Here is a 57,671-nt window from a genome sequence, read left to right as displayed (position 1 = left end):
ACAGCAGCGCTTTGATATCACACAGACTGAACCGAAACCTGAAGCATAGGACATCGCGCAACTGATGACCGCCGCTGGGAAGCGAAGACCGTGGGTCACGGCGATCTCGCATCCTAAGCACGCGATCGTACTCGGTCAATTCAGCAATGTCACAGTGACTCTCTGACTTCTCAGAGCCCAACTGATAGATTAGGTTTCGTTCTCATTCTCCTTCGCGAATACGGGTGGATACTTCTGCGATTGTCATTTCACCAATGTGACGCGAAAGCGAATGAAAGAACATTTCATCAAAGAGCTCTTCCGATTCTTTGAAAGCTCGCGCTGGATTTTCCTCAACGAAAGCGTAGGCTTCTTCGTGAGCAAGGTCGAGAAGTTTATGAATGTGTCTTTTATGCATCGTGAACAGCGTATCAACTAAAAATAAAGGCGCACACTGATTAAATGGCTGCATTTCTGCATTCTAATACGTGCGAGCATTGCCACCAGCCGCTTCGCTCGTAGTTTGAGCGCCCCGTTTCTTCGGTACGTATATGAGCAATTTCTGTATGGTTTGCAACGCAGTTCACCGCCGAAGCGACGCAGCAGCGTGGCCTCGCGGTTCAGCGGCAAGCCCGATGGCGCATGCGGGACCTTGCAAAGGTTGCAGAACGGACAAGCGTGTCTAACCGGCTCGCGCTGCGCCATAGGCACATGCTCGGGGGGTCAAGCCCACCTGCTCTCTTGTCCCGGTTTGCGAATCTACTCCGTACCAGCACTACAGCAGTAGGCGAGGAGGAATACATGGTTTCCGGTGTCGGTCCTGACGATTGAGCGGATATCCGCGTTGAGCTTCGCCATCGCCGCAGACACGTAGTCGGGCGCCGGCAGCTTGTCGGTATTGAAGTCGTGGACAACCACGGCAACGGCGTTGTTGTCCTTCGTCATTGGGTGAGCGAGAACTCGATCTTCTTCCGCGAACCTCTGTTCCCGCGTCGCTACTGCACCAACCCGTCCGCTGCAGTATCCATGAGTACCTGACATCACATGAATCGTATTACCATCACCGCTCAGCCCCGCAGCGATCGTGTTGAGAGCGGCCGCGACGTCGTCCACGCAACACAGATCATGGAATCCCCAAATTTGCACGGCGTCGGGAGTACCGCTGGTAATGTTTACAAGTGTTGCCACGATGTTCTCCAAGGTTTCGAAAGGGCCCATTTGATTATCAACCAACAATGACGGCCAAAGTGAGATGTCACTGCCCCGCCATTTCGCGCACAGCGATTACACAAGAGCCGGGAACGTGAGAGGCCAGTTCAAAAAGCTTGCTCTGCGCGACTTAACGCTTTCCAGTCGTCAAAAAAGCAACCGAATTTCTAGTGCTTCATGAGTGCCAGCGGGACGCTTGAAGCGGAGGACGACGGGCGACGGCACCCCATAAACGAGTTCGCCGCACCGCAATCTTTAGAAGTTAGGCCGACGATACATATGGCCCGCGTCCGACCGACGGCCATTCTCCGAAAGGCCGTCAAACGCGAAGTCACCTGGACGAGCATGCACCTCAGATCAACGAGTTTTGCTGCTTAGGCCGTTTCGTACCTGTGCCGTTGATCAGTACAGCAACAATCATGCTCGTCACCGGTTAAAAGCAACGCCCACTGACCCTCCGTCAAACGTTGCGCAGCGGTAAATCCCAGAAGGATTTCGCGAGACTGACAGGCCGCCGCGTACTCAGCAGGCGACCAGCGGCGATCTTCCGGCTAGCACTGCGGCCAGCCCCATCCAAACATGCCCCTCTTGATTTTAGGCATAGAAACTCCTTATCAGGATAGCAGATGGCCATCGAACCCGCGGTTCATAGCACTGCTGCCACGATAACGAAACTAATGTCATGGTGCCGCCGCCCACCTCAACGCTGAACGCGCTCGAACGCTGCCACGTTTTAGGTATAGTACCGAAGGCTAGCAGACTATAGAACAAATTGGCATTCAACATTTCTTATACTACTAGCCGCAAGTTCTTATCGACCGCTTTCAACGAGGCATAACCTTCGCGTGCGAGCCGATATCGGAATCCGATACAGATGGGGCCACGCAAACCGTGCCAGAGCACCACATTCCTGCGGCGATTCGTTGGGACAACGGCTGACAATCGTTCAACCGCGCATGCTCGATGACATTGCCAGACGGATGAGACGCTTGTGCGCCGTGAGCGTACCACTGACGAGCCATGGAGGCCTGGAGTGCAACAAAGCCGCCCGGGTTGAATAGCCGGGATCAGATCTAATCTATGACGGCGAGGCCGGGTTGCAGCTGCGCAAAGAATCGGAGCAGCGACTATCAACAAGTAGCAGTAGCTAGATTTTTGGCGACCGCGCGGACCACCACTTGACTGTTTTGATTTGCGCGGCGCGCAAACCAGCCAAAGAGTTCTATCGCATCCAAAGTGATTCAGAATTCAATCGGGGCTGCGTTGTATCGCCCTTCCAGACATCACAACATCGCAGCGCTTGGCGTTTCCTTGATAGCACAGGCAAGCTATTGACAATGCTTTCAAGATCAGGCCAGATGCCGATCGGCGCGACACCTGATATTCATCTAGCTTGAAAATGCGGCGCAGCACCGGCACATCAATTCACCTTGCACCTAACGCTACGTTAGGCTTTAGCGTTGACGTACGTACCGGAGACGCAATGCAATTAAAGATCGGTGAACTGGCAAAAAGAGCGGGGCTGAGCGTTCGTGCTTTACATCACTACGACGCGATCGGCTTGCTGTCTCCGTCGCAACGCACTGAGGGGGGAGCACGCCTGTACGGGCGTGGCGACCTGATCCGGCTGCATCGTATCGAGGCACTGAAACGGTTCGGTTATTCGCTTCCCGATATCAAAGCCAGCCTTGACGACCAACCGGCCAGTGCCCCGATAAATATTCTTCATCGGCAGATCGCCGAACTGGACGCGCAGGCTTCGCGGGCGCAGCGTCTCAGTCGCCACCTGAGACGCCTCGCCAAGATGCTGGCCGCCGGCAGCGAAACGCCCGCGATTGATTGGCTCAACACCTTGGAGTTGGTGAGTATGTATCAAAAGCACTTGAACGAAGACGAACTCGACACGCTGTTTGCAACGGGCCCGGACGCGCTTGCGCCGATGGATCCAATATGGGACGAGCTCATCGTTGAGGTTCATAGCGCCATGCGGGAAGGTCTGTCTAGTGAAAGCAGTGTTGCCCAAGAGTTGGCTTGGCGCTGGGTTCGGCTCATGACCCGCATGACGAACAACGACCCGGCGCTCGCTTACAAGTTGATGAAGATTCAAACCGCGGAGCCACGCGCACAGCAGATTGTCGGCATTACGGCGGAGATGCTGGTTTGGATAGACGAATCGTTTGCGCACGCGCGCTGCACACTTCTCGCCAAACACTTGAACCCGGCGCAAATGGACGAAGTTCGACGCCGCCAGCTTAACGAAAAGAACAGGCGCGAATGGCCAACGTTAGCGCTTGAGTTGCGGGCACACATGCAGGCCGGCGTCGCGGCCGACGCTGCGCCGGTACAGGCTCTCGTCGAGCGCTGGCAACAGCTTTTCCGTGAAAGCTTCTGTGGCGATGACGTGGTCTTGGAAGTGCATGTTCGAGACGCCTTGAACCAAGAGCCGGACCTGCAACTTGGGGTGGGGCTCGACGAGGCATTGTTGGCCTATCTGCATAAGGCACACATCGTTGGGCACGATGTGACGCCAACCGACGCCGGGCCCAAGCCTAGCGCCTTGATCGTGGCTAGGCAACGGGCGGCGCACCAACTACTGGATCGCCCGCTGGTGCTTGATGATCCGCTCGCATTGGCCGTGCTAGGCAAAGCCGAGGCACAGGACCTACGCAATGGCCTCGATCGGTTTCGCCACCCGATGTCGATGTGTAGGCGCAGCGCGCTGGTCGTACGCAGTAGGCTAGCGGACGACATTTGGACCGAGGCCGCCGAGCGGGGGGTGCGACAATACGTCGTGCTTGGGGCAGGACTCGACACCACCGCCTACCGGCAGCACGACACGCCCGGGAGCATCTTCGAGGTTGACCTGCCGGCCACGCAGGAATGGAAACGAGCGCACCTGAATGAGGCGGGCATCCGCTTGCCGCAATCGTTGCGGTTCGTACCGGTCGACTTCGAGCGCATCAGCCTTGCCGAGGGCTTGACGCGTGCCGGATTCGATCCACTCGCACCGGCCTTCTTCAGCTGGCTCGGAGTAACCATGTACCTCGACGAGGCTGCGGTCGTTGATACTTTGCGGTTCATCGCGCGCTGCGCCAGAGGCAGCGCCGTGCTGCTGGAATACGCATTGCCAGTGTCCAGCTTGCCGCCGATGATGCGTGTCTTCGTCGAACAGTTGATGGCGCAATTCGCCGAGGGCGGCGAGCCGTGGAAAAGCGCGTTCGATCCGGCTGAGTTGGCTCAAATGCTGGTTACACTGGGCTTCAGCAGTTCCCACACTTGGACTATAGACCAGTTGAACCACAGGTACTTTGCGAACCGCTCAGACGGACTGCAAATCGGAACAACACCGTCACGTCTAACTCTAGCCACGGTCTAATCGTCAGACTATGCCTCGCAATTACTTGTTTATCCGCCCCAGTCCGCGCAATGGTCAGCGCTACAAGCGGCAAGGGCATCCCACAATCGCAAGGCTATACGAGTAGCAATGCGCCAGCGCAGCGATGCCACCGAGCCAAGTACGGGTCACCGCGTGCGCCGGGGAGCCGAGCAGGAAATCCTCGGGTGCGAGATGCACCGAGGATTCTAGGTTGTTTGCAGCCTCGGTACAGTCGTGTGCGACGAGAAACCCGGAGGCGATGACGCATAGGAAGACATGATGACATCCACGCTTAACACCTTGATCCGCGCTGAACGCAATCAGCTGGCAATCGTTAAAGTATCTCCTGAGCATTTGTAGCTCACCGTCACGGCGAATATGCCAAGGCCCCGCATGGCCACGTATCGTCGGTAGCCAGACCATCAATCTGGTCCGAAGCAATCCGCGAAGTCGCCACACTCCGCGCAGTTTGAAGACTTGCAGACAAGCAACGCCTCACGCTCGCACAGTTGCTTGTAGAGGAATTTCTTCCACTTCATACCGTGAACGTTTTTTTGCGCCAGCCGCGGAAACCAATAGCCCAACAGCACCGGCAATTCGCTACGCGAGCGAAGGCGCAGCTCCTGCCACAGGTGTTTGTGCCCCGCACAGGCGCAGGCGAGCGCATGCGAAACGCAATGGATTTCAATCGTTGTGCCTGCGAGCGGATCAGCATGTGCCTTCAACAGGTTTGCGAGGTCTCCGACCTCGTCGTCGCACGACCGCTGGCGCCACGCCGCAGGCGAGGCGGCCAGTTGCAAGAAAAGGGCGCTGTCGACGCCGGGAAACCAATGCGCGAGCAGCCAGTGGGTTTCATCCAGATTCAACCCGCGGATGGGCAGTGTGTGCACGCCGGCTTGGCCGAACGCCGCCGAGAGTACCCCAGCGAGGGCAAGAACCGTGGAATCGTTGCTGTCCACAGCGTGACGCATCAACGTCGTGTAGAAGTCCATCACCGTCCTTTGTGGCTCAGACCATGGCCACCGCGTGCGTGTAGCACTTTTTTGGGCATATCCTCGCGCATGCCGTGCAACCGATACACAACTCCCGGCGCGCAATAGTCATAACCTTCTTTTCGTACTCGTCGTCGTCATCCTCGCCTACCGGGGTAAGCTCGCCCCCCTCGTCTACACCGACGAGCTGCAGGACCCCACGAGAACACGACCGGAAGCATCGTCCGCAGCCGATACACTTCTCATCATCAAGGGCGGAGACAAAGGTAGGCGTCCACATCTCCCCGCTAGGTAGCTTTACGCAAAAAATCTCGCTCATCTCCGGCTCCCAGGCGCTTCGTCGAGAGCCGCTGCCGCGGCCTTGCGCGCGTCCATCAGCGCGGCGTGAGCCTCGTGACAGAGCTGCGCAACCGTCAATATCTCTTCCCACCTAGTCGGAAGATCCTCCGAAAGGTCGTGGAGATCCATCTTGGCCTGAATGGCCCGTGTATTGAGTGTCTTCAGGCGCACCTTCAGTTCATTCGGGTCACTCATGCCCCCTCCCGTGGTAAAAGGACGCGCCTCAGTTGTCGCTGTCCGCAAAGTGGCGGTCTTGTCAACAGTGGCTTTAGCCATGAGATACCTCGTCATCCTCGGCCAAGTCGAATGAGCGCACATTTCTGGTTAGCGCCTTGCGCAACCACGGCGGTGGCGTACCTTTCAGGACATCCCTAAGCTTGATAAGGATGTCCTCAATTGGCTCCAGCTGTGGCACCTTGACTGGATGCACCTTCAGCGCTACGACGCGCGCCGCTCCTGAACCACCGATTGCGGCAACGTACAGGATCGCGCAACCGCGGATCGCGTCCAGCTTCGGTGCAAGCTTATCTTCGTCGCCGTCCTCCTCTAACTTGCCGCCAAAATCGAAGGCTTCCACGAACGCGTACCCCTCCGCCGTCACATCGAAGATAACAATGCTTTTCGCCCAGCCAAAGTGCGCGTCGACATGCAGTTTGTCCTGCGTGGCAAATGCGATTTTCATGCAATGGTTCCCTCATGATTTGCATGCAATGGTCGCGACGACCGGAATTCCTTACTCCGCGTTAGCGACTGGCGCAGCGAGGTCGAGCGACGACTGCGGCAGAGCCCAGTCGGCCGAGCGGTGGTGCGTAACTCGATCGATTAATAGATTCGCGAGTTCGAAGACGAGGTTCATCGTTCCACGATAGCCGACCTGGCATCGATGGGCATTGCCGACCCGGTCGAATACGGGGAAGCCTATGCGCAACAGAGGCTTGCCGAGACGCGCGGCCATCTGCCGGCCGTGCGAATGCGTAATAAGCAGGTCGCAATCCCCCGCGCCTCGTTCCATGTCCTCAAGGTCACCGAGCACGACCTCGCTCGTCGGCAGTAGCGCATGCGACGCCGATGTAGTCGTGCTGACGCAGACTGGCAACTCGGCGCCGATTTCGTGCAACAGCGAACCGATTGCAAGCAGCAAATCCGGTTCTGCGCCCAAGGCCACCTTGATGCCACCTATGTAAAAATGGCTGTCGAGCATTGCATCCAGCAGTTGGCTGCGCTGCCTCTGGTATCTGATCGGGACCTCCCGGTCTGACAATCGCGCAAGGCGATGCAAGAGCCGGTCGTTCGGTTCGAGCCCTGTGAGCCGCTCAAAAATTTCGAATGGGATGCCTGCGATCGTCTCCAGTGCCTGCGCACCGTCGCGCGTTTGCTCGCCCACGCCGAAGGTGAATGTCGACGCACCTGCGGCGCGTATCTGGTCGAGAGAAGTCCCGCCCAGCGTGGTCCCGCGCCAGTCGGGAGCAATGTGGCCATCGAGCGAACCGGAGACGTCTGGCAATATGATCGGAACTAACCCGAATGCCTCAATGATCTCTCGCAACTCGTCGATATCGCTGGGTGACAGATGACTGCCGGGCAGCACGTTGACCTGTCGCTGCACGGTTGGCAGCGGCTTGACAAGCGCCTTCACGATTGCAACGATGGCGCGCCTGTAGCCGTCCTCGAATGCGCCAATGTAGTCTGGCGTCGATACGTACACGAGTTCGGTATTGCTCAACTCTGGCTTGCGTTTGCGCACCATCGCGAGATGACCGGCGACATCTTCCCCGTTGGCCTCAGTCAGCCCTGTCGAGCAAAGCACGATGATTTTCGGCGCCGCGCGCTTGCAGATGTTTAGTAGCGCCGTTTCGACGTTTTCAAATCCGCCCAGAATGGTAGTGACCTCATTCATTGCAGTGGTCTGCAACGGGATGGCCTCCTTGAAATGGCGCACCAACAGGACGAGGCCGAACGACGTGCAGCCCTGCGAACCGTGCATCACCGGCATGCACGCATCGAGTCCCATGGCGGCATAACTCGCGCCAAGCGGCTGGCTCATTTTTAGCGGGTTGACCGTACAGGCTTTCCCTAGTTCGACGACGTTTGCCATTGTGTCTGCACTCCGCTATGTTCAGGCCGCGACGCTGGGTCGAAGGCCCTTCGGGCAATCCCGCGCGCTTGCACGCGGCGACTGTTCTGTCATGCGCTCCGTGAACTCCATTCGCTCGCCACAGAGCCCTTCGCCTTTGTCGTCCCACGGAGCTGGAATGCGCACCTGCTGCCAGACCGGGTTGCTGATTGCGCGGTCAATCTCGTGCACCAGCTCGACGATTCCCTCATACCCGGCATATGGATGATGGCGTTCTTGATTGACATCAAGCCAAGGCACCCGCGCCTTTAGCGCGACAAACTGCGAGCGCCCGCCGGACAGCATGATGTCGGCCTGCGACTCGCGGAGCATGCCGTACATTTCGCTTGCCGTCATATTGTCGACTATGCGCGCGTCATCGCCCATGATCTCCTTGATCCTTTCCTTGTCTTTCTCGGTGCTTTTCTTCACACTGGTGCCAACGATCTCGAGCCCCACCTCTTGCAACGCCGCAACAAGCGACCAGGATTTCACACCGCCTGTAATCAGCAGCACGCGCTTTCCATCGAGGCGCGCCCGGTATGGCGCAATGCGCGCCCACGCGCGCTCCTCTTCTGCTTCAATCAAGCGATCGGCGCGTTTGATCAGATCGTCGGGCGCACCCCTTTGCACCAGCAGCTTGGCGACTTGGCGCAACGCATCGCTCACATCGCCGATTCCGTAGAAAGAGCCCTCGAAATAGGGAATGTCGTATTTCCGCTGCATCTTTGTGGCAATGTTAATCATCGACTTTGAGCACACCACCATATTTACCTTCGCGCGGTGAGCGCTCGCGATGTCACTGTAGCGAGCATCACCAGAGATGCAAGCCAAGATACGGATACCAAGCGCGTCGAAGAGCGGCTTCGTCTGCCACAACTCCCCCGAGAGGTTGTATTCGCCGATGATATTGATGTCGAACGGCGTTGTGTGAGCGGGCTCACGCGAGCCGATTACATGATCGAAAACCGCCTCCCCACCGAGTTTATTGCCGAAGTTTTTCGACCCGGCGAAACCGGGCGCGTTGACCGGTATCACAGGTTTGCCGAATTTCTTTGACGCTTGCTTACACACTGCCTCTATATTGTCACCGATCAACGCGGTGACGCACGTCTGATAGACAAACACGGCAGGGGGATCATATTTTTGGATAATCTCGCGAATACTTCTGAACAGCCGTCTCTCGCCGCCATAGATTACATCGATCTCACTTAGATCAGTCGTGAACGCGGTCCGATAGAGCATCGACCCGGAGGATGCCGCGGGACGGTTATCCCACGAGTTGCCCTCGCACGCAATCGGCCCGTGCACAAGGTGCGCTACGTCAACCACGGGCTGAAGTGCAATCCGAGCTCCATCGAATGCACAACCGCCAGCAGTCGCTCCTGGCGGAAGTTGCTTGGCGCAGCCTTGTCTGCGCTCCGTCTCACTTTTCGCCCTATTCTTCGCGCAACCGGGTTCGTCGAAAATATCTGCAGTCCTAGCCTTGAACCACATTGGAGAATCCTGACAATATGAGGTCCACAACTAATTGCAAGTTCCATACCACGGCTCGAACCCGCAGGCATCCGCAGCGTGGGGGATCGGGCACTGTAGTAGCAGCGTCAACTTAAACCAGCGCTTTGTCGGAGTTGAACGGATTGCGACACAACATACTTATCGACCTTCTTTCAGACCATGCGCGTGCTGTGTTCCACGCGCGCTTCGCTTTGCATACCGAGCAGACGAAATATCGGAGCCGTCCAAGGCGTGACCTCAAGCTTCGCTTTCTTAGAAGCGGCGTAGTTTGATTCCGTGCTTGCGCAGTGCATAGCCGATCTGCCGCGCCGTAATGCCGAGCAGGCGTGCCGCCTTTGCCTGCACCCAACCGCAGCGCTCCATGGCCCAGAGCAACCGCTCACGCTCGTCCTCAGGGATGTGCTCACCAGAGTGCATGCCGAGACCGCGGGCATCGCGCTCCGGGGCGCCGAATTTCGCGGGAACGTTCAGCGCGTTACTGACTGTAACGTCCGACGAGCGTGCCGGACGTACTGCGTCTTCTCGCTCCACATGATGCAACACCTTCGTGAGGCACCGGTCGATCTCGCAGAGAAACGAAGAACGACCAATCGTGTCATGATGCGCCATTGTCGCAGTCCGCTCAATGCAGTTTTCGAGCTCGCGCACATTTCCGGGCCAGTAACAACTCGACAGCACGCGCAACGCTTCCTCGTTGAAATGCAGAGCGCGACCGTTCTCCCGATTAAAGCGGTTAAGGAAGTATTGCGCCATCTCGGGGATGTCTTCCCGGCGCTCGCGCAGCGGCGGCAACACGATGCTCACCACGTTAATGCGGTAGTAAAGATCCGCTCGGAATTCGCCCTCTCTCACCATTTGTTCCAGACTGCGATTAGTTGCTACGATGAGCCTCACGTCAACTCTCACGGGCGTTGTCCCTCCTACCCGCTCGAACTCCCGCTCCTGCAGAACGCGCAGGAGTTTCGCTTGGAACGACGGCGATATATCACCTATCTCGTCGAGGAAAAGTGTTCCGCCGTGCGCCAATTCGAAGCGCCCCTTTCGCTGAGTTTGCGCGCCCGTGAACGCCCCCTTCTCGTGGCCAAACAGCTCGCTTTCCAGCAGTGTTTCCGTGAGCGCCGCACAATTCACCGAGACGAATGGCTGGTCCTTGCGCGGGGACAAACGATAGATTGCACGCGCGATCAACTCCTTGCCGGTGCCGCTCTCGCCGCGCAAGAGCACCGTCGTTCTCGCAGGCGCGACCTGATGGACCTGCGCGAATACGTGCTGCATCGACGCAGATCGGCCGATTGCCCAATCGACTTGAGATATAGGAGGGGCCGCGTTCCGTCGGCGACTAATCTCCTCCTGCACGCTTTTGCGGTTCGGATTCGCCTCACGCTCAAGGAGAAGTGCCCTGCCCATTGGCGCAGCAATTACTTCCAAAATTTGGAGATCGTCTGCGAAAACACGCTTCCCGTCCGGATTCTCACAAAGTGCTACGAGCACCCCGAGCGGCCGTCCTTCGTGCCGGATCGGTGTCCCAAGTAGAGCGACACGCTCGGCATTGGAAACACGAACAGCCCCCGTGCGGTCGTCGAACATTGGGTCACCATCCAACTCAGACACAACCACGGCGGACTCGCTTTCCTGTATCCGCCCTACGATCCCTTCACCGGAGGGAAAACGCATACCTTCTCGCCAGCCGTCTGACAGTCCCGTGCTACACAGGCCGCCAAGCTTTCCATCCGGCTGCTCGACGGCGATGAACGCGGACCGCCAGCCTCTCGCACGCGACAGAAACCACAGCGACCTCTTCAACGCGTGCTCCGCATTACGGGATGAGGCCAGCGCTTTTAGCACTTGGGCCACTACATCGAAATCGGAAGGGCTCTCGTTGATAAGAGAATGCGACATAGATTCGGGCTCCAGCGACAACTCGTCAACGCAGTGACGGAGACGGCTCGGCACAACGGCAGAGCCATAGTCGCGTTGGTGGCAGCCGAATTCGGGATGCCGCTGTGCTCAGGCATCGCCAAACTCGACAAAAATGACAAAATCGCAGCAATGGCGTCGGGAAGCTGCAAACAGAGGCAACGGGGCCCCTCCGTTCGCGGCTAGCATACTAACCAAAAAAGACGTAGGTTTCACGACAAATTCGGGTCAACGGCAACCCGCACAGTCAGTCGAGGATCCTAGTCTCGGTCGAACGCTGCCAGCGTTGAAGGAAGGCAGAAGCGGTTTCGTTATATGAAATTCAAATCGTAAGTGCCATAGGCCTCAAATGGCAGTTCAGGTTGCATTGCACCACGCAGACGCAACTCCGCGCGAGTCCTTCCAAAATGCTGTGAGAGCTGTTCAGCAGCTTGCTCGAGTGCATCCGCCCAGTTGTTCGTCGTTTCTTTTTTAGCGCGCGATCCAATGCAACGTTACACGCCTGCAACCGGTCGACACCTATGTCATTCCGCATCGAGGCCCGATGTTTCTCGATGACATAAGTCAAACGCCACTCAGTGGGCTCCTGAATTCCCAAAGCAACGCTGCCTGCCCGCGTCAGCGTCGGGGCTGCTCATCGAAAATACCCGGCAGCAACCGTTTTGACGCGCCGAAATATCATCTCTTCGACACGACCACTGCGCGACGTCACCTAAACCTGACCACGCGTTGGCATCGCCGGCTGCTCTGCCGTGAACATTCCGTGCTCTGCCGAGCTCAGCTGCAGCGAGCGAAAGAGGAACCGTTGAAGTGCGGTAGCTGCGGATGTTCGGTCGTTCCAGTTCTCTTGAGTGAACAGACCGAATTCCGCCACTGGCGGCATCGGCAACCCGACAGCTTGCGGATCGATCGCGTGCATGGTGTCGCGGCGCACGTGCCAGTCGAGCAGCACTGCAATACCGAGTCCTGCCTCAACGGCCGACTGCACCGCCGACAGACTCGTGCTCGTACACGCAACACGCCACGCGATGCCGGCGTCGAGTAACGTCGCGAAAAAAATCTCCTGCCACCGGCATGCGCCGCCGAATGCAACAATCGGAAGCGGGCCCTCGCCAAGGTCCGTGTTCCGGGTACGTGCGGCCGCCCAGCGAAGCGGATGCCGCCATGTCACTATCGGCTCCGAGTGAATCAGCGCAGGGTCGCCGATCGCGAAATCTAGTGTGTTGCTTGCGAGCCGCTGCGATAACGCCGGGCTCGCATCGACAACAATCTCCAGCGCTACGTCCGGATAGAGAGCCGAGAACTGCCGCAATGCATGGCGAAGGTGGCTCATTGCGATGTCTTCCGGAATGCCGACCCTCACCGTGCCAGAAACGTCGCCCTCTGTCAGGGCGGAGCGAGCCGCGAGGCCAATGTCGAGGAGCTTGTGCGCATATGGCAGTAGCACGTTGCCCGCGGTGGTCGGCTTTACGCCGCGCGGTGAACGTTCGAGCAAGCGTTGGCCAACCTCATCTTCGAGCCGCCGAAGGGCCATGCTGACAGCAGCCTGTGTCCGATGGAGAGCCATCGCAGCATTGCTCACGCTGCCGGCTTCTACAACCGTCACGAACGTACGCAGCAGCGTGCTGTCGAGATCGCGAATCATCAATTTCCCTCATGCAGACATAAAGATTATCAGCTTATACCACGCATACCCCTGCGGTTAATATCCTACCGTCACGAGTCAGGGAACATGGATGCGAAAAAAGTTGCACGAGAAACACGCCGAATACGCATTGCGGGGAATACCCGAGTCGCTGGCGCAGCCGGCCCTTCGAGCTTCGCCGTGTACCTGATCGAACAGCCGCCACCGAACTGGCCAATGCTCCTTCCAGTGAAGGAGCAATACTGCAGAAAAGCACAGCTTGACGTTGTGGCCTCCAGTCATCTCGTGCCCACGTCATGGCGCTCCTCGATGAGGAGTTCTAGGCACGCCGGGCTATCTGAGCCCGGATACGTCCACTTAACTGCAATTAGCAAACAATAGGTTGAAGCATTGCGTTCAGCAGGTTGCACGAACCCTCTCTCGCTATGCTAGCCGAAAAAAATGCCCAAGAATGTTTGACAGTGCTGCCCTCTCATCGCACGACCACCGCAGTCGCGGTTCGAGTCTAGAAGCTCTAGGAACTCCCGCGAGCCTGATGTACGCATCGAAGTTTCCCGCAGGAACGCGTCAAGGTGCCCGGCTGATCTCCTCGACGCGTTTATAGCAGCCCGGTTCGCTCGTTTCTTTGCCCTTTTTCAATTTCTAACCGGAGGTCACATGAGTACAGCCAACGATCGCACTTATTTTGAGCAAGTCGCTCAACAAGCTGTGGAACAGATGTTCGCAACTTCGCCCGAAACCGCAGCGTTCCACCGTGGCGACTGGATCGACAGTGAGTACTATCGCCGCCACCTCGTAGAAACTGTATTGCGAATCCGACTCAATAACGAGGTCGACGCGTTCGCACTCTACAAAATCGGCTCCAAGGACAACACGCTCGCACAGATCCTCGCGCAATACTTGGCAGAAGGATACGGGCATGAGGGGAAATTCCTCCACGACCTTAAGAAATTCGGCTTATCTGCCAATGACGTCGACCGGGTTGCCCCCCTCCACAGCACCGACAAACTGATCGGCTATCTCTATCTGAGCATTGGTCGCAACGGTCCGCTGCCGACGATGGTCTGGAACTGGCTGCTCGAATGGTACACCAATCGCTACAGCAAGAGCATTACAGAAGCCGCTGCGCGGGCGTTCGGCCACGATCACGTTAAAGGTTCGCTCGAGCACATTCAGTACGCGGAATCGCACAAGCACTATGACATCATTTGGATTGCCCTTCAGCGGGCAATAGGCGGCTGGGGCAGCATTGAGAGCGCGGAAATGTATCTCCGCAACTTCGTCGGCCTGATCCACGAATATTTCGATGAGTTGCGTGTGACGACCGTGCCCCGGACGGAAAGCATAACCTCCCGGGAAGCAGCCACATGACCGCCGTCATCGTGGTTGCGCCAGCGTCATCCGGTACCGCAGTTTTCGCCGCCACAACTCGTCAAGGTATCGCCGCCCTTGCATTTGCGCGTGCCGCGCCCCTTCGACTGCGAGCGTCTGTTGCGTCCTTCGCGGTGGTGGGCGCTGCGCTCGGCGTCTTCCCATGCACAGGCGAGTCACCGTGGACAGTTCAGCGCTCGCGGAGATTGCCGGGCAGCAGCGTAATGGACACATATACCCACTGGTTAAACTAAACAAGTCGATCTTGTTGTCGATACTGATGATACGCGGCCATATTTGCAATCCAAACCCACGCAGCTCCGGCAATGCGAACGTGGCGATGCGACGTGCCTGACAATCGTACGGTTCGTCAAATCCTTATCAGCGGACTTCGCCGGCGGCGCCGAAGTGGCGAGTGTGCGCCACAATCCGGTCTCAAAGGAGACGAAGCTCCCACGCCCACCCGCCCTCCACTATCGCGAGACTGACTGCTCTCTTAAACCCCTACCAGACATGTCCGGTTCACCGCCGCAGATCGCCCCGACGCCGGGCCCGGACATCGCCAAAACGCTCTGTGCGCTCAAATTTGATCAAGCCGAAAAAATATCTGAACAAGTTGCTTCCACATGAAAGCCAATCATCCTGCTAAGGGTAACCGCATAGTCGTGCTTAACCGGTGGTCCGACGGTTTCGCTGCCTATCAGCGCTACATTGATCATGCGGCGAACAAGATCGCATACGTCTGCACGCCCAACAGTGTCGCCGCGCTTGACACCTCTCGCATTGCACACGTCGAACAGCTATCTGACATCCTCGATGAAGAAGCGCTGCATGCGGCGGTGCGCGCCTGTAGTTCAGCGCTCGGCGGCATCGACAGGCTAGTCGCCTTATCCGAATTCGACCTTTTAGCGGCCGCGCGACTGCGCAATTCGTTCAATATCCCCGGCGACCTTCCCGAGACAGTCGTGCGCTTTCGAAATAAGGCCGTTACGACGAATACTATCGCCGCAGCTGGCCTGCGTGTACCGCGGTTTGCAGCCCTGGAAGATCTGGTCGTTGCCAAGGCGGCGACTACCACTGTGATGCGTTTTCCGATAATCGTGAAACCGCGATCAGGTACGGCGAACATAGGGTCACGGCGCATCGAGACCCGTCCTGAGTTCGATGCACTGTGGCCGACACTACCGCTTGCCGAGTACGATTGCGAGGAGTACATCGACGGTCCGGTTTATCACGTTGACGGCTTCCTTCTGAATGGCACATTGGTTATCGCGCGCGCGTCTCGCTACATCAGCACTTATCTCCAGTTCGCTCAAGGTAAACCACTCGGCTCGGTGATGCTCGACCCAAGTCCCCTAAATGAGGCGCTAACCGCATTCTCCGTAAAGTGTCTGCGCGCCCTGGATTTCAGAAATGGGCCATTCCATCTTGAGATAGTCCGGGGCTGCGATGGATTGTATTTCCTTAAGGTTGGTGCCCGCGTCGGCGAAGGAGAAATCCCATTCCTCTTTCACGATCTGTACGGTGTTGACCTGTTCGCCCTCTGGGCCGCGCAGCAGTCAGGTGACAAGGCGCGGTTAGCCACTCAGGTGCAAGCAGCGCTAGACGCGTCGGCATCGTCCGCCCGCGGTGGATTCCTCATGTTGCCGGAGCCAGTGGGCAAAGTATTCGTCGATGCAAAATTGCTACGAGAGATCCCCGCGCTTTACGAGGCGGTTTTCCCCAAGCCACGTCATTTCTTCGACGGCACCGGCGGCTACGCCACCCTCCTCGCGCGCTTCCGCTACCGCGCTGCATCGGAGCACGAAATAGCCACAGGAATTCACACGACATTAGACAATTTCCAATACACGCTCGCCGAGATTGCCGCGCCCCCCTTCACTGCGGAGCCAGCGGCTCCAATGGTTCATCCCGGAAGGCATTCCCCGCCGCTTCTGCCTTGCTAGACGTAGTTTCGCGCCTCCTCCAGCAGGAGCTCTCGCATCCAGATGCTCGCAGGATCCCCGTTATGCAGGGAAGGCCATTGGATCGCTTCAGTGAAACAGGAAAGTGGCAACGGGACGTCGACGATCCGCAGCGGGGCGACTTCCGCGAAATACTTTGCTAACCTCAGAGGAATCGTAGCGATACGGTTAGTATGAAGCAGGACTCGCGGGATCAAGTCGAAGGTAGGCACGATAACCTCTTCGCGCCTCTTGAGACCTAGATCGAGTAAGAAGAACTCCTCGATCGAAGGTCTCCGTGCACGTCCAAACCTCACTGTTACGTGTCCCATCGACATGTACTTCTCGAGCGGCAGGCGGCGGGACAACTGTTTGTTCGTCGGACAGCCTACACACACGAGCTTCTCCTCAAAGAGCGGTGCTTTAGGATGAGCATCAGCCAACAACAGCTCCGGCAGGATCAAAAAATCGGCGTCCCCACGCCGAAGCAGCTCACCCGGGTCGTCATCAGGGAAAAGCAATTCGAAACCAACCGAAGGAGCCTCGCGCGCTACACGCTCAATGACATTCTGAAAATAGACCAGCGTCATAAAGTCGGACAGGCACACCCTGAAGCGGCGATTCGACTTCTCCGGTCGAAACACGTCCCGCGAGATGATCGAAAGCTGGATGTGCGATAAGGCTTCCCGAACAGGTCCAGCGAGCTCCGTCGCTCGCGCAGTGGGGACGAACTCACGACCTCTCATTACAAACAGGTCGTCGCCGAAATAATCGCGTAGTCGAGCAACGGCGGCGCTCATGGCAGGCTGGCTCAAATTGACGCTTTGCGCCGCAGCCGTCAAGTTGCGCTGCGTCATCAGCGCATCCAGCGCGACGAGAAGATTCAGATCAAGGCCTTTGAATCGCATGTTCCGGTATCCGCCTTATGGATGAGACATATCGAAACAATCGATTGTACAAATTATTTGCGATAACGCAAAGTTGCGACCATTCAAATGGAATAGGGAACGTCGAAGCCCGTCTATCGTAGTACTGATTGATCCGCAAAATCCCGCATAGTGATCCGCAGTTGGCAATCGAACCTATCGGCAGATCGAACGATACAAGGCATGCGTCCGACGCGATGGAAAGGCTATGAACCACCCAGACTATTTGACAGAAGTGCGCAGCGACAGTGATTGTGCCGATCTTCGCCCTAAGGTTTACCTTACATTTGATGACGGACCTCATCCAGTATGGACGCCGAAAATACTTGACATATTGGCATACGAGCAAGCGGCGGCAACTTTTTGTGTCATCGGCGCATACGCAGCGGAGTATCCAGAACTGATCAAACGGATCGCCGCAGAAGGTCATGAACTCGCTAACCACACCATGACACATCCAGACCTTTCGAAATGTGAGCCGGACCTAGTTCGCCGTGAAATATGGGAGGCGGATGCGCTTATCAAGGAGACGTGTCCTGCGGCAAAAGTGACGTATATCCGGGCGCCATACGGAATCTGGACGAAAGACGCAATCGGGGAAACGGGGAAGGCTGGATTGATCGCGCTTCACTGGTCAGTAGACCCGCGGGATTGGTCTCAACCGGGTGTCAATGTGATTGTTGATGCGGTGATGGCATCAGTCCGGCCAGGCTCGATTGTGCTGTTGCATGATGGAAGCCCCCCCGGAGAGTCAAACTCCGATGTTCACACGACATCCCGCAGACAAACGACCGAGGCTCTCTCGCGTCTAATTCCTGCATTGAAGGCGCGCAGGTTCGTGATTAGTCGACTTCCTGATCGTCGATCCAAAACACTGGCCGAATGAGCACACATCTGTAACCACTAGCCTGCTTGGACTATTGGCTAGCCACTCATTGCAAACGGTTCCCTATAGTCACATCGAGAGATCGTGCACGATTCTGGCGGACAATCAAATGAAGATGTCAGGAAAAACTGACCCGTGAAAAAGGATCCACTGATATAACTTTCCGTGTCCGCCGATGGAGGTGTTGTTGCCCACCTCGATACCATGGAACGCATTGAAGGAGGTTATTAGTCAGTCGAAAGCGACAGATTAATACGATTGCATCAACAAAAAGGCGGTACACGACAGCACCCAGTCAACTCTTCCCGTCTACGGTATCGCAGTTTCACGCAGGGTCTGTCGTCGATGTGATCACGCCGAGCAGGCGTATTGACGGATCCTAGCAGGCCTGTAATCAGATCGTTTTTTGACACCACTTAGCAAACTGACCTCGATGAACATTCCTGCCGCCATCAATACGACCTCCGTTTTATTGTACGCACTTCTTTCTGCCGTTTATAAGACAGCGCAGGTTCTACATACCCTACCCGCTCCAGCTGAGCATAGCAACCGATCCGCCACGAATTTTCTTCCCGACGTCGACGTCATCGTTCCGTGCTTCAACGAAAACCCCGATACTCTGCGCGCGTGTCTCGCCTCTATCGCAACGCAGGAATACTCAGGGGCTTTAAAAATCCACGTGGTCGATGACGGATCCGCCAACCGCGATGCGTTGGAACCCGTTTATCGCGACTACGAGCACGATCCAAGATTCAATTTTGTTCTTCTTCCCCAAAACGTGGGAAAACGCAAGGCCCAGATCGCCGCAATACGGGCTTCATCCGCAGAACTCATACTCAACGTCGATTCCGACACGACCTTGGCGCCGGACGTTATAAGCCAACTCATACTGACAATGAGCGATGCAGAGGTCGGCGCCGCCATGGGTCAATTGACCGCCAGCAATCGCAACGATACGTGGTTGACCCGTCTGATTGATATGGAATACTGGCTCGCGTGTAACGAGGAGCGCGCAGCTCAGGCCCGGTTCGGCGCCGTGATGTGCTGCTGCGGGCCGTGCGCGATATATCGCCGCTCCGCGCTTCTCTTGCTGCTCGACCAGTACGAAACACAGATGTTCCGGGGAAAGCGAAGCGATTTTGGGGAGGATCGTCATCTAACAATTCTCATGCTGGCCGCGGGCTACCGAACAGAGTACGTTCCAAATGCGATCGCTTCTACCGTCGTTCCAGACAGACTCGGGCCGTATCTTCGCCAACAATTGCGCTGGGCGCGAAGCACATATCGCGACACGCTGTTGGCGCTACGCCTTTTACCCCGCCTAGATCGGTATCTTACGCTGGACGTCATTGCGCAGAATGCAGGCTCCCTATTGCTCGCGATCGCAATGCTCTCCGGCTTTTTACAGATCGCATTGACAGAGACGGCCCCATGGAAGGCGTGCTTCGTGATTGCGTCAATGAGTATGCTCCGCTGCTCCGTGGCAGCTATGCGCTCTCGTGAGCTTCGATTTCTTGGGTTCTCCGCGCACACGCTGGTCAACCTACTGTTCCTACTACCTGTTAAGGCGTACGCCTTGTGTACACTCAGCAACAGCAACTGGCTGTCCCGCGGCGTGGCCGCCGGCGGTTGTAGCGCACACGTCGACCCGCCGGGGCACGACACTGAAACGGACACCACTATATCCACAAATGGCGGGGCTCAGCGTGACAAGCACCGTCGACACTGGGATGAGCAGGCATTAACGGAATCTGATGACGTTTTCCGAAACAGATGATCGTGTTCGTCACGAGATCTTCCTGAAGAGAACAACCATTTGGATTTCCATGTCAATGCCAACTGCAGCAATCACGTTTACAGGTGTCAACAAGTCCTACGGCGGGAAGCTCGCTGTCAATGGACTGTCCTTCCACGTAGAGCCGGGCGAGTGTTTCGGCCTTTTGGGGCCTAACGGCGCAGGCAAGAGCACGACCGCGCGGATGGTCCTCGGGATGGCGCTACCTGACGCGGGTACGATCACAGTCCTCGGAGAGCCTGTGCCTGGACGCGCGCGACGGGCACGTGCACGAATTGGCGTCGTTCCGCAATTCGATAATCTTGAACCCGGGTTCACAGTGCGTGAGAACCTAGAGATATTCGGGAGCTACTTTGGCATGAGCGCAGGTGAGATCTCGGTTGTGATTCCCTCTTTGCTCGAATTCGCGCGCCTGGAAAGCAAGGCTGATGCGCGCGTTATCGAATTATCAGGCGGCATGAAACGGCGTCTGACGCTCGCTCGCGCGCTCATCAACGACCCCCAACTACTTGTAATGGACGAGCCCGCGACGGGCCTTGATCCGCATGCGCGCCACCTCATCTGGGAACGCCTGCGCTTGCTACTCGCGCGCGGCAAAACAATTCTTCTCACCACTCATTTCATGGAAGAAGCGGAGCGACTGTGCAACCGTCTCTGTGTGATTGACGAAGGGCGCAGCATTGCCGAAGGTACTCCTAGTGCGCTGATCGAAGAGCAGATTGGGAGCCAAGTGATTGAGATATATGGCGGCAATTCACATGAACTGCGGCCGTTACTCGAGCCCTACACACAGCGAACCGAAGTGAGCGGCGAAGCATTGTTTTGCTATGCCGCTGATCCTGAGCAGGTGCGTTTGCAGTTGCGGGGGCATCCGGGTCTGCGCATTCTCCAACGCCCCGCCAACCTGGAAGACGTGTTTTTGCGGCTAACCGGCCGCGAAATGAAGGATTAGTGATGCGTGAGGTATTCATGATAACTCTGCCCGGCAACGCGCTGAACTGGCACACGGTATGGCACCGCAACTACCTTGCATGGAGGAAATCTGCGCTTGTGTCGCTCCTCGGGAACCTTGCGGATCCGATGATGTACCTGTTTGGTCTTGGCCTAGGTGTGGGAATAATGATAGGCCGCGTCGACGGCACGTCATACATCGCCTTCTTGGCCGCTGGAATGGTTGCGACGAGTGCAATGACTTCTGCCACCTTTGAGACGATTTATGCGGCCTTCTCGCGAATGCATACTCAGCGCATGTGGGAAGCGGTGTTATGCACTCAACTCACGATTGGCGACGTCGTTCTAGGTGAACTTTCATGGGCGGCCACAAAAGCCCTTCTTGCCGGCGCTGCGGTGATGGTGGTTGCTGCGGTCCTAGGCTATGCGGCGCTGCCGAGTATCATCTATGTCATGCCCGTCGTCGTTCTCACTGGACTCGCCTTCGCGAGTCTGGCTATGGTGCTCGTCGCCATCGCGCCCAGTTACGACTATTTCATTTTTTACCAAACCCTTGTTCTGACGCCCATGTTGTTCCTGAGCGGCGTCGTCTTCCCGATCGGTCATCTCCCCGGTGCTCTTCGGCAAATTGCGAGATTCCTTCCGCTGACACATTCCGTTGAGCTGATCCGCCCAGCGATGCTGGCACGGCCTGTCGCTAGTATCAGCCTTCACGTGGCTGCGCTTTGCGTCTACGCAGTACTGCCGTTCTTTTTATCGGCGGTTCTACTTCGCCGCCGCCTAATGTCGTGACGATTTTGGCAATCAATCCGAGCCCACGAGCTTCGCAACGGACCATCTGCGCAGCACTCACACCCTCTTTCAACCCGTTAGATGAACGCCATGACATACCCCATGCAGACAACTGAGCCATTTGCGATCGTGGGGATGCCGAGGACCGGCACTCACTACTTGGAAGAATTGCTGAATGCGCATCCGAACGTGTCAAGCAATGGTGAGTTGCTCAATCCGTATGACCCAATCTGGCCCGATCGCGCCCGGCTTTTGCGTAGCGATCGCGAACTGCTCGAGCTAGCCTATCTGCACCATCCGACCATGACCGGGAATCCCCATTTGACACACGTCGGTTGCAAGATCAACCAGCCTCAGTTTAACGAACGTCCCGGGTTTTTCGAGACGCTGGCCGCGTGGCCACGTTTGAAGGTACTGCTCGTGATTCGACGAAACACGTTGGAATCGTTTCGTTCTTTGGTGCAAGCAAGACAAAGCGGTCAGTGGCTAAAATACGGTCCGGACAACGACGACTCACGTCCGCCTCCGCAAGTCATGTTGAAAATCGAAGACTGTGAGGCTTACTTTAAAGCCGCGGACGATTTCCACCACTTAATTCTGAGCTCGTTTTCACCGTCGAGCGTGCTCACTATCGACTATGAAACTCTTCGGGACGATCCGGCCTCAAGTCTGAAGGCGGTCTCAGCCTTTCTCGGCATCTCGAATCACCCTTGCTCTGAAAACACATCTCTTAGACGTCAGGAAGTTCGATCGCTGCGGCAGACGGTACTTAACTTCGAAGAGTTGAGGCGTCACTTCGAGGGCAGTCGATACGATAGCTTTTTCGAAGCTCAAGGGGGCTGATCGGCCCGCCAAACATCAAGATTTCCCCGATAGCTTTCAATTGTCTAGCTTTTGAAGAGCATTGGCTTTATCGACTCGCAAACTCGGGTTTAGCGGTCCGCAGCCTAGCTAAACTAATTCTTGCGTTCCGAACAGCAGATGAACCCCGATGTGTATGGCCCACTGTTCCGGTTCTGTGTTCAGCGAATGGCGTATGAACATATTGTTATAAGGTGACTTCAAATGGCCTCAACTGTGCAATGGAGACTGTGTTGGGAAAATGAGCTAGGGCTCTCGGACCACATAGAATTGTCCGAGTTCTTTCGGGCAACGTATGGACCAACTGGATCTTTTAACGCGAAACCTTTCGAGGGCAGCCGGAGTTGGGCTGGTGCGCGGCCCGAACTCCGTGCGATTGCCTACGATTCGCAAGGGGTGGCGGCTCACATGGGCTCGCTGCGCCGGTTCATCAAGGTTGGCACGGTCGATGTTCTTGTAGCCGAACTGGGACTTTACGGAGTTCGTCCGGATCTCGAAGGACTCGGCATCAGCCATTCGATCCGCGCGATGTATCCGGCACTGCAGGGCCTTCGGGTTCCTTTCGCATTCGGCACGGTGCGCCATGAGTTGAAGAACCATATCGCGAGGTTGTGTCGGCATGGATTGGGAACGGTCGTCTCGGGCGTGCGGGTGCGGTCAACTCTGGCCGACGTTCGTCTAGATTTGCCCCCGACACGCACTGAAGACGTCCTTGCGGTAATCATGCCGATTGGTAGCTCGATGAGCCAGTGGCCGGAGGGGAGTGCAATCGAGCGCAATGGTCCGGAGCTATGAAGGCTGGCGCTTCACCACAGAAGGCGGTGGAGCCGACGCCCCCATGCAATTGTCCTTATAGTAAACCGCTATCGAGGTATGTGAACTTGACACATGTAGCGAACTTCGACTTGCTGCTTCGGGAATTGAACTCCAACGATCCGTGGCGGCTGGACAGTAACCCGTTCGAATTCGAGCGCCACAGGCAAATGCTTCGATTGTCACTTGCCAAGGGCATCGTCACAGATGCACTTGAAGTCGGATGTGCGGGCGGGGCGTTCACGGAAAAGCTGGCGCCTCACTGTCGACGGCTCACCGTCATCGATGTAGTTCCAGAAGCGATCGCGCGAACACGCGCACGGCTAATGGAACCGGCCAATATCACTTGGATCGTATCAGACATCCAGCGCTTTTCGGCTCCGGAAAAGTTCGATCTGATCGTTGTCGCGGAGGTTCTTTATTACCTCGGAAGCATCGCCGAGGTACGGGCCACTGTGCAGAGCTTGGCGCGCATGCTTGCGCCCAACGGGCAGTTGGTATTCGGATCGGCTGTTGACGCCAATTGCCGGCGGTGGGGCCACATCGCCGGGGCGGAAACGGTGCTCGAAATGCTACGGGAAGAGCTGACCGAGGTCGAGCGCGTGCAGTGCATCGGGCGGTCGTCCAATGAGGATTGCATGCTCGCGCGCTTCCGGAGCCCGATGGATTTTCCAAATCAACCGAATTGCCTCCGTTAGAGCGGGAGATACTATGCGCATCTGCGGCATCAAACTGACACACGATGGAGCCATCGCTGTTGTGGAGGATGGAAAGCTCCTTTTTTGCATCGAACAGGAGAAGCGGGACAATAACCCGCGATATCAGGAAATCGGGAATCTCGACGTAGTTGCAACAGTGCTGAGCGAACACGGGCTGCTTGTCGATGACATCGATCAGTTTGTAATTGATGGCTGGGACGGCGAGATAGAGTCGGAATTTCGCACTCTCAGCGGCCGTACGCCTGTGATCTTGAAAGGTGCTCCCTATATCGAACGCAGAGCCGACGATCTCCTCCATCCGCTCGAACGCACCGGCCTGTTAATCGGCGAACAATCGTATTCGTATCAGAGCTACCCTCATGTTTCGGGCCATGTCGCGTCCGCGTACTGCACCAGTCCGTTCGCGATAAGCGGGGAGCCTGCATACTGCCTAGTCTGGGATGGCGGCATGGTCCCAAGACTGTACTATGTGCGACCGGACGAAGCACGCCTCGTCAATTGCCTGTTCCCAGTTATCGGCCAAATGTACGCGGCGGCTGGACATCATTTCGGGCCCTATAAGAAGGCGAGCGGCGCTGACTGGGACCTGGGCGTGGCAGGCAAGCTTATGGCATACATCGCGCTCGGGTCGGTCGACGAAGGCATCATTGCAGTCTTTCGGGATCTTTATGAGCAACGCTTTGCCGGCGACACCGAACTTGCGCAAGAATACCGCGAGAATGTCCGCATACCAGAAAAATCTCTCGCAGCTACACGCGACTTTTTCCAAGAATGCGTTCCACAATTGGAGGCCAAGCCTGAAGAAGACATACTTGCATCCTTTCACGTATTCCTCGAGCGTCTTCTGGTTCAAGGAATGGAGGCAGCGCTCTCACGCCATCCGATTTTCGAGCCGCGGAACTTGTGCATCTCTGGCGGATGCGGTCTTAACATCAAATGGAACAGCGCACTACGTGAGAGTCGTCTTTTTGACGCAATCTGGATTCCGCCTTTTCCGAACGATAGTGGGTCTGCGATTGGCGCCGCTTGCTGCTCGATGGCAGCGAACAAAGGCTTCCTGCCGTTGGAATGGTCGATCTATAGCGGGCCAGCAGTGAAAACTGGTGACGTGCCGCCCGGATGGACAACGTCCCCTTGCTCCATTGCACAACTCGCCGGCGTACTCGCTGAAAATAAACCCGTCGTCTTCCTAGCCGGCAGGGCAGAGCTGGGACCCCGAGCGTTGGGTGCCCGAAGCATTCTCGCTGCTGCGACGTCCCCTGCGATGAAGGACTTCCTCAACGCGGTGAAGCATCGGGAGCATTTTCGTCCGGTAGCACCAATATGTCTTGAAGATCGGGCGGTTGCCGTCTTTTGTCCCGGTACTCCAGACCCCTACATGCTGTTCGATCATCAGACGCGCGAGGAATGGCGGGAGAGGATCCCCGCCGTAGTGCATCTCGACGGATCGGCTCGGTTGCAAACCATTGCAAGAACTTCCGCGCATCCCGTGGCGCAACTCCTGATTGAATACGAAAGACTCACTGGCGTTCCTTTGCTATGTAACACCAGTGCCAACTATCATGGACGTGGCTTCTTTCCGGACGCTGCTTCAGCCTGCGAGTGGGGAGGTGTCGAACATGTATGGTGCGACGGTCTTTTATTGAGCAAGGCATGTAGCACTGGCCTGCCATCGTCAATCGACGAACCAGGTTCTGGCGGCCAGTTTGAGCGGGCCGTAGGCGCACCGCTCGGGGCGTGACTTGAATGAGTGCGTCAGGGACTTTCTTTCACGGACGAACTGCACAGACAGCGGCAGCATCCCTCAATGTCAAGATTTTTTATATTGCCATACCGATGCCCCACCACACTGCTCCGACCCTGCGATGCAGAGCGGACGCCTTTGCTTCCAACAGCGGTTTCACCCCCCTATCGTAGACAAATATGAAGAAGACCTCCGTTTCAGATCTTCATGTGCATGGCTTCCGGATTCAGCCGGAGTCGAGAGGACGATTGCTCCGGCAAACGCCCGCCATCCTGTGGTTCACGGGGCTGTCGGCAGCTGGAAAGTCGGCGATTGCCGACAAGGTCGAGGCACTACTGCATGCGTCCGGCCAACTCACCTACATTCTCGATGGAGACTCTATCAGGCTCGGTCTATGCAAGGATCTCGGCTTTGCGGATGCGGATCGCCACGAGAACGTGCGGCGCGTGGCCGAAATTGCAAAATTGATGGCTGACGCGGGGCTCGTAGTGCTGGTGTGCCTCATTTCGCCGTTCCGTCGCGATCGGGAACTCGCCAGATCTACCGCGGGTAGGCACCGTTTCGCCGAAATCCACGTTCACGCTAGTTTGGCCGTAGCCGAAGCTCGCGATCCCAAGGGACTGTATCGGCTTGCGAGAACTGGCGCCATACAGCATTTCACCGGCATCGACTCGCCGTATGAACAGCCGACGGTCCCGGACGTATTCATCGACACATGTTCGAAGTCCATCGATGAAGGCGCGGACCTTGTGGTGAAGTGGCTCAATAGCCGCTAGTTGGAGCGAGACGAGTGTGGGCACGCCGCAAAACTGGACTCGATAAACCGATGTCCATGGCGGACGAGCGGCTCGATCGACGCCAATTGTCGGAGCGGGCGAAACGTCGACACTCGCATGTTGCATACCCTCCTTCCAGCGAACCCGGTGCCAGGGAGGTGAGTTTCTTCAACCACCCATCTGATTGCACTGCGCTCACGCGGACCAAGGTAGACAGATGATTGATTACGGCAATCTCAATTGCTATCGCGGACGATCGCGGTCTCGGTTGCGCGACTCAGCGTTGCTTCCGGCAGCAAATCGGCCTCTCGGCCGTGCCGCATCGATCACTGTCTTGCTTTCACTAGTCTATTCACTTTCCGGCTGCACAGTCGGCCCCGAATATCGCACTCCCGCGCCGCCCGCGACCGACAGCTATACACCGAAGGCCCTACCCGAACACACGGTTTCGTCGCCCGGTGCGACGGGTCTTGCGCAGCAGTTCAAGGCTGGCGGCGAGCTGCCTGCACAATGGTGGACCCTTTACCGTTGCGAGCCCCTCGACGCGCTGATACGCGAGGCCCTCTCAAATAGCCCGAATATCGCTGCAGCCAGCGCCGCGCTGCGCCAGGCGAGCGAAAATCTGCGTGCGCAAACAGGGATCGATCTATATCCCGCCATCGATGTGAAGCTCAATGCTACTCGCGAAAAGCTCAATGGCACGACGCTAGGCCAGCCCAGCCTGAACAGAATACTAAGTCTGTACAACGCATCAGTGAACGTTTCCTACAACCTGGATCTCTTCGGGGCTGCACGCCACGAACTCGAGGCGCTGGGCGCGCAGGTCGACTTCCAGAATTTGCAGCTACAGGGCACATACCTGGCGCTGTCAGCGAACATCGTCACCGCTGCGGTCAGGGAAGCTTCCCTCCGCGAGCAGATTGACGCGACCGAGCGTATCGCCGCGGATGAGGAGACTCAGCTCGGTGTATTGCGTAAGCAACTTGAGTTCGGCGGGGTGGGTCGCGTGGCTGTGCTCTCGCAGGAAACGTTGCTCGCACAAACGCGCGCTACCCTGCCGCCACTGCGGCAGTCTCTCGATCGGGCGCGACATCAGCTTGCCGTGCTCGCGGGTAAACCGCCTAGCGATAACAGCGTTCCCGAGTTCAGGCTGTCGATGTTCACCCTACCGCAGACCTTACCCGTCGCCCTCCCTTCGTCGCTCGTCCGTCAACGTCCGGACATCCTGGCTGCGGAAGCCCTGCTGCGTCAGGCGAGCGCCCAGGTCGGCGTCGCAACCGCGAACATGTATCCACAGCTTACGCTGTCCGCAAACTACGGCCCGCAATCATTAACGCCAGCGGGCATGCTGAAGTACGCGGACATGATCTGGAACATCGGCGCGGGGCTCACGCAGCCGATCTTTAACGGAGGCCAACTGAGCGCTAAAAAGCGCGCGGCGGAAGCCGCCTTCGATGAGGCCAACGGGCAATACAGGCAAACGATACTGCTTGCATTCGAAGATGTCGCGGATACGCTCCGCGCACTCGATCACGATGCAGCCGCACTCGCCGCGCAAACCGAAGCGTGGCGTGCAGCCAGCAGCTCGCTCGAGCTGACGCGTGGCCAGTTTCGTGCCGGCGGTGTCAGTTATCTAGCTCTGCTCGATGCGCAGCGTCAATACCAGCAGACCATCGTCAATCTCACCCAGGCGCGCGCTGCACGCTACGCAGACACGGCCGCATTGTTCGAAGCACTGGGTGGCGGCTGGTGGAGCGACGCGGCCAGGATCCAGACAGGACAGGCGGACTCCGATATCAACCCGCAGTGAACCCTCTTTCTGCTTGCCGCGCCCCGCATGGTTTCCAATGCTGCGCGTCCAAAGGGATCTGTTCCATATCAGTTTGCCGTGCAAGGACACGACGATGACGACAAATAAACCAACAGCAAAACGGATGATCACCATGCTGATCTGCATGGGCGTTCTGCTTGGCGCGCTGATCGGTTTCAACCTGTACAAGGCGCATATGATCCGGAAATTCATGGCACACAATGCGGTGCCGGCTGCTACCGTCACGTCCGCCGTCGTGAGCTATCAGATATGGCAGCCACAGCTTGCCGCTGTGGGCAGCCTGCGTGCCGTGCGCGGTGTCGACGTGACGACTGAAGTGGCTGGACTCGTTCGCGAGATCGCATTCAAGTCCGGCGAGGAAATCAAGGCTGGACAGGTGCTCGTGCGTCTGAACGACCGCTCGGACCGCGCGCAGCTCGCCTCGCTAAGAGCTGCCGCCGAGCTCTCGCAAACCGTCTATAACCGCGACACGGCACAGTACGACATTCAGGCGATTGCCAAGGCGCAAGTGGATGCTGATGCCGCCGACCTGAGAAGCAAACGAGCACAAGTCGAACAGCAGGCCGCACTAGTCGAGAAAAAAACGATTCGCGCGCCTTTCGCGGGACGCGTGGGCATCACGACAGTCAATCCAGGCCAGTACGTCAATCCGGGCGACGCCATCGTTACGTTGCAAGCTATTGACCCCATCTACGTCGACTTTCACCTGCCCCAGCAGGAACTCGGTCAACTGCAGGTGGGACAGAGCGTCGCCGTAGCTACAAGTGCATTCGTGAGCCGCGGCTTCGTGGGCAAGATCCGCGCTATCAACCCGCGCCTCGACAGCACGACGCGCAACGTGGAGGTCGAAGCGGCCCTCGACAACCGCGAGCGCAAGCTGTTGCCGGGGATGTACGCTAGCGTAAAAGTCGATGTTGGTCACGAGCAGCGTTACCTGACACTGCCGCAAACGGCAATCACTTACAATCCCTACGGGGCAACAGTTTTCGTCATCAAACCGGGCGAGCATAAGGACGCACGCGGCAAAACGATGCCCGTTGCGCAACAAATCTTCGTAACGCCAGGACCCACGCGCGGCGATCAGGTTGCGATCCTGAAGGGCTTAGACGAAGGCGCACTAGTGGTGACGAGCGGCCAACTCAAGCTGAGGAACGGCACACCGCTCGTAATCGACAATCGCGTGTTGCCGGCAGACAGTCCTGCTCCGACGCCCCAAGAACAATAAGAGTTCCTCAGATGGATTTCACCGACATCTTTATCAAACGGCCGGTCCTCGCGTCCGTGGTAAGCCTGTTCATCCTCGTGCTGGGCTTACGTTCCCTGTCGACACTTAAGGTTAGCGAATATCCCCAGACCGGCACTGGCGTCGTTACCATCACCACCTCGTACTATGGCGCTAGCGCCGAGACGATGGCCGGCTTCGTTACTCAGCCGCTCGAAGCCGCGATCGCACAGGTGCAAGGCATCGATTACATGTCGTCGAAGAGTAGCACGAGTGTCTCAAGTATCACCGCGACTCTCCGCCTGAACTACGATCCGAACCGCGCGCTAACAGAGATCAACACCCAAATCGCGTCTATGCGGAACCAGTTGCCACCCCAAGCGCAACAGCCAGTGTTGACGATTCAGGTCGGCCAGACTACTGACACGATGTATATGGGCTTCTACAGCGATGTCCTGCCAAGCAACAACGTCACGGACTATCTGCTGCGCGTTGTCAAGCCGAAGCTCGATTCAATTCAGGGCGTGCAAACCGCAGAGGTTCTCGGCGGCCGTCAGTTCGCGTTGCGCGCGTGGCTTGATTCCACCAGGCTCGCAGCGCACAACGTCACGGCTTCTGACGTCTACACCGCACTCGGCAACAACAACTATCTGGCGACGCTCGGAGCAACCAAAGGCCAGATGACCAGCGTCAGTCTAAACGCTGGTACCGATCTGCATTCCGTCGAAGACTTCAGGAAGCTGGTTATCAAGCAGAAGAACGGCGCGGTCGTGCGCCTAGAGGATGTCGCCAATGTTGTATTGGGTGCGGACAACTACGACTCCAATGTCGCTTTTAGTGGAAAACGCTCGGTGTTCATTGGGATCAAGGTAGCGCCCGACGCCAACCTGCTCGAAGTAGCGAAACGCGTCAAAGCTGTGTTCCCTGATCTGCAGAAGCAGCTCCCCACGGGGGTGTCGAGCGACATCGTCTATGATGCCACGGACTTTATCGAGACTGCCATCGACGAAGTGGTGAAGACGCTCGTCGAGGCACTACTGATCGTAACGCTAGTGATTTACCTGTTCTTCGGCAGCTTCCGCGCGGTGATAGTGCCCTTGTTCGCGATGCCGCTGTCTCTGATCGGCACATTCTTCATGATGCAGTTGCTCGGCTACTCCATTAATCTACTGACGCTGCTCGCGCTGGTGCTCGCGGTCGGACTCGTGGTCGATGACGCGATCATCGTAGTTGAGAATTTCGACCGACACCTGACGACCGGGGGCAAGCGTCCCTTCGATGCCGCGCTCATCGCCGCGCGCGAACTCAGTGGCCCGATACTCGCAATGACTGTTGTGTTGATTGCCGTCTATCTCCCCATTGGCTTCCAGGGCGGACTGACGGGCGCACTGTTCACGGAGTTCGCATTTACACTGGCAAGCGCGGTCACTATGTCGGGCGTGGTCGCGCTAAGCCTATCGCCAATGATGTGCTCGCGACTCTTTCATCACGAGCAGCAACCCGGACGCTTCAACCGGTTCGTCCATCAGCAGTTTGAGAAAGTGCATCGGAGTTACATGCGGCTCCTGCGCTCGATACTGGACACATGGACCGTATTCGTCGTGATGGGTGCAATACTGTTATGCGGGACCATCTATTTATTTGCGACGTCACAGTCCGAACTCGCCCCCCAGGAGGACCAAGGCATCGTACTGTCGCTGATCCAGGGACCACCCAATGCGACGATTCAACAGATGCAGATGTATGCTGACCAGGTTTTCCAGATATCTAAGCAATTGCCCGAGTATGCGCAGATGTTTCAGTTGACAGGCGCGCCGACATTGAATCAGGGCTTCGGCGGCGTGCTCTTCACGACATGGGACAGGCGAAAGAGAGGTGCCTCCGAGTTGCAACAGGAGCTTCAACAGAAGTGGAATGGCATCGCCGGCGCGCGAGTTGCTGCTTTCCAGCTTCCACCCCTGCCCGGTGCGCAAGGCTTCCCGGTGCAGTTCGTGATCAACACGACTGAGCCTTTCGATAACCTTAACGAAGTAACCCAAGCGGTTTTGCAACAGGCGCGCGAAAGCGGCATGTTCCTCTTTGTCGACTGCGACCTAAAGATCGACAAGCCCGAGACCGTTCTGATGGTTGACCGCGACAAGGTCGCCTCGCTCGGCCTTACGCAAAGCGACATGGGACAGGCGCTCGGAGCTGCGCTCGGTGGTAATTACGCGAATTATTTCTCGGTCGCCGGCCGTTCTTACAAGGTGATTCCACAACTTCAGCAGGTCGACCGAATGAACCCATCGCAGCTATTAGACTACAACCTGCGCACTTCCGACGGCAGTATGATCCCTGCTTCGACTGTCTCCCATCTGAAGTCGACGGTTGTGCCCGAATCCATCAACCATTTTCAGCAAATGAATTCGGCAACGATCTCGGCCGTAGTCGCACCCGGCGTTTCGCAGGGCGAAGTACTCGAGTTCCTGCGCAACGCCACAACCCGCGTCGCTCCCTCAGGATACAACATGGACTATTCCGGACTTTCGCGCCAATTCATGCAGGAGTCGGGCGGCTTCCTAATCACTCTGATGTTCGCAGCGGTCATTGTGTTCCTTGCACTCGCGGCGCAGTTTGAAAGCTTCCGCGATCCCATCGTCATTCTGGTATCAGTGCCGTTGGCGTTGTTCGGTGCGCTGATCTTCATTAACATCGGCGTTTCCACGCTCAACATCTACACGCAAGTCGGACTGGTCACACTCATGGGGCTTATCAGCAAGCATGGCATTCTCATCGTGCAGTTCGCGAATGAGTTACAGCGTTCAGGCCGCAGCAAGCGCGAAGCTCTTGAAGAAGCGGCAGGCGCGCGCCTGCGCCCGATCGTCATGACTACAGCCGCCATGGTGCTTGGTGTTCTGCCGTTAGTGATTGCGTCCGGCGCTGGCGCGGCAGGGCGCAACGCGATCGGGCTGGTAATATTCACGGGACTGTCGATCGGCACTCTGTTCACACTGTTCGTTGTCCCGTCGATGTACATGTTGTTAGGTGCAGAACATCACAAGAAGACAACAGCAATGACGTGACCGCCATCAACTGTGCAATTTTTCGTGCACTCCTCGCGCCGCGGCGTGGCTGGAGCAAGCGACTTGCGATGACTGCAAGGACTGCCTTCACGCGGGTCTTTGTGTCTCGCCATTGATCAGCCCCACGTATCTGAGGACACGAAGACTCCCCTAAGATCAGGGATAGCCTAGGCTAGCGGTAAGCCTAGACATTATGTGAAACCGTTGAATTTATGAGTGAACCGGAGCACCGTTGGCGAGGCGTTAACCCGAACCAGGTGTCCGGTCGGACCGAGCAATTGCAGGAAGGCGGAGTGGCGGCGATGAAAGCTGACGATACGTCGCACCGTCATCAGAGCACGCCGCAGCGGACTAGGACGACCGGTGTCGGAACCTTAAAGGAAGGTTTGGAATGGCGCGCACAAAGACGTGTTTGCGCGCCCGCCTTGGTGCGGGGGGCGACGATTGAAGCGGTCTGCGAAGTTCTCGGCGCGGTCCGCTATGACGTAGCAGTGAAAACGGGCTCGCTTGTCCGATTGGCAAAGCGGTCGTAGCGCCACACCGTCCGATGACTCAGAATGTCTCGAAGAAATGCTGGTCCATGTAACGCATTTTCTTCCGACTTCAGGTGTCTGGGCGCTACGGCATTCCGGGCGAGAACAGATCGCCCCGTAGCCCAACCACAAGCGCGTGTATCGGCTTATCTGAGGGCATCATCTGCTGCTGCGCCGTCTCGGGGCGCTGCGATACACGTGGCAGCACGACGATCGTGTTGTTGCCGTGGACAACAGCAATACCATTCGTGCTCCGATGGCTTCAAGTTCCGGTGCGACGATGGCTCTGCCCTGTGTGTAACCTTCGAGCTGCCTGCCGCAACCGAAGGCGATTAGCTGGACTGCGACAACTCGAAACCATACCGGTAGCGTGGCGCACGACGTGATGCTGATTGCCGTCGAGCAGCGCAGCTCATCGAACGGATGACGTACAACGCTCTAACTACATCGACCATGGCACGCGTATCTTCGGGCGCGAACTGCCTTCCCCCCGCATCCGCTGACCACGCACGTACACTGGCCCACAGCAATTGTATGGCTCACTCGTTCGTGAAGACGATGTGCGTTTCCCCGGGGTTATAGGGCAACTCCACGCCACCAACCCGCAATCGAGTCCAGTCCGAAAGTTATATGCCCACGGGTTCTCGTCCTCAAGTTAGCCGATATCGAGCACGAGGTAATCTTTTCCAGTCGACATCCTGACGCTCGCCTCGTTGCGACATTGCCTTCACGTCTTCGCAAGCGATGTTTAGGCAACTCGGCGGCGACAAAAAATAGACGACCGGTTCTGACCTCACGATATCTTCTCACAAGTATCAATTTTATTTGTTTGATCCTGAGGTAGACGATTTGCTATCGTGGCATACACGGATACTAAAAATAAATAGCGGTTTGCCCTGACAGACAACGGAGTTATTGGCAACGAAATAAGCAATCTTTCCCTCTCTCTTATCTAAATCGTAGCGTTACTCTCAGTGATCGTCTTTTCGACGGGTAGAGGTACTCCAAAGCGAGATAATTCATGAAAAACTGCGCCGCATCTTCACAAATTGCATCACCGACTATTGACCTATTGTATGACTACGCTCCTTTCCTCGACATCTGCAAATCAGAAGGAGCAATTGGCTCGTTTTCACCCAGTGTACAGACGCCGCGGGTTGCAATCGTGGGGGCTGGCATTAGCGGGCTTCTGGCCGCGGCGGAATTGATGCGAGCAGGTGTCACCGATGTCACCGTGTTTGAAGCCCGCGATCGCATCGGAGGTAGAGTATGGTCACAACCTTTTGATCCACGGTACCCGCATCTCATTGCTGAAATGGGTGCAATGAGATTTCCTCCGACTGCGACCGGTCTTTTTCATTATCTTGACAGGTACGGTATTTCGACGACAGCCTCTTTCCCGGATCCAGGAATGGTCGATACCGAATTGCACTATCGCGGTACTCGCCATATATGGCGCGCGGGAGAACCGCCGCCCCCATTATTCAGAGTCGTCTACGAAGGCTGGAGAGCCTTTTTGCAGGAAGGATGCGTGATCAACGGTACGTCTCTAGTTGCTCCCGCAAAAATCACCGCAATGTTGAGGTCAGGCCGGTTTGAGAAAGCCCGAGCGGAATGGCAAACGTGGCTCGACGTGTTTCGTGACAGTTCTTTTTATGCAGCCATCGTGGCCATCTTCACGGGATCTCGCCCGCCCGGAGACATCCGCTGGGAACGCCCTGACGACTTTGAACTATTCGGTTCTTTGGGCATAGGCTCTGGAGGCTTCCTTCCTGTTTATCAGGCGGCATTCACCGAAATACTACGGCTCGTCATCAATGGCTACATGGACGATCAACGCTTGGTCTCTTGCGGAATTTCTACACTAGCTGAGTGCCTCGCAGCAGAGAAGATCGGAGAATGCACCGTTGCTGACCGGGTTCGCTTCAATGGCGTGGGCCGTATCTACAAAGAAGACGGAAAGATAAGGCTGATGACTGACGCGGGCGAAATCATGACCTTTGACCGAGTTATCGTTACCAGCAACACAAGGACAATGCAGATGGTTCACGGCCTGACCGACGACGAGACGTTTCTCAGTCGAGACGTCTCACGAGCCGTTAGAGAAACGCATCTCACCGGGTCATCAAAACTATTCATGCTTACACATGGTAAATTTTGGATCGCTAACGATTTGCCAGTCACAATTCAATCTGACAGTTTTGCGCGCGGGGTATATTGCCTTGACTACGAGCCCGATAGGCCAGACGGTCCAGGTGTAGTTTTGCTTAGCTACACGTGGGAGGACGACGCGCATAAGCTACTAAGCGTCCCCGACAAAAAGCAGCGCTGCGAGCGTTTTGTCGACGCCCTTGCTACATTCAACCCTGAACTTGCGCGCCACCTGACTCCCGTGGATGACGACTACGAGCATGCCATCCTTCACCATGACTGGTTGACTGATCCCCATTCTTCCGGTGCGTTTAAACTCAACTATCCCGGTGAAGATGTGTACTCACAGCGGCTTTTTTTTCAATTTCAGACGGCAAACGACCTTGCAACGGATACCGGCCTATATTTGGCTGGATGTGGTTGTTCATTCACCGGTGGTTGGATCGAGGGGGCGGTCCAGACGGCTATCAATAGCGCCTGCGCCGTTATACGCAGTACAGGCGGAGACCTTCTACGGGGCAATCCTCTCGACGAAATACGCAGTGCCTATCACTACTGATATCGCATGCTCTGACGACACCCTATTTTGGGACACTTTATGTATTCGGAAGACTCTCTGGAATCGCTTTGTGATGGTATACGCGATGGTGAAATCTCTGCGGATGACATGCGGAAGCACGCAATTAGCGCCAATGCTAGTCAGTCGAAGCTCAATTGTTTCATTGGTAGTCGCGACCTCGATGCGCATTTCGCAAGGCCGAATGATGTGCTGAAAGGTGCACCACTCTACGGCATCCCCTTCTCATTGAAAGACAATATTTGTGCTAACGGGTTTCCAGTAACTGCCGGTACGCCAGGGATGGAAGGATGCATAGCGACACGCGATGCCATTATCGTCCGAAAACTGAAATCCTTGGGCGCTGTCGTCGCCGGTAAGAACAATATGCATGAACTTAGTTTTGGCATCACATCGGTCAATCCGAGGTGGGGAACGGTGGGCAACCCGACGGCTCCGGGATATCTGGCGGGCGGAAGCAGTGGCGGTTGCGCGGCCGCGGTGGCTGCCGGGATCGTTCCGATGGCGATCGGAACTGACACTGGCGGCTCGGTGCGGATACCGGCCGCCTTCTGTGGCATTATCGGCTTCAGGCCTACAAGCGGTCACTGGTCTTCAGCTGGAATCATTCCAGTTTCTCGCACTAAAGATTCACCTGGGCTTTTGACGCGCACGGCGAAGGACGCGTTGATGATATATGAGCTGCTGTCCACCGGTACCCGCCCGCCGGCAAAACAGATTAGTACTCCTTGCCGCATAGGACTTCCGGCGTCCATGTGGAGTGACCTCAATGAAGATGTCCGAAAGCATTGTTGGCGTGCGATCACGCGTCTGATCCGCGCGGGGTTCGAGTGCGTTGATCTGGACGACTCGGCGGTTGCCGACTTAAATAGGATTGGAACCTTCACCATTCCCGTTTACGAATTCTTCATGGACTTTCCACGCACATTGCTTTCCTTCGGTTGGGCCAACAGGATAAATACGATATTCGATAACATCCGTGATGAAGCTGTCCGCAACATCGTCCACAGCAACCTCAGTGCGCAACTGATCTCTGCGGCGGATTATTCTTTTGCGATTCAGAATGTGGGCCTTTTGCGTCAACAAATGAAAAACCTGTTCACCACCCAAGGTATCGATTTTCTCGCATACCCGACGGTTCCACGCAGCGTTCCCCACTGTAGCGATGCCGGGCGGCCCGAACTTTTCTCGGAGGTGATACGTAATACCGACTTGGCCAGCAATGCCGCGATGCCCTCGGTTACGCTTCCTGTTGCTCCGGATGGTGCATTGCCCGTTGGTTTGAGCCTTGACGCACCACGAGGTCAGGATCGCCGCCTCTTGACTATGGCAACGTCTGTAGAAGACGTTCTGAATTCGTCGTAACACGACTGCCATCTTCACTGCGAAATGTTTCATGCGCAGGCAGCAGCAAACGATTCGCACACCGTTTCGGAGGCGGTAGCCAATGCAGATTTCATTGCAAAGAATAAACACTCTCTTTGACGCCGGTAGTTTTGTCGACCATCACCCTGTCGAGAGAAGTCATTTCATCTGCGGCGAAGGGTCTATAAATTCCGTAAGAACGTTTCTGGTTATGAATCGGGGACGAGACTGTGAATTCAGAGGAAGCGGACAGTGGCGCACCGCCACGCAGATTACAAAGACCGTAACGATAGCCCGGGACAGTTGCGCCCCATTGATTTACGTTCAGGACCGTCCCGGAGGGACAGATAGTTTCGATACCACAAAAGTTCTTTCATCGGACATGTCGAAACTGCTTTTATCACCAACTGGAATGGGCAGAGTCAGTGCATCCCTCGCGGAGTTGGCCGAGAAGAATTTGCTAATTTCCGCCATACTCGGCCCGACCTCAGGCCCCTTGGCCTTACCACTGATGCTGGCTGACTTGGTGTTGATGACCAAAAAGGGCGCCTTGTGCATGGGTCGCCCCGATATGGTGAAGGCCATGCTGGCTCAGGATTCAGATCTCTATTCGCTAGGTGGAACAGACGTTCACAGCAAGCACTCAGGTTCAGTTCAATTGGTATTCGAAGATGAAGAAGACCTATTCGGATGTGTAAGGCAGTTGCTTCACGTCAGCGCCAACCGCGGAGCGAACCGTGGTCTGGGATATGAAGAACCCGAAGCAGCTGATTTCAAGAGCTTGATTCCATCGGATCATCGTACGCCCTATGACATGCATCGGTTGCTGCATTCTTTCGTCGACAAGGACAGTTTCACCGAAATTAGCCCCGAATACGCAAAGGAAGTGTTGACAGGCTACGCGACCATTAAAGGAAGCGCGGTCGCTATCATTGCCAACAATCCCCGCTATAAGGGCGGTGCCATTCACAGGCAATCCGCTACCAAAATAGTCAAAATGGTTGGTGTGGCTGAGAAAGTCCGGATACCGATCATGTTTATTGCTGACATCCCTGGATTTATGATAGGCCGAGAGGCCGAAAATAGTGGGATTTTTTCTGCAGCGGCAGATTTGTTCAGGGCACACGTTCGAAGCAAAGTACCTAAGTTGCTGCTCATTGCAAGAAAAGCGTACACGGGAGGCGTGTATGCTATGTGCGGCCCTGGCTTTAACCCAGTAGCAGTCTTGGCTTATCCGCAGGCTCACATTGGTGTTTTCGGTCCCGATACGATGACAAAAGTCATGCCAGAACTTGATGAAACGACAAGAGACATAATACAGAAGCTGACCGACGAAATCGTAAATCCCGAACTGTTGAAGGCCAGTGGACTGATTACCGACGTCATTGAAATAGAAGATACCCGGGAGCAGGTTTCGAGATACTTGTTCGCGGAAGCAGGCAGATCTTGAGTCGGATGTTCTGATCGCGGGACAATGCGCGACTTGCCAGACTATCGTGTCCAAGTCGTAGCACTGCCGCGATCAAACTTCTTTGGACTGTTGCCGCGCCACGGTCATCCGGCACTGCGTCATGATAACCGGCGATTCGATGTACGCATGTCACGTTCATCGCGCTAGGCGGGGTCCACGCACTATCAACAAGATTGCGCTGCGTGTCAGGCTCAGCAGGACGATGCCCAGGACAGATGCGTTTGGCACGCCGACCTGTAACCTGCATAGTGCGACTGCTTTTCTGCCAAGGATTGCAGTTCAGCTGCCAATGCAAAAACCGGCCGCTTTTGAACTGCTCCGATCGGATTGTGTGGTGTCTACACGCGCACCGACTTCACTGTGGCGCCTTTGCGCACGTCGAGCGTGCCTCCCGGATTAGTTCTATTTGAAGAAATGACGTGCACAAAGCCTGCCGCTGAACTAGGGGAGATGTAACATATACACTATTGTCATTCGCGCTGCGGGACCAAAGTCCTGGGCGAGGAAGCCGGACTCGCCCGACTTCCGCGTCCGGCCCCGGTGACGGGTGCGACAGCGCGCCCGTCGCGCGGGCGCGGCCAGACACGCGCTTGGTCCGCAAGTGGTCGATCGCCGCACTCACGATTTCTCTCTGAAGAGCGTCTCGATGGCAATACCGTGCGATGCGCCGTATGAGACGATTTTGCGAAACCGGGTGAATCGCACTGATGCTCGACGATCCGGCAAGCCGCTTGAGCAGTTGGTCGGCAAAAGCGCCCAACAAAAAGTGGCGATAGTCGCGCTATCGTCGCTAAGTCAACCCCGGACTAGAATCCTGTTGCTCGCACCGTAGCGCAATCCATCGAGAAACACAGCCACCAACCTCCGGGCATCGGGCGGATCGGGACATTCAAGCGGAGCGCACAGGGCGGCTACCGCGCACAAAACTTCTTCGGGCCGTATTCCCTTGCGAATATCGCCCGAATCTGTGGCGGCATCAAGAAGGCTCTGAACGACAGGCCGGAGTCGGTCAAGAAAATAGGTCGGCAATGCCCGGAACGCGGCATCGCCCGAATTCAGAGCCGCGGCGAGACCGCGTCTCCTCGTCACAAAATCGACGTAGCGTTCAATCCATCCTACCAATGCGTCGCCAGCGCCAAGCGTGGCGGCAAGTTCAAAGCCGGCATCGGCGCAGGCATCCACCTCACTGCACAACGCTGCTACAACTAGATCCGAACGTTGGGGGAAGTGACGATAGATTGTCCCTATACCTAGCCGGCTTTTTGCGCCATCTCGCGCACCGGAGCATCGATCCCCGAGGATTCAAAAACTGCGAGTGCAGCTCGCAGGAGCGTATCGATGTTGCGTTGCGCGTCAGCGCGCACCGAATGCCGTGGAAGTCCGCCGACGGTCCCGTTCGTCTTGCTGATCAATTCATTTTTCCCTTGTTAAATGGAACAGTGCTCCGTATAGTCGGTAACCGGAGCGCGGTTCCGGTTAGATTTTATCGTAAGCGAATCACGCTCGACAGCTCGAAACCATCATCTTGAACGGAGCAAACATGCATACCCCCCCTTGGCGCTCGTTACCGGCGCAAACAAGGGAATTGGCCTTCAGATCGCGAAGGACTTGGCGGCCCAAGGCTTCGAGGTACTCATCGGCGCACGCAAACTCGGCCTTGGTGTGGCAGCAGCAAGAAGTCTTCGAGGTGACAGCCAAGCGATCCAACTCGACGTGACCGATCAGTCCTCGATTACCGCGGCTGCCAGGCAGATCGAGAATACTTGGGGACGTCTCGATGTCCTGATCAACAACGCAGGTATATCACGTCCAATCAAGCTGGGGACGCCTGCCAATGAAATGAGAGACGGGGATAAGGTGAGCCGCGCAATCGTTGACGATATGCGCTTGGTCTTCGAGACGAACGTGTTTGGAGTTGTCGCCGTTACGCAGGCGATGCTGCCGCTTCTTCGAAAAGCGCCGGCGGCTCGCATAGTCAACGTTTCGAGCGCAGGTGGTTCCCTCACGCTCAAGGACGACCCGTCGGATTACTCTAGGCAGTATGTCGGTGTCTATCAGACCTCGAAAACAGCACTCAATGCGATAACGCAGGCGTTCGCCATTGAGCTGGAGGGAACCGGTATTAAGGTCAATGCAGTGAGTCCAGGGTTCACAGCCACTGACTTGAGCAACCACGCACCCAGAGCTGGGGCAGTCGAGGATGCGGCCCGAGAGCCGGTCCGCCTTGCCCTCCTTGACACAAACGGGCCGACCGGCACCTTTTCGAACGCAACGGGTCCGCTTCCCTGGTGAGTTAGTCCACAAAGATGCAATGCCGATCAGTGTCAGATGCATGCTTCATCCGGGCCCAACGGTGCGGCTTCGTGGGCGCCTTTGCGCTCCTGATAATGTCCGACGCGGCGATTTCGCATGCGCAAGTGAGACAAGCTACGCCGTTGGACCTGACTGTCCTGAGCGAGTCGAGCGGGCTCCAGCCAATTTCAGACACGCTGACTTGCGTTGCTGCAGCTGCCCCGCAATGGAATAGCACCCCTAGCGTCATTGGAAGGCACGCAACGATGAGCTGCTTTGCGAATACCATGCACGCGCTGTGTCTCATGCTAGCCCACGAGCCGAGGTGAGCGTGAACGTCACACTGTCCGCTGCTTGTAGATGGCGTGCTGCGCAAGCCGGCGCCGGTTTTCCCGGCAGTTGGCGGCGGATCGCCCACATGACAAGCGTACCCCAGGAGCCGATGATCAACACCACGCGCCACCCGGTCGGTGACTAACGTTGCGCGCAGGCACTAACCACCATGCGAACAGTGTGAGCGGCAGGCACTGCTCTTTGTGCGAGTTCGTCGATATAAGGATCAGTCACAACCAGGAGATGTTCGCGTCGATGCCCGCGATCAGCGCCGCAGATAAATTACACACGGACGGTCGTGGGCAATTCATCAGAAAACTCTATCGAATATAGAAGCAGCGAGACCGTAAGGTCGTCTTGCTCCTGGAGCGGTTGGCGAGGCGGACCAACCAAAAGGCGCCGATGAAGAGACGCATTTAACTGCTTCTATCGATATCCACTCCTTCAAGATTTGGGGCGTCTTCCTGGACGAATCTGGCGATGCTTGCATCGTATTTCGCGCCCCTGCCCCCCAAGGCAACCGTCGCTCGCTGCGCGCTGAGAAGCAACTCCTTAAGAGCAAGCTTGATCGTAGATGGGGTGTCGAATCTGCCCTTCGGTCCCGATAGAGTCAGAGCGCCTACTAGCTGACCGGTTGAATCGAACACCGGCACCGATGCTGATGTCGTTTCAGGATCGCGTTCACCGTATGAGACCGCGCACAATTGTTCCCGCACCCGATTCCAGCGCGGATCTGACGATTCAGTGAAAGCGAGCAGTACTTTGCCGGAGGCGCCGTTGTCAATCGCAAATTCCTCCCCAATACGTATCGCTACTCTCACGCTTCTCGAAGGCTCCACGCGGTACAGAACTAAGCGCTGGTCACCTTGCCGCACATAGAAAGATGCCGTCTCGCCCAAGTCCCGACTGAGCTGCTGAAGGATCGGCTCCACCACTGGACCGACTTGAAAAGACCGCTGGTAAAGCATTGCGAGCCGTAGCGGTTGAGGTCCGATAGAGTACTGACCGTCATTCAACTTCCGGATAAATCCGCCGTGCTCTAAAGCGCCGAGCAACCGCAAGACCGTACTTTTGTACAACCCGGCACGGCGCGAAAGCTCGGTTAGCGTCAACTGGTCGTCGGTCGGGCCGAATGCGCTGAGAATAGCAAAAGCTCGGTCAAGAACCGCGACTCCGCTGCTTGTCTTCGATCCGTCGACTGAACGCTGCCCGTCGTCGGGCCCAATGCCAGTCATTTCTTCCCCTTCGGTCAATTGCCGTCACTTTACGGTTTTGCTTGACAGAACTCAAGTTTCACTTTGGCATCAAGGGTTTACCCTTATTAACGAGATTAATCCGACCATCTAGAGTTCTATCACGTAGACCTACGATCTATTGTATAGAACCATGGAGTTACTCTTGAATACCCCGAATCCCGAAGTGTTGATCAGCGAGGTCGGGCCGCGCGACGGATTGCAGAGCGTTAAAACCGTGATGCCCACGGCAGCGAAGCTGCGATGGATCTCCGCGCTCGCCGCTGCGGGTCTTAGGGAAATTGAAGTGGGTTCATTCGTGCCGACGAAGCTGCTGCCGCAGATGGCTGACATTCGTATAGTCGTCGCGCATGGGCTGTCTATTCCGGATTTGCGCGTCGCGGTTCTCGCGCCGAACCTGCGTGGTAGTCAGCGCGGTTTCGAAGCTGGCGTGCACAAGGTCACGCTTCCCGTGTCAGTGACCATAGAACACTCGCTGGCCAATATGCAGAAAACCAATGAGCAGATGATCGAGGAAGTGCGCAATATCGTCGCGCTTCGCAACGAACGGTTTCCAAACGTAGAGATAGAGGCCGGCATTTCGGTTGCCTTCGGCTGCACGATCGCCGGCACTGTGACCGATGACCAGACGATGCGCATGTGTTTGGCAATGGCCGAGTGTGGTGTTGATGAAATCGGCCTGTCCGATACGAGCGGCTACGCGAACCCGACCCAGGTTCGCCGGCTGTTTCGCCGGCTCCAAACGGAACTTGGCTCAAAGGCTGGCGGTGCACACTTCCATAACACGCGCGGACAGGGACTTGCCAACGTCGTCGCAGCGCTTGAAGTCGGCGTGACGACGATCGACTCCAGCCAGGCGGGTCTCGGCGGCTGCCCCTATGCGCCGGGCGCAACCGGCAACATCGTGACTGAGGACTTGGTCTTCCTGCTGGAAGCCATGGGCTATGACACGGGCGTGGACATCGACAGGCTGATCGCCGCGCGTGCCATTCTCGCCGATGCGTTGCCTCGCGAAGCGTTATACGGACACTTGCAGGACGCTGGGCTCCCCAAAGGATTCGCGTATGCAGACGGCCACGCACCCCGTGCGCCGCAACCGGAAGACTACCGGATCAGACTAGCGCAATGAGCAAAGTGCGAGCCAACCAAGATTTGCCGTATAGCGGCGTACGCGTCGTCGAGATGACGCACATGGTGATGGGGCCCACATGCGGCATGGTGCTGGCGGACCTCGGCGCGGAGGTGATCAAGGTCGAACCCATTTCCGGCGACAGCACGCGCGCTTTGCGCGGGTCCGGGGCGGGCTTCTTCAGCACGTTCAACCGCAACAAGAAGAGCATCGCTGTCGACGTAAAAGATCCGCGCGGCGTGGAAATCATTCACAAGCTGCTTGCAGGGGCGGACATTTTCAGCGAGAACTTCAAGAGCGGCACGATGGACAAACTTCGCCTCGGTTATGCTGCACTGTCCAGGATCAATCCGCGTCTCATCTACGTGTCGCATAAAGGGTTTCTGCCCGGCCCATACGACCATCGCACCGCGCTGGATGAGGTCGTGCAGATGATGGGCGGCCTCGCTTACATGACGGGACCGGAAGGCAGGCCGCTGCGCGCCGGAACGAGTGTCAACGACATCATGGGAGGCATGTTCGGCGCGATCGGTGCGATGGCGGCCCTCGCACAACGCGAACGCACCGGCCGGGGTCAGGAAGTGCAAAGCGCGCTGTTCGAGAACAATGTGTTCCTCGTAGCACAGCACATGATGCAGTACACGGTGACCGGTACTGCCGCGGCGCCGATGCCAAGCCGCATTTCAGCCTGGGGCATCTATGACGTGTTCTCGGTGAAAAATGGCGAGCAGATCTTTCTTGCGGTCGTCTCCGATACTCAATGGGTGCCGTTCTGCGACGCTTTCGGGCTGGCGGAGCTCAAGTCGAATGAGCGGCTAGCCTCCAACAATCTGCGCGTGCAGGCCCGCGAATGGTTGCTGCCGCAGCTTCAAAAACATTTGGAAGCGTTCACCGCCGCGGAGATTAGCGCGATCTTCGAGCGCTGCGGGCTGCCTTATGCGCCGATCATGAAGCCGCAGGACCTTTTCGATGATCCGCACCTGCTCGCTACCGGCGGACTCGCCCAAGTGACTTTGCCGCCTGACGCCAGCGATGCGGGGCAAGCCATCGCGACACGGACTGCGCTGCTGCCCTTGACGCTCGGTGGTGAGCGCCTGCACCTACGCGCGCCGCCGCCTTCGCTCGGTCAGGATACTCAGGCGCTTCTGACAGATCTCGGATACACGGCTGAGGATCTCGGACGATTGGTCGAGGCTGGGATTGTCAAGTGTCGGGACGCCCAGCCTCACGATGCGTCGAATCCTTCGGCGAACGAACTCGCCAGCGCCTGAACCAGCGAAGCAAACAAGCAGTCACTGTTCCGCAGAGGCCGGGCCTCTGCACGCCGCGATTTGTCCGGAGACGAGGCATGGCATTAAGTTCATCGAATATCGCCACAGGCCGCGCGGCGGATTCCACCCTCGAGCACTCCGCGGTCAGAAAAGCCGCGCGGCGCTTCATTCCGCTACTGGCGCTTGCGTACTTCTTCAACTATCTCGATCGCACCAGCGTCGGTTTCGCGGCGTTGACAATGAACCGCGATCTGGACTTGACCGCCACGCAGTTCGGCTGGGGGGCTGGCATCATGTTTGCTGGGTATTGCTTGTTCGAGATTCCGAGTAACCTCGCGCTGTACCGCTTCGGCGCACGGCGCTGGCTCGCCCGCATCATGATCACGTGGGGGCTGTTCGCAGCGGCAACGGCACTAGCTGTCGGCCCGAAAAGCTTCTACGCGATCCGGCTGATGCTTGGCATCGGCGAGGCCGGTTTTTTCCCCGGTGTGATCTTTTTTCTCGCGGTCTGGTTTCCGCCTGCCTATCGCACCCGAGTTCTGGCTTGGTTCACCGTCTCCACGCCGCTCTCGTCGCTCGTGGGGGGGCCGCTCTCGGCTGGCCTGCTGCACATGGACGGTGTCTTGGGACTAGCTGGCTGGAGGTGGATGTTCGTCGTTCAAGGACTGCCCGCGTGCGTCCTCGGTTTTCTGGTACTGAAAATGCTGGACGACAAGCCCGCCGATGCGAAGTGGTTGTCGCACGACGAACGGCAAGCTCTGCAGGGGGCGTTCGATCGAGAAGACACGTCAAGTCGGAAGAAGAAGCATTTCGTCGCGGCATTGAAGGACGTGCGAACCTACATTCTGGCGATGATTTCCTTCGGCTTCACGATGGGCTCTTACGGCATCGGTATCTGGCTCCCTCAGATGCTGAGGGCTCACGGCATGAGCGTGGCAAAGACGGGCTGGATGTCGGCAGTGCCTTACTTCTTTGCTACTGTTGCGTTGCTCTGGTGGGCCAAACGAGTCGACAGTCGCGGCGGGCCGATAGCGAATCTGGCCGCGGGTCTGCTGATCGGCGCAATCGCGCTCGGCGTCTCGACGTACTTTCATCAACTGCTTCCGACGATGGCCGGCCTCACGCTCGCGCTTATCGGCACGATTGCCGGGCGAACGATCTTCTATACGCTCCCAACCAGCTTCCTTTCCGGCCAAGCGGCCGCCGGTGGGCTCGCTTTCATCAACTCGTTCGGCGCGCTTGGCGGCTTTGTCGGACCGTATCTCATCGGCTATCTGAAAGACGGTTTCGGTACGTTCTCGGCCGGCATGATTGGCCTGTCAATCGCGCTGGGCATCACGACATTGCTGACACTGTCACTTCATGCGTTCGGTTCCGGAGAACAGGCATGAAAAAATCTCATTCGCCGCGGCGTCGGCAATTGCTCGGCACTGCCTCAGCTTCCATGATTCTCTCCCCTGTTACCGGGCGCCATGCGTTTGCAAGAGAGGAAAAGCACCTCATGAGCACAACGAGCAATTACCTTCCCGTTCGGGCCGACTGGCTCGCTCGCGGCACCGAAGCCGCGCTCGAACCCGACATGCCGATCATCGATGCGCATCATCACTTCTACGAGCGCCCAGGATGGACCTACCTTCTGGACGAGTATCTCGAGGACGCGCGCTCGGGACATAACATTACTGCCTCGGTGTTCATGCAGGCGCTGACACGGTATCGCCCGTCTGGTCCCGAGGCACTGCGCCCTGTGGGAGAAATCGAATATGTTGCAAGCGTCACGACTCCTTTGCAGAGCGGCAAGCCGCAGGTTGCAAAAGCCATGGTCGGCTACGCTGATCTTCGCCGCGGATCAGCGGTGCGCGATGCTCTCGAGGCAGAACTGCATGCTGGCGATGGCAGATTTCGTGGCGTTAGGCACCTCGTTACTTGGGATGCCGACCGGACCCTTGTCAATCCATTATCGGCGCCCCCGCGAGGGCTGCTGCTCGATCCGGACTACGGGGCGGGAGTCGCACAACTAGCTTCGCTTGGACTGTCATACGACGCGTGGTTATTCTTTCCGCAGTTGCCGGAGTTGTACGAGCTGGCCAAGTCGAATCCTCATACGCCTTTCATCATCAACCATTGCGGCGGCGTTCTCCGGATCGCCAGCTATGCAAAGCAGCGCGAGGAAGTATTCGATGCGTGGTCCCGTTCAATGCGCACACTCGCCGAACTGCCGAATGTCTATGTGAAGGTGGGTGGCCTTGGTATGCGCATCAATGGCTTCGAGTTCGAAAAGGGCGAACGCCCACCCTCGTCGGACCAATTGGCACAGGCGTGGAAGCCATGGATCTATACGTGTATCGATGCATTCGGTGCGGCCCGCTGCATGTTCGAAAGCAATTTCCCCGTGGACAAGGGCTCTTATCCCTTCAGCAACGGTTGGAACGCCTTCAAGAAGTTGACTGCGCAAGCGAGTCCCGCAGAGCGCGAAGCATTGTTTCGGGGCACGGTCACCAAAGCCTACCGCTTCGAATGAGTGCGTCCGATGGATCAGCGCGGCCGGCCCGGAAGCATCGTCCTCACTGTCGGCCCAACAGCTGCGTTTGGACAGCCTTTGTGTGTATGACAGGACCGGCGCGATAGCCGCCTGATGAAGCCGACTTGGAAGGAACTACCGTCCTTGCCAAGGACGCCATGCTGGCAGCTCAACTGCCAGCATCGGTACGTCTCGGACGCTTTTTGTCATCGTAGCGAGAATTTTCACCATCTGCAGTAGCAGTTTTCGGGTTACTTGCCGCCCATTTCCCTTTCTGTAGCATCGGGCATGCTCAGTTCTCCGCAGCAAGCTAACGGTAAGCCTGCCCCTAGGTTCTCTCGAATCCTCTCCCAAGTTCCCAGTCTGTTATTCGGCGATCATATTCCAACTGTTCCCACCGGGCCGCATGCACGTAATGCTTAACAACATCATCTCCCAGGACATCCCGCAGCCAGGCTGAATTTGATGCAACATCGATCGATTCTCTTAGCGTTTTGGGAATATCCGGAAGATCGCAATCACGGTACGCGTCACCATGACATGGACCGGGCAGTTCGAGGTTCTCGGTAATCCCCGCGAGGCCGGCCGCGATTAACCCCGCGAAGGCCAGGTATGGATTGAGATCCGCGCCTCCGATCCGACATTCGACCCTAGCCGCGTACGAGCCTTCGCCGCAAACCCTGAAACCAGCCGTACGATTGTCTGGGCTCCAGACCGCCTTGGTCGGCGCGAACGTCCCTTTTTGAAATCGTTTATATGAGTTAACGTATGGCGCTAAAAACAGCGTGATGTCGCTCGAATACTTCAGAAGACCCGCAAGGTAGTGGCGCATAACATTGGCCATGCCATAGGGCGAATTTCTGTCAAAAAAGAGCGGAGCTCCATCTAGTGTCCACAGGGAGGAGTGAATGTGGCTGGAAGAACCTGCCAACTGGTAGTTCCACTTGGCCATATACGTAATGGCTCTATTCTCCTGGGATGCAATTTCCTTGGTGCCGTGCTTAATTAGCGTATGTTGGTCAGCCATCACTAGCGGATCGGCGTAGTGTACATTGATTTCGCCCTGCCCAGGCCCCGATTCCCCTTTCGAGCATTCGATCGCGATTCCCGCACCGTGCAATCCGTTCCTTATCCGACGCATGACCGATTCCTGTCGCGAGGTCGACAGGATATGGTAGTCTTGGTTGTACGTTCCAGAGGTTAAGAGGTCGCGAAATTTCTTCATCGATATATACTCGTAAGACTCATCGAATAGGTAGAACTCTAATTCCGATGCGAAGCACGCGGCCATTCCCCTCTCGTTCAGACGACGAAGCTGCTCCTGTAGAATCTGCCTCGGCGAATGAGCAACGGGCTCCTGACACTGGTCGAAAACATCGCAAATTACCAACGCCGTCGCTTCAAGCCAAGGAATGCGCCGCAATGTCGAAAGGTCGGGCTTGAGCACAAAATCGCCATATCCAGCTTCCCAACTTGAACACGTGTACCCTGCCACCGGTTCCATCTCGATATCATTGGCCAACAAGTAATTGCAGGCATGCGTTTCCAGATAGCCATGCTTAACGAAAAAGTCCCCTTGAAACCGCTTCCCGACAAGCCGACCTTGCATGTCAACCATGCAGGCGATAACTGTATCAATAGCACCCGAAGCAACATCCCGTTTCAATTCTTCGAATTTCAGATTCATATTCCCTCCCGCGGAACGTAAATAAGCTCTTCCGGCACGCGCACCCAATCCACTATGCGCGGACAAATTTGACCCGGCAAACGAGTGATCTAATATTTATGTGGCTTGATCATGCCAATTTGTTTTATCCAGTTTCCGAAAATTATGTTGGCGTGACTGCGCCAGCAATTGCGCGGCAGAAGATCTTCGCAATCCTCCGGAAAATAATTTGCCGGAATACTTACCCGACGACCAAGTGAACGGTCTCTGAGATACTCGTCTGCCAACGTTTGCGAATCGTACTCTAGGTGATTAAATATATGCAGGGAATGATGGTTCGGGTCATCAAGCAGACACAGGCCTGTTTCCGGCGATTCGATGAGCACACAGATACCGCTGCCTGGTGGGATGTCGGCGCGTCGCATTTCCGTCCATCGGGAGACGGGAACAAAGAGATCGTCTGACAGGCCCCGCAGATACGGTGACGTGGACCCGACGCCTTGGTGCCTGAAGACACCAAAAGCCTTCTCATTCAATGTGTACTTAGGCAGACCGTGGAAATGATATAGCGCCGCTTGTGCGGCCCAGCAGATGTTGAAGCAGCTCAGAGTGTTGGTTTGAGTCCAGTTGAGAATCTGAGTTAACTCGTTCCAATACGCCACTTCCTCAAAGGGGATCAACTCAACCGGTGCGCCGGTAATAATAAAGCCGTCAAATATCCGCTCCTTTATCTCTTCCCAATCCTGGTAAAACGACGCCAAATGACTTGCTGGTGTGTTCTTGGGTAAATGACTGGCTATCTTTACCAAGGTGAGGTCAACCAATATGGGCGTTGCACCGAGGAGACGTGCAATTTGGATTTCCGTCTCCATTTTATTGGGCATCAGGTTTAGCAAACCAATATGCAAAGGACGTTCAATCGGCCGATACAAAGCTTCGTGCTCCATTACCTTGATGCCTTCTTTTTGTAAAGCAATTACAGCCGGCAAACCTTTTGGAACCTTGATCGGCATGGAAGCACAACCTCCGTTTCGAAACTACGCGATACCCGCAAGACTGCACGGCATACCAACAACACCACGTCTGACCGACTGCGAGCAAGTTTCGGTCTTCACCTGTTTAAGAAGAGCAAGCTGGCTGCGACGCATGCGTAAAGTGCGCCCGTAATCTTCTCAAGCATGGATCTGTTGCTCAATACCACGCTTGCGCGATCTGCAAGAAACATATATCCGCAATAGACCCCGACGGAGATCGCCGTTGCCGCAGCTCCCATCGGAACCGCCTGCCCAAGGTAGGAACCGGATGGGCTGATGAAACTGGGATACGTAACTAATGTGGCCAACCACCCCTTAGGGTTCGCTAGAGAGACGATGAGGGAATCGACAAACACCTGTCTGGAGTTCCAGCACACCGCATCTTCTGTTCTTGACTCCCGCTTCCCACAAAAAGCAATAATGGCAAGACATCCAAGATATATCGCCCCTATCCATCGGACATAAAGTAACACCCATTGGTTATCCTGTATAAAAATCCCAACACCCGACAATACGACTGCTGCGTGAACGGCCGCACCAGTACCAAATCCGATCGCGCCAGGAATTGCGATTTTGAGCCCGTGCTTCAATGTTTGAGCAACGGCAAAAATGACGTTCGGACCAGGCAAAGCCACGGCGGCAGTAAAAGTAACAAGAAACAAAACAAATAGATGAAAATCCATGAAGCCCCGCCTCGATTTGCAAATCACTCGCGAAAGGAACAACTATCGACACAAAATCCGGCTAATCTCCGCATCTCAGTGGACCGCTGCGTTATATGCCTCGCAGGCTCTCCCGAAGGCGCCCAGAATCTTCTGGCTGATTACATCGCTGGAAGCATGCCATTCTGGATGCCACTGGAGCGCCAGTTGAAAGGTGCGTGAATTCCTATATGACAGCGCTTCTACAACACCGTCCCCCGCTACTGCCTCCACTCGGATTCCTTCTCCAAGCTCCGCGATGCCTTGCCTATGCAACGAATTGACGCATAACTCGTCGCCCTCGATAACGGACGACAGCAAGCCGCCGGAAGCGACCTTAACCGTATGGACCGGACGGTACTGTTCGTCGCGAGGAATCTCTGGATTTTCGCGATGCGAGATCCCCTTGTGCGTCGACGATAGATCTTCGTGCAATGTGCCGCCACGGTATACGTTCATCTCCTGCAAACCGCGGCAAATTCCCAATACTGGCATATCCAGTTCTTCCGCCACCATCAACGCAACCATCGACAGCCTGTCTCGCGGACGATCCGTCCTGCAGGCGACAATGTCGTCTTCAGCAAGCGCCCAAGCGCCACCGTTCCTGTCAAAGATCCCGGGATCGAGATCTGATTCGTCGCCAGTTAGAACAAGGCCGTCAAGACGACGCATCAGGTCGCGTAATCTTTGGAAAATCGCGTCGCAAGGCAAATCGCGGTCGATCGTCGGTAAGATGACGCACTCGACCGACGCGTGTCTAGTCAGCGCCTCGATATAGCGCCGCCGCAACCAGTCGCGGTGAACGCCGTCGTGAAGATGACGATTGGCTGTGACCCCAACGACGGCGCACCCCAGATGGCGACGTGTATCACTCATTGACCACGCCCTCCCCTGCTAACCGTCCGCGCTGGGCCTCGTACAGCCGCCGGTTCCGCTCGAGCAGCTGGTTGATGACACTTGGCTGCCCTTTTGGTCCACTAGCGAAGAGTCCTCCCCATGAATCTGCAACCTCAGCATATCGCGGATCGCGCGACCTGATCTTCTGTGCCCGCTTCAGGTGCCAGAAAGGCACGCCTGGCGAAAGATGGTGTTCCAGATGATATTCATCAAGGTTCGCGCCGACCAGCAGTCGCTCGATCAAATTGCCTTTGCGGTTACGCGTCAAGTACACATCTTCGGTTTCGGTCTCACACATTGGCGAATGCTCAGCGAGTTCAATGAACCAGCCCAAGGCTTGGAACGTGGTTAGATATGGAACAAGCCAGAACAGCACAAGCAAATCCAGCGATTGCGTCAGGGCAAAGCCGAAAATGACAATCAGCCAGAATATCGCAAATCCATAGGTGTCGATGGCAGCACCCCGCCTGTCGATGTCTTTTTTCCCCTCACGAGAAATAAGAAACCGCTCACTCCATAGATACCTGAGATAGCGTACCGTCGCTCCGCCAAACATCGCTTTCCAGACAATGGCAAACGCGTATTCACGTGGCGGGCGCACATCATACACGCCCGATGATATAAAGAACTTCAGGTCAGGATCCCTTTCAGGGTCGCCGAGATATGGATGGTGCAGATGAACATGCGAGTAGCGATAAGCCCAGTGCCGCTGAAAAACAGGATATGCGGCGAAGACGATGCCGAGCACGTAGTTCCATCCGGTGCTCCTGGCAAGCGTCCGGTGCGCGGCATCATGCGCGATAGTTGTCAGTCCGCGTTGTTGCGCGCCGATTATGAGTACTGCAAGCGGGTAGAGCCACCACGAGATTCGTATCGTCGCATAAGCACACGCAAGAATGACAAGATAGTCCTTCACAATGTAAAGTGCGCCGGTCAAATTATCTGGCCTCAATTCGGACAGCTCTCGCATAATGTCGCGCGAGAATCGCCAAGTGGTAAAACGTTTGCCGCGCAATTGCCAAGCGTCATAAATTTCCATGATCAAATTCCCTCCCAGAAAGATCGACCTCAGACAGCGTCAAGTCCGCGTTGAAGATCGGCGACGATATCATCAATGTTCTCAATCCCAACGCAAAGCCGAATCGAACCGTCGAAAATACCAGCGGCCTCGCGCTTTTCCTTGGGAACCGTTGTGTGCGTTGTCGAAACGGGATGCGTGACCAACGTTCGCGCGTCACCGACATTCGATACGTGGTACATTAGCTCGATGTTGGTTATGAATCTTCGCCCTGCCGCTTCATCGCCCAGTTCAAACATAATCATTGCGCCGTAGCCGACGCGTGCGTCAACTAACTCGTCGACAAGCTCACGTTCGTATCCTGACGACAGTGATGGATATGAGACACGTGCGACCTTCGGATGGGCGTTAAGGAACTCCGCAACCGCGACGGCATTTTCGCAATGCCGCTGCATGCGCAGATGAAGGGTTTCGAGTCCTTGTATCAGCTGAAAGCTGGCGAAGGGACTGATCGCGGCGCCGGTGTCACGAAGCCAAGTCATCCGGGATTTAAGCAAATACGGACTTGCGCCAAGATCGCCAAGTTTCAGAACAGCTTCTTTCCAGAGGATGTCGCCATGCGCTTCATCTCCGTCGTTGAACAACGGAAAGCGGCCTGCGTCGTCAAACGGGAAGCTTCCGTTATCGACAATCAGTCCGCCAAGTGTCGTTCCGTGGCCGCATAGATACTTTGTCGCGGAATACGTGGAGATATCCGCGCCCAGAGCTTTCGGACGGCAAATCAAAGGGGTTGTCGTGTTATCTACAATAACAGGAATCCCGCGCCGCGCACCGATTTCCACCAGCGCCGGAACAGGCAACGGGACAAGGCATGGATTGGAAAACGTCTCTCCAAACATAGCAATCGTCCTGTCGTCCAACATCCGCTCGAACGATGTTACGTCTCTTGGATCCGCAGATCGTGCCTCGATACCCAATCGTTTGAATGTATTGAAGAGCAGATTCCACGTATTGCCATATAGATACTTCGATGCGACAACGTTATCGCCTGGCCTTCCGCTGCACAGGTTAGCGATAGCGAGAAAGGTTGCGGACTGCCCTGAGGCTACCGCCAGGGCGTCGCTCGCACCCTCTACTGCAGCGAATCGCTTCTCGAGGATGCGCGTTGTAGGGTTGATGATCCTGCTATACGTGAACCCATCTTGTCGGACGTTGTAGATATCGGCAATTTTTTCAAGATCGCCGTCAAGTTCATAGGCGGTAGATTGATAAATCGGCACAGACACCGCTTTGGTGGCGGGGTCATGACGATAGCCAGCGTGTAGAAGTGACGTCTCGCGGTTCATTTCGGCGTTGGCATTGTTTCTTGACATGTCAAATGGCCTTTTTCCATAAGTCGGTTATACGGCGGCCCGGGTGGCTTCCGGATTCATCGAATGAAGCTGAAAAAAAGTCTTCAAATGCTATTCCCAGCAGGCGGATCCACATCGGATCAATACATCCCATGCACCCGATCCTGAAACTGCGGGTCGGAAGATGCAGTTTGGTATAGATGTAGAGGTTGTACTCCACGAGATGGGCGTACAGCGCATCGAGATCTTCTTGCGTACGAACGACATCGCGTGCCGTCAGCGCAAGGCATACCGGCGATCGATCCCGCGGGTCCAACAATGGAGAGGCGTATGGCCCAGTTGCGCGGATGACAGCGTCACGGACAGAGGCGTATCGCTCTCCACGGCGAACCACCCCTTCAATAGCCAGTTCTTCGAGGGCCTTTGCGCACGCCTGAACAACATGTGTCGGTGGCGTGGAACGCCACTCGCCAGTCTGTTCGAAGTTACGCCATTGGTCCCGAACGTCCAACACGAACGAGTTGGTCTCTGAGGTCTTGCTATCGAGCGTTTCCAGCGAGGCAACAACAAAAGACACTCCCGGCGGACCCTCGATGCACTTGTTACTCGAGGTCACAAGGACGTCAAACGGAACTTCCCTGGCGCTGATTTCCACAGCACCGAAAGAACTCATTGCGTCGATAATGGTTCTTACACCATGACGCGTTGCCAACTCTACCATTGGCCGAAGCGGATTGACGACTCCCGTGGTCGTTTCACAGTGCACAAAACAAAGATGGGTGATCCCCGGATCCTCTTCCAGGCACGCAGCGACTTTTGTCATGGGGAAGGACTGATCACTCGGGGCAACGATGCTGACGGCATTAATGCCTCGGATCTGCAGCATTTTGAGGATCCGCTCGCCGTAGTTTCCATTAATGCATACGAGAGGCCGGTCTGACGTCCCAACGAACGAAGCCAATGCCGCCTCTACGCCGTAAGACCCGCCGCCCTGTATGGGTACTGCCGAGTACCCCCCCCGAGCGTCCAGCAAATCTACAATCAGGCCCCTTACTCGCTCCGTTATTTTCTTGAAACTCACGTCGCGGGAACCCATGTCAAACTGCATCTCAGCCCTTACTTCGGCGTCCAACGCCAATGGCCCCGGTGTCAATAAAAATGGGTGCCGTGCGGTCATAGGTCCACACTCCATAGTCGAAAACAGTTGTTTAAGGACGCGAAAGCGCAGCCCATGCTCCACCTGACACCCGTCGCGCACAGATATCAGAGATCAAAGTAGTTGGTTACCGATGCGGCCGAGCCCATCGCATTGGACTTCATGTCAATTGACGGACTGGAACTCTTGCGCAGGCCCGCTTCGAGTTATCTGCATTCCTCCGCAGCTGATAATGATCATGCCACAGCGAACCACCGCACCAATATGAGTTCTTCTTATGCATACCTAATAAACGCTAATACTGCCGTCGTTGCACTGAGGAACCTGATATGACCACGGCGCGAACTGGTTTGCGCCGTGGTCACACAAGGCACGTGGCACGCGGACAATTTGTGAATCGTCCACGACAGCATCCGCGACGAGACCCAAACGCCGTCGTTGTATATCAGTATCGAATATCCGTTGCTGGCAACCTTCCTCGAACCGCTATGCTCGTATTGAAGTACACGCAACTTGGCGTTAGCCCTGTGCGGAACAACGACGGTATGCGACAGATTTTCCCCGCCGTCTGTCATCAAGCATATGTGCAACCGACAACACTTCAAATGCAGCTCGGGGCCTTCGGTTGATCGTGGTCAACGACACGCCCTCTGTTGCTGCGGCAAACTAAACCCGGGTTGTCACGTTGCAGCGTGGTACACCAACCCTACATCTCGCAGTTGCTCGCTCGCACCGTACGCGACAATTTATCAAGATGTTCAGCAGCTCTAGGGCGTGCATGGCCCGAGGCGCCACTGGTAGTCAGTTCCCCATCTCTGATCTTCATGAATCGCGACACACAGTTAGTACAGGCACAGCGCTCTTCCCCGTGAGATATCTCAGGCAGAGTGACGGTCCTTGTCGCGATCGTTTTGATAGCAGCACATCGACGAACGATGCGCATACGCTGGGAGATGAGAAATCAGCGAGCGTTCCGCGGCGAGGGTCGCCGTTTCCTACGTCAACTAGGCGTGGAGAATATGTGTTCGGAGAATTTTCATGCGTCTTACCGTCCAGCTCGACATGTTTAATACTACCCGTCCCATGGCATTCGCAATCCTCTGGCTCGACACAGAAAAGCGGCAATGGTCGCGCGAGGCTCATTCCGGACTGGACTTACCCGAATGGGGCTCGTTGCATGTGGATTGCGGCAACACGTTAGTGTGCGGGCCCAGCGAAAACACACTCGCGTATGTTCTCGAAGGATTGAATCTCGACTGTCGTTACAGACTTTTCGAAGGCGACTCCGGATATGCGCTGCGGTATACAGAAGGACGTTGGGCTCCATCAAACGGCCACTGGCATATTCAGTGTATAGATAACCAACGGGGACAGCCTGAACATGAACTGTTCACCACCGGCAAGAATTCCTGACACCATCTGCGTTAAACAAATGAGGCAATCGAACGACAGCACCTGCTCAGGAATCTGACCACTGTGTTCGGAATACATCTCGAATGGAGGTTGAGCCCTCCATAAGTTTGCGGCTTGACCGATCGAGGCTCCATGATCAACGATCACCACCCGTCAGCTTGCCGTACCAGTTGAACGTCTCGCATCTGCGACAGATCTTTTTTTACTCCCCATGCCGCTGCACCGTGACGACTCCCGGTGCGTACGCCAGCTTCTCGTTGATGTCTTTCCAAATATGCGCCCATCCGCAACTGCACCGGCCTGCGTCGATAGCCCCGTCTGTCGGACTTACCCCTTCGCCGTTGAGCTGCTCGTTGCGCCCGGCCAAATTGCTCACGCAGGAGGACAGGGCCCCTTTGCCTAACTTGATACACCGAGCTTTGTCGCTAATTCGCGCGTTGTCGAATAGCCCGTTTCGCATCGGCTGAGCTTCCCCTGAAATTTCGCCTTCCAGCAGGTCGTGTGTAAACTCGACCCAAAGGAAGGAAAGAAGAGATGTTCAAGGTACCAAAACAGGCGTACACGCCGGAGTTCCGGGCGGCGGCCGTGCAACGAGTCAAGGACGGGCAAGGCGTAGGCGCAGTGGCCCGCGAGTTGGGCGTGTCGGAGCAGACGCTGCGCAACTGGGTGAAGGCCGAGCAGGCCGGCAAACTGAACGGTCCCGGAGCGAAGGTGGTCACGCCCGAGCAGATGGAGCTCTCGCGGTTACGCGCCGAGAACAA

Annotated in this window: 46 protein-coding genes; 25 read left to right on the top strand and 21 right to left on the bottom strand. The window is 56.4% G+C overall.

Annotated elements, in window-relative coordinates; all coding sequences use genetic code 11:
* Positions 1-202: 202 nt before the first annotated feature.
* Together GCT19_RS30735 and GCT19_RS30730 are read right to left on the bottom strand one after the other, a co-directional pair.
* On the bottom strand, positions 203-451 hold the full coding sequence (locus tag GCT19_RS30735) for a hypothetical protein (protein WP_152854007.1): 249 nt from the start codon (positions 449-451) through the stop codon (positions 203-205).
* Between the two features lie 287 nt (positions 452-738).
* A complete protein-coding gene (locus tag GCT19_RS30730; protein WP_227717677.1) occupies positions 739-1,167 on the bottom strand; it encodes a hypothetical protein in 429 nt (142 codons plus the stop codon).
* Positions 1,168-2,671: 1,504 nt separating this feature from the next.
* Here GCT19_RS30730 and GCT19_RS30725 point away from each other — a divergent pair.
* Positions 2,672-4,564, top strand: a complete 1,893-nt coding sequence (locus GCT19_RS30725) for an SAM-dependent methyltransferase (RefSeq protein WP_018435009.1) — start codon at positions 2,672-2,674, stop codon at positions 4,562-4,564.
* Between the two features lie 422 nt (positions 4,565-4,986).
* Here the strand turns inward: GCT19_RS30725 and GCT19_RS30720 are convergent, their stop codons facing one another.
* The 8 genes from GCT19_RS30720 to GCT19_RS30685 all read right to left on the bottom strand — a co-directional run bounded on the left by GCT19_RS30720 (position 4,987) and on the right by GCT19_RS30685 (position 13,088).
* A complete protein-coding gene (locus GCT19_RS30720) occupies positions 4,987-5,556 on the bottom strand; it encodes a nitrogen fixation protein NifQ (protein WP_018435008.1) in 570 nt (189 codons plus the stop codon).
* Positions 5,557-5,572: 16 nt separating this feature from the next.
* On the bottom strand, positions 5,573-5,875 hold the full coding sequence (fdxB, locus tag GCT19_RS30715) for a ferredoxin III, nif-specific (protein ID WP_018435007.1): 303 nt from the start codon (positions 5,873-5,875) through the stop codon (positions 5,573-5,575).
* Positions 5,872-6,090, bottom strand: coding sequence for a CCE_0567 family metalloprotein (locus GCT19_RS30710; protein WP_026228605.1), 219 nt, complete (start codon positions 6,088-6,090; stop codon positions 5,872-5,874). Before GCT19_RS30710 ends, fdxB begins: the two co-directional genes overlap by 4 nt.
* A gap of 73 nt (positions 6,091-6,163) precedes the next feature.
* Complete coding sequence (gene nifX, locus GCT19_RS30705) at positions 6,164-6,577, bottom strand: nitrogen fixation protein NifX (RefSeq protein ID WP_018435005.1); 414 nt, start codon at positions 6,575-6,577, stop codon at positions 6,164-6,166.
* Positions 6,578-6,628: 51 nt separating this feature from the next.
* Positions 6,629-7,990, bottom strand: coding sequence for a nitrogenase iron-molybdenum cofactor biosynthesis protein NifN (gene nifN / locus GCT19_RS30700; protein WP_026228604.1), 1,362 nt, complete (start codon positions 7,988-7,990; stop codon positions 6,629-6,631).
* Between the two features lie 21 nt (positions 7,991-8,011).
* On the bottom strand, positions 8,012-9,505 hold the full coding sequence (gene nifE, locus GCT19_RS30695) for a nitrogenase iron-molybdenum cofactor biosynthesis protein NifE (protein ID WP_026228603.1): 1,494 nt from the start codon (positions 9,503-9,505) through the stop codon (positions 8,012-8,014).
* Positions 9,506-9,778: 273 nt separating this feature from the next.
* Complete coding sequence (gene nifA / locus GCT19_RS30690; RefSeq protein ID WP_152854006.1) at positions 9,779-11,425, bottom strand: nif-specific transcriptional activator NifA; 1,647 nt, start codon at positions 11,423-11,425, stop codon at positions 9,779-9,781.
* 730 nt (positions 11,426-12,155) lie between these two features.
* A complete protein-coding gene (locus GCT19_RS30685; RefSeq protein ID WP_018435001.1) occupies positions 12,156-13,088 on the bottom strand; it encodes a LysR family transcriptional regulator in 933 nt (310 codons plus the stop codon).
* A 657-nt stretch (positions 13,089-13,745) separates the two neighbouring features.
* Between GCT19_RS30685 and GCT19_RS30680 the strand changes: the two genes are divergently transcribed.
* The gene (locus tag GCT19_RS30680; protein ID WP_018435000.1) at positions 13,746-14,459 is read left to right on the top strand and encodes a hypothetical protein; all 714 of its coding nucleotides are present in this window, start codon (positions 13,746-13,748) and stop codon (positions 14,457-14,459) included.
* 626 nt (positions 14,460-15,085) lie between these two features.
* Positions 15,086-16,405, top strand: a complete 1,320-nt coding sequence (locus GCT19_RS30675) for an ATP-grasp domain-containing protein (RefSeq protein ID WP_018434999.1) — start codon at positions 15,086-15,088, stop codon at positions 16,403-16,405.
* Here GCT19_RS30675 and GCT19_RS30670 read toward each other — a convergent pair.
* Positions 16,402-17,310, bottom strand: a complete 909-nt coding sequence (locus GCT19_RS30670; RefSeq protein WP_018434998.1) for a LysR family transcriptional regulator — start codon at positions 17,308-17,310, stop codon at positions 16,402-16,404. The two genes, GCT19_RS30675 and GCT19_RS30670, sit on opposite strands and share 4 nt — an antisense overlap.
* 226 nt (positions 17,311-17,536) lie before the next feature.
* Here GCT19_RS30670 and nodB point away from each other — a divergent pair, with 226 nt between their 5' ends.
* From nodB to GCT19_RS30595, 15 genes are all read left to right on the top strand, one after another.
* Positions 17,537-18,214 (top strand): chitooligosaccharide deacetylase NodB, encoded by a 678-nt coding sequence (gene nodB / locus GCT19_RS30665; protein WP_152854005.1) that lies wholly within the window; start codon positions 17,537-17,539, stop codon positions 18,212-18,214.
* Positions 18,215-18,647: 433 nt separating this feature from the next.
* The gene (gene nodC / locus GCT19_RS30660; protein ID WP_018434997.1) at positions 18,648-19,991 is read left to right on the top strand and encodes a chitooligosaccharide synthase NodC; all 1,344 of its coding nucleotides are present in this window, start codon (positions 18,648-18,650) and stop codon (positions 19,989-19,991) included.
* 55 nt (positions 19,992-20,046) lie between these two features.
* Complete coding sequence (gene nodI / locus GCT19_RS30655) at positions 20,047-20,961, top strand: nodulation factor ABC transporter ATP-binding protein NodI (RefSeq protein ID WP_026228602.1); 915 nt, start codon at positions 20,047-20,049, stop codon at positions 20,959-20,961.
* A 2-nt stretch (positions 20,962-20,963) separates the two neighbouring features.
* Positions 20,964-21,752 (top strand): ABC transporter permease, encoded by a 789-nt coding sequence (locus GCT19_RS30650; protein WP_026228601.1) that lies wholly within the window; start codon positions 20,964-20,966, stop codon positions 21,750-21,752.
* Between the two features lie 102 nt (positions 21,753-21,854).
* Complete coding sequence (locus tag GCT19_RS30645) at positions 21,855-22,595, top strand: sulfotransferase (protein ID WP_018434994.1); 741 nt, start codon at positions 21,855-21,857, stop codon at positions 22,593-22,595.
* Between the two features lie 222 nt (positions 22,596-22,817).
* Positions 22,818-23,408 (top strand): NodA family N-acyltransferase, encoded by a 591-nt coding sequence (locus GCT19_RS30640; protein ID WP_026228599.1) that lies wholly within the window; start codon positions 22,818-22,820, stop codon positions 23,406-23,408.
* Between the two features lie 110 nt (positions 23,409-23,518).
* The gene (gene nodS, locus GCT19_RS30635) at positions 23,519-24,124 is read left to right on the top strand and encodes a nodulation methyltransferase NodS (protein ID WP_303246864.1); all 606 of its coding nucleotides are present in this window, start codon (positions 23,519-23,521) and stop codon (positions 24,122-24,124) included.
* 13 nt (positions 24,125-24,137) lie between these two features.
* Positions 24,138-25,886, top strand: a complete 1,749-nt coding sequence (gene nodU, locus GCT19_RS30630) for a nodulation protein NodU (protein ID WP_152854004.1) — start codon at positions 24,138-24,140, stop codon at positions 25,884-25,886.
* Positions 25,887-26,068: 182 nt separating this feature from the next.
* On the top strand, positions 26,069-26,665 hold the full coding sequence (gene cysC / locus GCT19_RS30625) for an adenylyl-sulfate kinase (protein WP_035491029.1): 597 nt from the start codon (positions 26,069-26,071) through the stop codon (positions 26,663-26,665).
* 334 nt (positions 26,666-26,999) lie between these two features.
* A complete protein-coding gene (locus GCT19_RS30620; RefSeq protein ID WP_018434989.1) occupies positions 27,000-28,475 on the top strand; it encodes an efflux transporter outer membrane subunit in 1,476 nt (491 codons plus the stop codon).
* Between the two features lie 94 nt (positions 28,476-28,569).
* A complete protein-coding gene (locus GCT19_RS30615) occupies positions 28,570-29,721 on the top strand; it encodes an efflux RND transporter periplasmic adaptor subunit (RefSeq protein WP_026228596.1) in 1,152 nt (383 codons plus the stop codon).
* Between the two features lie 11 nt (positions 29,722-29,732).
* Positions 29,733-32,780, top strand: coding sequence for an efflux RND transporter permease subunit (locus GCT19_RS30610; RefSeq protein WP_018434987.1), 3,048 nt, complete (start codon positions 29,733-29,735; stop codon positions 32,778-32,780).
* Between the two features lie 1,554 nt (positions 32,781-34,334).
* The gene (locus tag GCT19_RS30605; RefSeq protein WP_026228595.1) at positions 34,335-36,023 is read left to right on the top strand and encodes an NAD(P)/FAD-dependent oxidoreductase; all 1,689 of its coding nucleotides are present in this window, start codon (positions 34,335-34,337) and stop codon (positions 36,021-36,023) included.
* Between the two features lie 39 nt (positions 36,024-36,062).
* Complete coding sequence (locus GCT19_RS30600; protein WP_026228594.1) at positions 36,063-37,406, top strand: amidase family protein; 1,344 nt, start codon at positions 36,063-36,065, stop codon at positions 37,404-37,406.
* Positions 37,407-37,488: 82 nt separating this feature from the next.
* Positions 37,489-38,856 (top strand): carboxyl transferase domain-containing protein, encoded by a 1,368-nt coding sequence (locus GCT19_RS30595; RefSeq protein ID WP_026228593.1) that lies wholly within the window; start codon positions 37,489-37,491, stop codon positions 38,854-38,856.
* A gap of 816 nt (positions 38,857-39,672) precedes the next feature.
* Here GCT19_RS30595 and GCT19_RS43615 read toward each other — a convergent pair.
* Both GCT19_RS43615 and GCT19_RS43610 read right to left on the bottom strand, forming a co-directional pair.
* Positions 39,673-40,059, bottom strand: a complete 387-nt coding sequence (locus tag GCT19_RS43615) for an SbtR family transcriptional regulator (RefSeq protein ID WP_227717676.1) — start codon at positions 40,057-40,059, stop codon at positions 39,673-39,675.
* A gap of 68 nt (positions 40,060-40,127) precedes the next feature.
* Positions 40,128-40,289 carry a hypothetical protein gene (locus tag GCT19_RS43610; protein ID WP_018434983.1) on the bottom strand — a complete coding sequence of 54 codons (162 nt, stop codon included), beginning with the start codon at positions 40,287-40,289 and terminating at the stop codon, positions 40,128-40,130.
* Between the two features lie 142 nt (positions 40,290-40,431).
* Between GCT19_RS43610 and GCT19_RS30585 the strand changes: the two genes are divergently transcribed.
* Positions 40,432-41,169 (top strand): SDR family NAD(P)-dependent oxidoreductase, encoded by a 738-nt coding sequence (locus tag GCT19_RS30585; protein WP_018434982.1) that lies wholly within the window; start codon positions 40,432-40,434, stop codon positions 41,167-41,169.
* 749 nt (positions 41,170-41,918) lie between these two features.
* On the opposite strand, the gene GCT19_RS30580 is transcribed toward GCT19_RS30585, so the two are convergent.
* Entirely contained in the window at positions 41,919-42,737 is an 819-nt protein-coding gene (locus GCT19_RS30580; protein ID WP_018434981.1) for an IclR family transcriptional regulator, read from the bottom strand.
* A 163-nt stretch (positions 42,738-42,900) separates the two neighbouring features.
* Between GCT19_RS30580 and GCT19_RS30575 the strand changes: the two genes are divergently transcribed.
* The 4 genes from GCT19_RS30575 to GCT19_RS30560 all read left to right on the top strand — a co-directional run bounded on the left by GCT19_RS30575 (position 42,901) and on the right by GCT19_RS30560 (position 47,673).
* A complete protein-coding gene (locus GCT19_RS30575) occupies positions 42,901-43,884 on the top strand; it encodes a hydroxymethylglutaryl-CoA lyase (protein ID WP_018434980.1) in 984 nt (327 codons plus the stop codon).
* Positions 43,881-45,155: a CaiB/BaiF CoA transferase family protein gene (locus tag GCT19_RS30570; protein WP_018434979.1), complete on the top strand. Its 1,275-nt coding sequence runs from the start codon at positions 43,881-43,883 to the stop codon at positions 45,153-45,155. Before GCT19_RS30575 ends, GCT19_RS30570 begins: the two co-directional genes overlap by 4 nt.
* A gap of 77 nt (positions 45,156-45,232) precedes the next feature.
* Positions 45,233-46,546: an MFS transporter gene (locus tag GCT19_RS30565; protein ID WP_018434978.1), complete on the top strand. Its 1,314-nt coding sequence runs from the start codon at positions 45,233-45,235 to the stop codon at positions 46,544-46,546.
* On the top strand, positions 46,543-47,673 hold the full coding sequence (locus GCT19_RS30560; protein ID WP_026228592.1) for an amidohydrolase family protein: 1,131 nt from the start codon (positions 46,543-46,545) through the stop codon (positions 47,671-47,673). The genes GCT19_RS30565 and GCT19_RS30560 overlap by 4 nt, the downstream gene beginning before the upstream one ends.
* A gap of 328 nt (positions 47,674-48,001) precedes the next feature.
* On the opposite strand, the gene GCT19_RS30555 is transcribed toward GCT19_RS30560, so the two are convergent.
* The 7 genes from GCT19_RS30555 to GCT19_RS30525 all read right to left on the bottom strand — a co-directional run bounded on the left by GCT19_RS30555 (position 48,002) and on the right by GCT19_RS30525 (position 55,518).
* On the bottom strand, positions 48,002-49,360 hold the full coding sequence (locus GCT19_RS30555) for a glutamine synthetase family protein (protein ID WP_018434976.1): 1,359 nt from the start codon (positions 49,358-49,360) through the stop codon (positions 48,002-48,004).
* 89 nt (positions 49,361-49,449) lie between these two features.
* A complete protein-coding gene (locus GCT19_RS30550) occupies positions 49,450-50,352 on the bottom strand; it encodes a homoserine O-succinyltransferase (protein WP_026228590.1) in 903 nt (300 codons plus the stop codon).
* 98 nt (positions 50,353-50,450) lie between these two features.
* The gene (locus GCT19_RS30545; RefSeq protein ID WP_018434974.1) at positions 50,451-51,056 is read right to left on the bottom strand and encodes a LysE family translocator; all 606 of its coding nucleotides are present in this window, start codon (positions 51,054-51,056) and stop codon (positions 50,451-50,453) included.
* A 75-nt stretch (positions 51,057-51,131) separates the two neighbouring features.
* Complete coding sequence (locus GCT19_RS30540) at positions 51,132-51,950, bottom strand: gamma-glutamyl-gamma-aminobutyrate hydrolase family protein (protein ID WP_018434973.1); 819 nt, start codon at positions 51,948-51,950, stop codon at positions 51,132-51,134.
* Complete coding sequence (locus GCT19_RS30535; protein ID WP_018434972.1) at positions 51,943-53,010, bottom strand: fatty acid desaturase family protein; 1,068 nt, start codon at positions 53,008-53,010, stop codon at positions 51,943-51,945. The genes GCT19_RS30540 and GCT19_RS30535 overlap by 8 nt, the downstream gene beginning before the upstream one ends.
* Positions 53,011-53,039: 29 nt before the next feature.
* A complete protein-coding gene (locus GCT19_RS30530; RefSeq protein WP_018434971.1) occupies positions 53,040-54,362 on the bottom strand; it encodes an O-acetylhomoserine aminocarboxypropyltransferase/cysteine synthase family protein in 1,323 nt (440 codons plus the stop codon).
* Position 54,363: 1 nt separating this feature from the next.
* A complete protein-coding gene (locus tag GCT19_RS30525) occupies positions 54,364-55,518 on the bottom strand; it encodes a 2-aminoethylphosphonate--pyruvate transaminase (protein ID WP_018434970.1) in 1,155 nt (384 codons plus the stop codon).
* Between the two features lie 1,017 nt (positions 55,519-56,535).
* On the opposite strand from GCT19_RS30525, the gene GCT19_RS30520 reads away from it, so the two are divergent.
* Together GCT19_RS30520 and GCT19_RS30515 are read left to right on the top strand one after the other, a co-directional pair.
* Entirely contained in the window at positions 56,536-56,910 is a 375-nt protein-coding gene (locus GCT19_RS30520; RefSeq protein ID WP_084598300.1) for a DUF3564 family protein, read from the top strand.
* Positions 56,911-57,444: 534 nt separating this feature from the next.
* On the top strand, positions 57,445-57,671 hold a 227-nt coding region (locus GCT19_RS30515), incomplete at its 3' end, for a transposase (protein ID WP_152854003.1).

It is taken from the genome of Paraburkholderia atlantica (assembly GCF_009362785.1).
Taxonomy (GTDB): Bacteria; Pseudomonadota; Gammaproteobacteria; order Burkholderiales; family Burkholderiaceae; genus Paraburkholderia; species Paraburkholderia atlantica.
Note: the sequence above shows the minus strand (reverse complement) of the source record. Positions and strands in the feature narration are given on the sequence as shown.

Coding starts and splice junctions, on each gene's coding strand:
- GCT19_RS30540 (WP_018434973.1), bottom strand. CDS start 51,950: ATGAGTGATACACGTCGCCATCTGGGGTGCGCCGTCGTTGGGGTCACA.
- GCT19_RS30520 (WP_084598300.1), top strand. CDS start 56,536: ATGCGTCTTACCGTCCAGCTCGACATGTTTAATACTACCCGTCCCATG.
- nifX (WP_018435005.1), bottom strand. CDS start 6,577: ATGAAAATCGCATTTGCCACGCAGGACAAACTGCATGTCGACGCGCAC.
- nifN (WP_026228604.1), bottom strand. CDS start 7,990: ATGGCAAACGTCGTCGAACTAGGGAAAGCCTGTACGGTCAACCCGCTA.
- GCT19_RS30640 (WP_026228599.1), top strand. CDS start 22,818: ATGGCCTCAACTGTGCAATGGAGACTGTGTTGGGAAAATGAGCTAGGG.
- GCT19_RS30555 (WP_018434976.1), bottom strand. CDS start 49,360: ATGAATCTGAAATTCGAAGAATTGAAACGGGATGTTGCTTCGGGTGCT.
- GCT19_RS30550 (WP_026228590.1), bottom strand. CDS start 50,352: ATGCCGATCAAGGTTCCAAAAGGTTTGCCGGCTGTAATTGCTTTACAA.
- nifA (WP_152854006.1), bottom strand. CDS start 11,425: ATGTCGCATTCTCTTATCAACGAGAGCCCTTCCGATTTCGATGTAGTG.
- nodI (WP_026228602.1), top strand. CDS start 20,047: ATGCCAACTGCAGCAATCACGTTTACAGGTGTCAACAAGTCCTACGGC.
- nodU (WP_152854004.1), top strand. CDS start 24,138: ATGCGCATCTGCGGCATCAAACTGACACACGATGGAGCCATCGCTGTT.
- GCT19_RS30565 (WP_018434978.1), top strand. CDS start 45,233: ATGGCATTAAGTTCATCGAATATCGCCACAGGCCGCGCGGCGGATTCC.
- GCT19_RS30645 (WP_018434994.1), top strand. CDS start 21,855: ATGCAGACAACTGAGCCATTTGCGATCGTGGGGATGCCGAGGACCGGC.
- GCT19_RS30535 (WP_018434972.1), bottom strand. CDS start 53,010: ATGGAAATTTATGACGCTTGGCAATTGCGCGGCAAACGTTTTACCACT.
- GCT19_RS30545 (WP_018434974.1), bottom strand. CDS start 51,056: ATGGATTTTCATCTATTTGTTTTGTTTCTTGTTACTTTTACTGCCGCC.
- GCT19_RS30725 (WP_018435009.1), top strand. CDS start 2,672: ATGCAATTAAAGATCGGTGAACTGGCAAAAAGAGCGGGGCTGAGCGTT.
- GCT19_RS30525 (WP_018434970.1), bottom strand. CDS start 55,518: ATGACCGCACGGCACCCATTTTTATTGACACCGGGGCCATTGGCGTTG.
- GCT19_RS30570 (WP_018434979.1), top strand. CDS start 43,881: ATGAGCAAAGTGCGAGCCAACCAAGATTTGCCGTATAGCGGCGTACGC.
- cysC (WP_035491029.1), top strand. CDS start 26,069: ATGAAGAAGACCTCCGTTTCAGATCTTCATGTGCATGGCTTCCGGATT.
- GCT19_RS30615 (WP_026228596.1), top strand. CDS start 28,570: ATGACGACAAATAAACCAACAGCAAAACGGATGATCACCATGCTGATC.
- nodB (WP_152854005.1), top strand. CDS start 17,537: ATGAACCACCCAGACTATTTGACAGAAGTGCGCAGCGACAGTGATTGT.
- nifE (WP_026228603.1), bottom strand. CDS start 9,505: ATGTGGTTCAAGGCTAGGACTGCAGATATTTTCGACGAACCCGGTTGC.
- GCT19_RS30560 (WP_026228592.1), top strand. CDS start 46,543: ATGAAAAAATCTCATTCGCCGCGGCGTCGGCAATTGCTCGGCACTGCC.
- GCT19_RS30600 (WP_026228594.1), top strand. CDS start 36,063: ATGTATTCGGAAGACTCTCTGGAATCGCTTTGTGATGGTATACGCGAT.
- GCT19_RS30580 (WP_018434981.1), bottom strand. CDS start 42,737: ATGACTGGCATTGGGCCCGACGACGGGCAGCGTTCAGTCGACGGATCG.
- GCT19_RS30675 (WP_018434999.1), top strand. CDS start 15,086: ATGAAAGCCAATCATCCTGCTAAGGGTAACCGCATAGTCGTGCTTAAC.
- GCT19_RS30670 (WP_018434998.1), bottom strand. CDS start 17,310: ATGCGATTCAAAGGCCTTGATCTGAATCTTCTCGTCGCGCTGGATGCG.
- nodC (WP_018434997.1), top strand. CDS start 18,648: ATGAACATTCCTGCCGCCATCAATACGACCTCCGTTTTATTGTACGCA.
- GCT19_RS30605 (WP_026228595.1), top strand. CDS start 34,335: ATGAAAAACTGCGCCGCATCTTCACAAATTGCATCACCGACTATTGAC.
- GCT19_RS30650 (WP_026228601.1), top strand. CDS start 20,964: ATGCGTGAGGTATTCATGATAACTCTGCCCGGCAACGCGCTGAACTGG.
- GCT19_RS30680 (WP_018435000.1), top strand. CDS start 13,746: ATGAGTACAGCCAACGATCGCACTTATTTTGAGCAAGTCGCTCAACAA.
- GCT19_RS30720 (WP_018435008.1), bottom strand. CDS start 5,556: ATGGACTTCTACACGACGTTGATGCGTCACGCTGTGGACAGCAACGAT.
- GCT19_RS30595 (WP_026228593.1), top strand. CDS start 37,489: ATGCAGATTTCATTGCAAAGAATAAACACTCTCTTTGACGCCGGTAGT.
- fdxB (WP_018435007.1), bottom strand. CDS start 5,875: ATGAGCGAGATTTTTTGCGTAAAGCTACCTAGCGGGGAGATGTGGACG.
- GCT19_RS30610 (WP_018434987.1), top strand. CDS start 29,733: ATGGATTTCACCGACATCTTTATCAAACGGCCGGTCCTCGCGTCCGTG.
- GCT19_RS30710 (WP_026228605.1), bottom strand. CDS start 6,090: ATGAGTGACCCGAATGAACTGAAGGTGCGCCTGAAGACACTCAATACA.
- GCT19_RS30735 (WP_152854007.1), bottom strand. CDS start 451: ATGCAGCCATTTAATCAGTGTGCGCCTTTATTTTTAGTTGATACGCTG.
- GCT19_RS30530 (WP_018434971.1), bottom strand. CDS start 54,362: ATGTCAAGAAACAATGCCAACGCCGAAATGAACCGCGAGACGTCACTT.
- GCT19_RS30685 (WP_018435001.1), bottom strand. CDS start 13,088: ATGATTCGCGATCTCGACAGCACGCTGCTGCGTACGTTCGTGACGGTT.